Source organism: Ammoniphilus soli (assembly GCF_040813775.1).
In genome coordinates this window covers 57,672-112,246 of record NZ_JBEGDL010000012.1, presented here as the reverse complement: position 1 = coordinate 112,246, position 54,575 = coordinate 57,672, and the positions used below count along the sequence as shown (strand labels likewise).

64 protein-coding genes, 2 pseudogenes and 3 riboswitches (1 of these 69 only partly in view) are annotated in these 54,575 nt (G+C 47.1%); of the genes and pseudogenes, 47 read left to right on the top strand and 19 right to left on the bottom strand.

Annotation, left to right across the window (positions count from 1 at the left end; translation table 11 throughout):
- Positions 1-25 precede the first annotated feature (25 nt).
- The 3 genes from ABLT31_RS21695 to ABLT31_RS21685 are packed head-to-tail and all read right to left on the bottom strand — an operon-like array spanning position 26 to position 2,365.
- Positions 26-985, bottom strand: coding sequence for a PDR/VanB family oxidoreductase (locus ABLT31_RS21695; RefSeq protein ID WP_367755602.1), 960 nt, complete (start codon positions 983-985; stop codon positions 26-28).
- On the bottom strand, positions 975-1,418 hold the full coding sequence (locus ABLT31_RS21690) for a dimethylamine monooxygenase subunit DmmA family protein (RefSeq protein ID WP_367755600.1): 444 nt from the start codon (positions 1,416-1,418) through the stop codon (positions 975-977). Before ABLT31_RS21690 ends, ABLT31_RS21695 begins: the two co-directional genes overlap by 11 nt.
- On the bottom strand, positions 1,415-2,365 hold the full coding sequence (locus ABLT31_RS21685; RefSeq protein ID WP_367755598.1) for a heme-dependent oxidative N-demethylase family protein: 951 nt from the start codon (positions 2,363-2,365) through the stop codon (positions 1,415-1,417). The genes ABLT31_RS21690 and ABLT31_RS21685 overlap by 4 nt, the downstream gene beginning before the upstream one ends.
- Before the next feature lie 136 nt (positions 2,366-2,501).
- On the opposite strand from ABLT31_RS21685, the gene ABLT31_RS21680 reads away from it, so the two are divergent.
- The 10 genes from ABLT31_RS21680 (at position 2,502) to ABLT31_RS21635 (ending at position 11,799) form a co-directional block, all read left to right on the top strand.
- Positions 2,502-3,932 (top strand): sigma-54 interaction domain-containing protein, encoded by a 1,431-nt coding sequence (locus tag ABLT31_RS21680; protein WP_367755596.1) that lies wholly within the window; start codon positions 2,502-2,504, stop codon positions 3,930-3,932.
- Positions 3,933-4,087: 155 nt separating this feature from the next.
- Positions 4,088-5,485 (top strand): lysine 2,3-aminomutase, encoded by a 1,398-nt coding sequence (gene kamA, locus ABLT31_RS21675; protein ID WP_367755594.1) that lies wholly within the window; start codon positions 4,088-4,090, stop codon positions 5,483-5,485.
- A 16-nt stretch (positions 5,486-5,501) separates the two neighbouring features.
- Positions 5,502-5,765: a YokU family protein gene (locus ABLT31_RS21670; RefSeq protein ID WP_367755592.1), complete on the top strand. Its 264-nt coding sequence runs from the start codon at positions 5,502-5,504 to the stop codon at positions 5,763-5,765.
- Between the two features lie 242 nt (positions 5,766-6,007).
- Positions 6,008-6,859, top strand: a complete 852-nt coding sequence (gene ablB, locus ABLT31_RS21665; protein ID WP_367755590.1) for a putative beta-lysine N-acetyltransferase — start codon at positions 6,008-6,010, stop codon at positions 6,857-6,859.
- On the top strand, positions 6,856-7,557 hold the full coding sequence (locus ABLT31_RS21660) for an AzlC family ABC transporter permease (RefSeq protein ID WP_367755588.1): 702 nt from the start codon (positions 6,856-6,858) through the stop codon (positions 7,555-7,557). Before ablB ends, ABLT31_RS21660 begins: the two co-directional genes overlap by 4 nt.
- The gene (locus ABLT31_RS21655; protein ID WP_367755586.1) at positions 7,550-7,864 is read left to right on the top strand and encodes an AzlD domain-containing protein; all 315 of its coding nucleotides are present in this window, start codon (positions 7,550-7,552) and stop codon (positions 7,862-7,864) included. Before ABLT31_RS21660 ends, ABLT31_RS21655 begins: the two co-directional genes overlap by 8 nt.
- Positions 7,865-8,052: 188 nt before the next feature.
- Entirely contained in the window at positions 8,053-9,483 is a 1,431-nt protein-coding gene (nhaC, locus tag ABLT31_RS21650; RefSeq protein WP_367755584.1) for a Na+/H+ antiporter NhaC, read from the top strand.
- A gap of 148 nt (positions 9,484-9,631) precedes the next feature.
- Entirely contained in the window at positions 9,632-10,354 is a 723-nt protein-coding gene (locus ABLT31_RS21645; RefSeq protein ID WP_367755581.1) for an amino acid ABC transporter ATP-binding protein, read from the top strand.
- Between the two features lie 15 nt (positions 10,355-10,369).
- Entirely contained in the window at positions 10,370-11,152 is a 783-nt protein-coding gene (locus tag ABLT31_RS21640; protein ID WP_367755579.1) for an ABC transporter substrate-binding protein, read from the top strand.
- Positions 11,149-11,799 carry an amino acid ABC transporter permease gene (locus tag ABLT31_RS21635; RefSeq protein WP_367755577.1) on the top strand — a complete coding sequence of 217 codons (651 nt, stop codon included), beginning with the start codon at positions 11,149-11,151 and terminating at the stop codon, positions 11,797-11,799. The genes ABLT31_RS21640 and ABLT31_RS21635 overlap by 4 nt, the downstream gene beginning before the upstream one ends.
- A 314-nt stretch (positions 11,800-12,113) precedes the next feature.
- On the opposite strand, the gene ABLT31_RS21630 is transcribed toward ABLT31_RS21635, so the two are convergent.
- Complete coding sequence (locus ABLT31_RS21630) at positions 12,114-12,563, bottom strand: pyridoxamine 5'-phosphate oxidase family protein (protein ID WP_367755575.1); 450 nt, start codon at positions 12,561-12,563, stop codon at positions 12,114-12,116.
- A 125-nt stretch (positions 12,564-12,688) separates the two neighbouring features.
- Here ABLT31_RS21630 and ABLT31_RS21625 point away from each other — a divergent pair, with 125 nt between their 5' ends.
- Both ABLT31_RS21625 and ABLT31_RS21620 read left to right on the top strand, forming a co-directional pair.
- Positions 12,689-12,994 (top strand): hypothetical protein, encoded by a 306-nt coding sequence (locus tag ABLT31_RS21625; protein ID WP_367755573.1) that lies wholly within the window; start codon positions 12,689-12,691, stop codon positions 12,992-12,994.
- A 148-nt stretch (positions 12,995-13,142) separates the two neighbouring features.
- Complete coding sequence (locus ABLT31_RS21620; protein WP_367755571.1) at positions 13,143-13,589, top strand: MarR family winged helix-turn-helix transcriptional regulator; 447 nt, start codon at positions 13,143-13,145, stop codon at positions 13,587-13,589.
- A 57-nt stretch (positions 13,590-13,646) separates the two neighbouring features.
- On the opposite strand, the gene ABLT31_RS21615 is transcribed toward ABLT31_RS21620, so the two are convergent.
- Complete coding sequence (locus ABLT31_RS21615; RefSeq protein WP_367755568.1) at positions 13,647-15,236, bottom strand: ATP-binding protein; 1,590 nt, start codon at positions 15,234-15,236, stop codon at positions 13,647-13,649.
- Between the two features lie 217 nt (positions 15,237-15,453).
- On the opposite strand from ABLT31_RS21615, the gene ABLT31_RS21610 reads away from it, so the two are divergent.
- On the top strand, positions 15,454-15,636 hold the full coding sequence (locus ABLT31_RS21610; protein WP_367755566.1) for a hypothetical protein: 183 nt from the start codon (positions 15,454-15,456) through the stop codon (positions 15,634-15,636).
- A 59-nt stretch (positions 15,637-15,695) separates the two neighbouring features.
- Here ABLT31_RS21610 and ABLT31_RS21605 read toward each other — a convergent pair whose 3' ends face one another.
- A complete protein-coding gene (locus tag ABLT31_RS21605; protein WP_367755564.1) occupies positions 15,696-15,833 on the bottom strand; it encodes a hypothetical protein in 138 nt (45 codons plus the stop codon).
- A gap of 185 nt (positions 15,834-16,018) precedes the next feature.
- Here ABLT31_RS21605 and ABLT31_RS21600 point away from each other — a divergent pair, with 185 nt between their 5' ends.
- The 3 genes from ABLT31_RS21600 to ABLT31_RS21590 all read left to right on the top strand — a co-directional run bounded on the left by ABLT31_RS21600 (position 16,019) and on the right by ABLT31_RS21590 (position 17,251).
- Positions 16,019-16,333 (top strand): hypothetical protein, encoded by a 315-nt coding sequence (locus tag ABLT31_RS21600; RefSeq protein ID WP_367755562.1) that lies wholly within the window; start codon positions 16,019-16,021, stop codon positions 16,331-16,333.
- 24 nt (positions 16,334-16,357) lie between these two features.
- Positions 16,358-16,939, top strand: coding sequence for an SCO family protein (locus ABLT31_RS21595; RefSeq protein ID WP_367755560.1), 582 nt, complete (start codon positions 16,358-16,360; stop codon positions 16,937-16,939).
- A gap of 147 nt (positions 16,940-17,086) precedes the next feature.
- Complete coding sequence (locus ABLT31_RS21590) at positions 17,087-17,251, top strand: DUF3973 domain-containing protein (RefSeq protein WP_367755558.1); 165 nt, start codon at positions 17,087-17,089, stop codon at positions 17,249-17,251.
- Between the two features lie 48 nt (positions 17,252-17,299).
- Here the strand turns inward: ABLT31_RS21590 and ABLT31_RS21585 are convergent, their stop codons facing one another.
- Positions 17,300-17,545: a hypothetical protein gene (locus ABLT31_RS21585; protein WP_367755556.1), complete on the bottom strand. Its 246-nt coding sequence runs from the start codon at positions 17,543-17,545 to the stop codon at positions 17,300-17,302.
- 186 nt (positions 17,546-17,731) lie between these two features.
- On the opposite strand from ABLT31_RS21585, the gene ABLT31_RS21580 reads away from it, so the two are divergent.
- The 6 genes from ABLT31_RS21580 (at position 17,732) to ABLT31_RS21555 (ending at position 21,394) form a co-directional block, all read left to right on the top strand.
- Positions 17,732-17,869 (top strand): hypothetical protein, encoded by a 138-nt coding sequence (locus ABLT31_RS21580; RefSeq protein ID WP_367755554.1) that lies wholly within the window; start codon positions 17,732-17,734, stop codon positions 17,867-17,869.
- Positions 17,870-18,251: 382 nt separating this feature from the next.
- Positions 18,252-19,064, top strand: a complete 813-nt coding sequence (locus ABLT31_RS21575; RefSeq protein WP_367755776.1) for a uroporphyrinogen-III synthase — start codon at positions 18,252-18,254, stop codon at positions 19,062-19,064.
- Positions 19,048-19,827 (top strand): alpha/beta hydrolase family protein, encoded by a 780-nt coding sequence (locus ABLT31_RS21570; RefSeq protein WP_367755552.1) that lies wholly within the window; start codon positions 19,048-19,050, stop codon positions 19,825-19,827. The genes ABLT31_RS21575 and ABLT31_RS21570 overlap by 17 nt, the downstream gene beginning before the upstream one ends.
- A gap of 116 nt (positions 19,828-19,943) precedes the next feature.
- A complete protein-coding gene (gene galE / locus ABLT31_RS21565) occupies positions 19,944-20,933 on the top strand; it encodes a UDP-glucose 4-epimerase GalE (RefSeq protein ID WP_367755550.1) in 990 nt (329 codons plus the stop codon).
- A gap of 43 nt (positions 20,934-20,976) precedes the next feature.
- A complete protein-coding gene (locus ABLT31_RS21560) occupies positions 20,977-21,111 on the top strand; it encodes a hypothetical protein (protein ID WP_367755548.1) in 135 nt (44 codons plus the stop codon).
- Positions 21,098-21,394, top strand: coding sequence for a hypothetical protein (locus ABLT31_RS21555; protein ID WP_367755788.1), 297 nt, complete (start codon positions 21,098-21,100; stop codon positions 21,392-21,394). Before ABLT31_RS21560 ends, ABLT31_RS21555 begins: the two co-directional genes overlap by 14 nt.
- A gap of 155 nt (positions 21,395-21,549) precedes the next feature.
- Here the strand turns inward: ABLT31_RS21555 and ABLT31_RS21550 are convergent.
- Positions 21,550-21,954 (bottom strand): annotated as a pseudogene (locus ABLT31_RS21550) (nuclease-related domain-containing protein); the annotation flags it as partial.
- A gap of 223 nt (positions 21,955-22,177) precedes the next feature.
- On the opposite strand from ABLT31_RS21550, the gene ABLT31_RS21545 reads away from it, so the two are divergent.
- The 3 genes from ABLT31_RS21545 to ABLT31_RS21535 all read left to right on the top strand — a co-directional run bounded on the left by ABLT31_RS21545 (position 22,178) and on the right by ABLT31_RS21535 (position 25,251).
- On the top strand, positions 22,178-22,915 hold the full coding sequence (locus ABLT31_RS21545) for a glucosaminidase domain-containing protein (protein WP_367755546.1): 738 nt from the start codon (positions 22,178-22,180) through the stop codon (positions 22,913-22,915).
- A gap of 84 nt (positions 22,916-22,999) precedes the next feature.
- Entirely contained in the window at positions 23,000-23,950 is a 951-nt protein-coding gene (locus tag ABLT31_RS21540) for a DMT family transporter (RefSeq protein WP_367755544.1), read from the top strand.
- Positions 23,951-23,973: 23 nt separating this feature from the next.
- On the top strand, positions 23,974-25,251 hold the full coding sequence (locus tag ABLT31_RS21535) for an AAA family ATPase (protein ID WP_367755542.1): 1,278 nt from the start codon (positions 23,974-23,976) through the stop codon (positions 25,249-25,251).
- Positions 25,252-25,571: 320 nt separating this feature from the next.
- On the opposite strand, the gene sleB is transcribed toward ABLT31_RS21535, so the two are convergent.
- Positions 25,572-26,216, bottom strand: a complete 645-nt coding sequence (gene sleB / locus ABLT31_RS21530; RefSeq protein ID WP_367755540.1) for a spore cortex-lytic enzyme — start codon at positions 26,214-26,216, stop codon at positions 25,572-25,574.
- Positions 26,217-26,402: 186 nt separating this feature from the next.
- On the opposite strand from sleB, the gene ABLT31_RS21525 reads away from it, so the two are divergent.
- Positions 26,403-26,549, top strand: a complete 147-nt coding sequence (locus ABLT31_RS21525; RefSeq protein WP_367755538.1) for a hypothetical protein — start codon at positions 26,403-26,405, stop codon at positions 26,547-26,549.
- A gap of 249 nt (positions 26,550-26,798) precedes the next feature.
- Here the strand turns inward: ABLT31_RS21525 and ABLT31_RS21520 are convergent, their stop codons facing one another.
- Positions 26,799-27,596: a hypothetical protein gene (locus ABLT31_RS21520; protein WP_367755536.1), complete on the bottom strand. Its 798-nt coding sequence runs from the start codon at positions 27,594-27,596 to the stop codon at positions 26,799-26,801.
- A 163-nt stretch (positions 27,597-27,759) separates the two neighbouring features.
- On the opposite strand from ABLT31_RS21520, the gene ABLT31_RS21515 reads away from it, so the two are divergent.
- The gene (locus ABLT31_RS21515) at positions 27,760-28,569 is read left to right on the top strand and encodes a TIM barrel protein (protein WP_367755534.1); all 810 of its coding nucleotides are present in this window, start codon (positions 27,760-27,762) and stop codon (positions 28,567-28,569) included.
- Here ABLT31_RS21515 and ABLT31_RS21510 read toward each other — a convergent pair.
- Entirely contained in the window at positions 28,566-28,904 is a 339-nt protein-coding gene (locus tag ABLT31_RS21510) for a L,D-transpeptidase (protein ID WP_367755532.1), read from the bottom strand. The genes ABLT31_RS21515 and ABLT31_RS21510 overlap by 4 nt on opposite strands.
- Positions 28,905-28,967: 63 nt before the next feature.
- Here ABLT31_RS21510 and ABLT31_RS21505 point away from each other — a divergent pair, with 63 nt between their 5' ends.
- Genes ABLT31_RS21505 through ABLT31_RS21495 form a run of 3 tightly spaced genes read left to right on the top strand, consistent with a single transcriptional unit; the run spans position 28,968 to position 31,399 of the window.
- A complete protein-coding gene (locus tag ABLT31_RS21505; RefSeq protein ID WP_367755530.1) occupies positions 28,968-29,522 on the top strand; it encodes a hypothetical protein in 555 nt (184 codons plus the stop codon).
- Positions 29,512-30,561, top strand: a complete 1,050-nt coding sequence (locus tag ABLT31_RS21500; RefSeq protein ID WP_367755529.1) for a phosphodiester glycosidase family protein — start codon at positions 29,512-29,514, stop codon at positions 30,559-30,561. Before ABLT31_RS21505 ends, ABLT31_RS21500 begins: the two co-directional genes overlap by 11 nt.
- A gap of 19 nt (positions 30,562-30,580) precedes the next feature.
- A complete protein-coding gene (locus tag ABLT31_RS21495) occupies positions 30,581-31,399 on the top strand; it encodes a VanZ family protein (protein ID WP_367755527.1) in 819 nt (272 codons plus the stop codon).
- Here ABLT31_RS21495 and ABLT31_RS21490 read toward each other — a convergent pair.
- The 3 genes from ABLT31_RS21490 to ABLT31_RS21480 form a co-directional block, all read right to left on the bottom strand.
- Positions 31,383-31,595, bottom strand: coding sequence for a hypothetical protein (locus ABLT31_RS21490; RefSeq protein WP_367755525.1), 213 nt, complete (start codon positions 31,593-31,595; stop codon positions 31,383-31,385). The genes ABLT31_RS21495 and ABLT31_RS21490 overlap by 17 nt on opposite strands.
- Positions 31,596-31,670: 75 nt before the next feature.
- Positions 31,671-32,165, bottom strand: coding sequence for a hypothetical protein (locus ABLT31_RS21485; protein WP_367755523.1), 495 nt, complete (start codon positions 32,163-32,165; stop codon positions 31,671-31,673).
- A 139-nt stretch (positions 32,166-32,304) separates the two neighbouring features.
- Positions 32,305-32,565, bottom strand: coding sequence for a hypothetical protein (locus tag ABLT31_RS21480; protein ID WP_367755521.1), 261 nt, complete (start codon positions 32,563-32,565; stop codon positions 32,305-32,307).
- A gap of 121 nt (positions 32,566-32,686) precedes the next feature.
- Between ABLT31_RS21480 and ABLT31_RS21475 the strand changes: the two genes are divergently transcribed.
- Together ABLT31_RS21475 and ABLT31_RS21470 are read left to right on the top strand one after the other, a co-directional pair.
- The gene (locus tag ABLT31_RS21475; protein WP_367755519.1) at positions 32,687-33,160 is read left to right on the top strand and encodes a DUF2062 domain-containing protein; all 474 of its coding nucleotides are present in this window, start codon (positions 32,687-32,689) and stop codon (positions 33,158-33,160) included.
- Positions 33,161-33,418: 258 nt separating this feature from the next.
- Positions 33,419-33,562 carry a hypothetical protein gene (locus ABLT31_RS21470; RefSeq protein ID WP_367755517.1) on the top strand — a complete coding sequence of 48 codons (144 nt, stop codon included), beginning with the start codon at positions 33,419-33,421 and terminating at the stop codon, positions 33,560-33,562.
- Between the two features lie 826 nt (positions 33,563-34,388).
- On the opposite strand, the gene ABLT31_RS21465 is transcribed toward ABLT31_RS21470, so the two are convergent.
- Positions 34,389-35,528, bottom strand: a complete 1,140-nt coding sequence (locus tag ABLT31_RS21465; RefSeq protein ID WP_367755515.1) for a L,D-transpeptidase — start codon at positions 35,526-35,528, stop codon at positions 34,389-34,391.
- Between the two features lie 113 nt (positions 35,529-35,641).
- Here ABLT31_RS21465 and ABLT31_RS21460 point away from each other — a divergent pair, with 113 nt between their 5' ends.
- Both ABLT31_RS21460 and ABLT31_RS21455 read left to right on the top strand, forming a co-directional pair.
- Positions 35,642-36,055 (top strand): DUF2512 family protein, encoded by a 414-nt coding sequence (locus ABLT31_RS21460; protein ID WP_367755513.1) that lies wholly within the window; start codon positions 35,642-35,644, stop codon positions 36,053-36,055.
- Positions 36,052-36,348, top strand: a complete 297-nt coding sequence (locus ABLT31_RS21455) for a hypothetical protein (RefSeq protein WP_367755511.1) — start codon at positions 36,052-36,054, stop codon at positions 36,346-36,348. The genes ABLT31_RS21460 and ABLT31_RS21455 overlap by 4 nt, the downstream gene beginning before the upstream one ends.
- A gap of 87 nt (positions 36,349-36,435) precedes the next feature.
- On the opposite strand, the gene brnQ is transcribed toward ABLT31_RS21455, so the two are convergent.
- On the bottom strand, positions 36,436-37,773 hold the full coding sequence (gene brnQ, locus ABLT31_RS21450) for a branched-chain amino acid transport system II carrier protein (protein WP_367755509.1): 1,338 nt from the start codon (positions 37,771-37,773) through the stop codon (positions 36,436-36,438).
- Between the two features lie 335 nt (positions 37,774-38,108).
- Here brnQ and ABLT31_RS21445 point away from each other — a divergent pair, with 335 nt between their 5' ends.
- The 10 genes from ABLT31_RS21445 to ABLT31_RS21400 all read left to right on the top strand — a co-directional run bounded on the left by ABLT31_RS21445 (position 38,109) and on the right by ABLT31_RS21400 (position 51,953).
- Positions 38,109-39,830 carry a sensor domain-containing protein gene (locus ABLT31_RS21445; RefSeq protein WP_367755507.1) on the top strand — a complete coding sequence of 574 codons (1,722 nt, stop codon included), beginning with the start codon at positions 38,109-38,111 and terminating at the stop codon, positions 39,828-39,830.
- A 28-nt stretch (positions 39,831-39,858) separates the two neighbouring features.
- On the top strand, positions 39,859-40,035 hold the full coding sequence (locus ABLT31_RS21440) for an aspartyl-phosphate phosphatase Spo0E family protein (RefSeq protein ID WP_367755505.1): 177 nt from the start codon (positions 39,859-39,861) through the stop codon (positions 40,033-40,035).
- A gap of 46 nt (positions 40,036-40,081) precedes the next feature.
- Positions 40,082-42,115 (top strand): flagellar assembly protein A, encoded by a 2,034-nt coding sequence (locus ABLT31_RS21435; protein ID WP_367755503.1) that lies wholly within the window; start codon positions 40,082-40,084, stop codon positions 42,113-42,115.
- A gap of 18 nt (positions 42,116-42,133) precedes the next feature.
- Positions 42,134-42,307, top strand: coding sequence for a hypothetical protein (locus ABLT31_RS21430; RefSeq protein ID WP_367755501.1), 174 nt, complete (start codon positions 42,134-42,136; stop codon positions 42,305-42,307).
- 69 nt (positions 42,308-42,376) lie between these two features.
- A riboswitch (cyclic di-GMP riboswitch) is annotated at positions 42,377-42,465 on the top strand.
- Between the two features lie 116 nt (positions 42,466-42,581).
- A complete protein-coding gene (locus tag ABLT31_RS21425; RefSeq protein WP_367755499.1) occupies positions 42,582-45,095 on the top strand; it encodes an EAL domain-containing protein in 2,514 nt (837 codons plus the stop codon).
- 20 nt (positions 45,096-45,115) lie between these two features.
- Positions 45,116-48,355 carry a response regulator gene (locus tag ABLT31_RS21420; RefSeq protein WP_367755497.1) on the top strand — a complete coding sequence of 1,080 codons (3,240 nt, stop codon included), beginning with the start codon at positions 45,116-45,118 and terminating at the stop codon, positions 48,353-48,355.
- A gap of 27 nt (positions 48,356-48,382) precedes the next feature.
- Positions 48,383-49,225, top strand: a complete 843-nt coding sequence (locus ABLT31_RS21415) for a CheR family methyltransferase (RefSeq protein WP_367755495.1) — start codon at positions 48,383-48,385, stop codon at positions 49,223-49,225.
- 93 nt (positions 49,226-49,318) lie between these two features.
- Positions 49,319-49,486, top strand: coding sequence for a hypothetical protein (locus ABLT31_RS21410; protein WP_367755493.1), 168 nt, complete (start codon positions 49,319-49,321; stop codon positions 49,484-49,486).
- A 181-nt stretch (positions 49,487-49,667) separates the two neighbouring features.
- Entirely contained in the window at positions 49,668-51,260 is a 1,593-nt protein-coding gene (locus ABLT31_RS21405; RefSeq protein WP_367755491.1) for a PAS domain-containing sensor histidine kinase, read from the top strand.
- A 170-nt stretch (positions 51,261-51,430) separates the two neighbouring features.
- Positions 51,431-51,517, top strand: a riboswitch (cyclic di-GMP riboswitch).
- A gap of 13 nt (positions 51,518-51,530) precedes the next feature.
- Positions 51,531-51,953 (top strand): hypothetical protein, encoded by a 423-nt coding sequence (locus ABLT31_RS21400; RefSeq protein ID WP_367755489.1) that lies wholly within the window; start codon positions 51,531-51,533, stop codon positions 51,951-51,953.
- Between the two features lie 353 nt (positions 51,954-52,306).
- Here the strand turns inward: ABLT31_RS21400 and ABLT31_RS21395 are convergent, their stop codons facing one another.
- The gene (locus tag ABLT31_RS21395; protein ID WP_367755487.1) at positions 52,307-52,450 is read right to left on the bottom strand and encodes a hypothetical protein; all 144 of its coding nucleotides are present in this window, start codon (positions 52,448-52,450) and stop codon (positions 52,307-52,309) included.
- Between the two features lie 174 nt (positions 52,451-52,624).
- A complete protein-coding gene (locus tag ABLT31_RS21390; protein ID WP_367755485.1) occupies positions 52,625-52,810 on the bottom strand; it encodes a hypothetical protein in 186 nt (61 codons plus the stop codon).
- A gap of 13 nt (positions 52,811-52,823) precedes the next feature.
- A riboswitch (cyclic di-GMP riboswitch) is annotated at positions 52,824-52,911 on the bottom strand.
- Between the two features lie 258 nt (positions 52,912-53,169).
- Between ABLT31_RS21390 and ABLT31_RS21385 the strand changes: the two are divergent.
- From ABLT31_RS21385 to ABLT31_RS21375, 3 genes and pseudogenes are all read left to right on the top strand, one after another.
- Positions 53,170-53,726, top strand: a pseudogene (locus ABLT31_RS21385) (GGDEF domain-containing protein).
- 3 nt (positions 53,727-53,729) lie between these two features.
- A complete protein-coding gene (locus ABLT31_RS21380) occupies positions 53,730-53,972 on the top strand; it encodes a hypothetical protein (RefSeq protein ID WP_367755483.1) in 243 nt (80 codons plus the stop codon).
- A gap of 37 nt (positions 53,973-54,009) precedes the next feature.
- Positions 54,010-54,354, top strand: a complete 345-nt coding sequence (locus ABLT31_RS21375; RefSeq protein ID WP_367755481.1) for an S-layer homology domain-containing protein — start codon at positions 54,010-54,012, stop codon at positions 54,352-54,354.
- Here ABLT31_RS21375 and ABLT31_RS21370 read toward each other — a convergent pair.
- Positions 54,285-54,575: the 3' portion of a primase-like DNA-binding domain-containing protein gene (locus ABLT31_RS21370; RefSeq protein ID WP_367755774.1), read on the bottom strand. Its footprint extends 39 nt past the window's final position; the window shows 291 of its 330 coding nt (coding positions 40-330); its start codon lies off the right edge, out of view; the stop codon is at positions 54,285-54,287. The two genes, ABLT31_RS21375 and ABLT31_RS21370, sit on opposite strands and share 70 nt — an antisense overlap.

Below are 54,575 nucleotides of genomic sequence, written 5' to 3'. Positions count from 1 at the left end.
AAATGAACCGGAGTTTTTTTCTTTTTTATAGGTCCAGCACGATTTTTTCTCCTTTTGCCCGGGAGACGCAGGGAAGCATGACCGAATTTCCTCTTTTTAACTCCTCACTGAGAAAGGAATCCTGGTGGTCGGCCTCACCCTCCACGATCTTGGTCTCGCAGGTGCCACAGCCGCCGACCTTGCAGGAGTAAGGCAATCGAACCCCAGCATGTAAGAGAACGTCCAAGATCGGACGGTCTGCGGGGACGTCCAGAACCTTCCCGCTTCTGGCAAGCTCGACTTGAAAAGCATGGCTCGTCTTGGGACGAGGAGGAGCGAAGCGTTCCCAATGGATGCTTGATGGAGGATAGCCGAAGTCTTTAGCGGCATCCGTAAATTCGCGGATCATCCCGTCCGGGCCACAGAAATACACATGCGTCCCGATTCGATGGTCAAGCAAGGAGGTCACGCTTAGTTTCTTGCCATCGGGTTCCCTAGAGAAATAAAAGGTGGTTTGGGCTTCATACAGGGAACGAATCGAATCATAAAAGGGGCACTCCGCTTTTGATCTTGATCCGTAATGCAACTCAAACGATTGCCCCCGAGCCTTCAGCTCGGCCATCATGGCGAGAAAAGGGGTAATGCCAATGCCCGCTGCGTAAAACACATGATGTTTGGCGCGGAAGCTCAGAGGGAAGTGATTTTTGGGCCAGCTGATTTCCAGCGAGGTGCCTTCCTCGACTTGTTTGTGCAAGTAGGCTGAACCTCCATGAGAGGAATCGCTGAGCCGCACCGCAATTTGATACACCTCATCCTGCAGAGGGGAGGAAATGAGGGAGTACTGTCGCTCCAGGATCCCTTTATCGGTCGGGAGATAGACGGTAATATGGGAGCCTCCACTAAAACCAGGCAGCCTGTGCCCATCCGCTGCAGCTAGAGTAAACCGTTTGACCCCTGGGCAAACCAGCTCTGCTTTTTTCGCGATAACAGAAAGTCTATATCCCATGAGGACCTCCTAAATACGCTTCCCACCGCCGAGAGTAATGTTCGGTAATATCCAAGACTAGCCCGCAGTGGGGGCAGCAGGTGGTCGTGCTTTCTTCCGTGAAATGCAAGCTGTGGCAGCGGCAGCAAAAAATTTGCCGAGGCGAATGCCCCACGGTTGCCCATTGCGTTTCTTCTTCCGAAAACCCGGCTTCTTCCGCCAGCTTTTTCACCCGAACCACCATGTCGCAACGCCCTGCGATATACAGATAGCATCCCATTTTCTGCTGGCTCAGCCAAGCAGGGATCGCTTCGAAGTCCGGCTGACAAAGCCAATCAAAAGGAAGCTGCTCCTCTTTTACCTGTTGGACAATCGGTTCAACGAGGCTCATTCCCCTTTGATCACAGCAAAATAAATATTTTCGCTTTCCTCTCACATAATCCAATCGACTCACCTGCCTTCATCCAGCAACTCCCTTAAATACTCCACCACCGTGTGCCGATAGAGGCTGATCCCCTTGTAATCCGCAATCGAATCGGGGAGCTCGCACAGTACGGAATAAAACCGCTGCAGCCAGTCGGGCTTGTGACGGAGTAAACCGATCGGCAGCAAATGGGAATGAATGGTGAATAAAATTCCATGACTTCGCGGCAAACGAAATAGCTTTTGCACCTCTACACGAAGGTGAACGAACTCTCCGACGTTCTCTGCGGTCACTTCCCGCCTGGCTTTTCCCCACTCATCAAAGGTCTCCAATGACGTATCTAGCTTTTTGCCAGCCATCAGGGACCAATTTCGCCGCCCCCATGGCTGTCCAGCCTCCAATTGCATCAAAAAGTTGAGAATCCGTTCATCCAAATGGTTGTCCCTAAACCCAGGAATCGGCCGATGGATCTCTTTAAAATTCATGCCCAAATCAAAGGCCAAGGACCAGTTGGCGGGAAAGCACAACTGTCCTGCGTCCAAATACAAATCGCCATCTCGCTGCATCATCAGAATCAAATCCTCTTGCACATGGCGTCCGATGAAATCCAGCGGTTCTGCGGGCAAGCTGGAAGTCTCCCCAAAAACGAAAGAAACCTGTTCCCCGGTGATCCCATTGGCGAATGTCCATCGATCCCCATCCTTCTCCAGATGAAATTGATCCGGATAATAAGCCGCTAAATGATGAGCCACCAAATCGACAATCTCCCATTGTGCGTTTAAGGTATGGGACAGGGACCCAAAGCAGCGTACTGGATGGGAATCAAGAAGAGAACGTTTCAGCTGAACCACTTCCTGATAGGCTGGAGTCACTTCAATCGAGCAAGGCGGTTCTAAGAGCATGGAATTGTTGAAAAAACGGTAGATGTCTTCTTTTAAAGGAAAAGGAAATAAATCGAGTGTTGTAAGATCTGCCAAAGTAGCCCTCCTATCAGAAAATTCCATATAGTCATTATATAAGAGGAAAAATCTTCTTTCACCCGCAAAATATTTGGCGCTTATTGCAAGCCTCCGTTCCGGTATAATAGAAATATTATAGGATCAAGGTGATGGAATGGAGAAAATATGCAAACAGTGGACGTCCCAGTTTGAATGGATCTTAAATATTATCAATGTCGGAGTCCACATGGTGGACAAGCAAGGCGAAACCGTTTTTTATAATGAAACCATGGCCGGCATCGATGGGCTGAAGCGGGAAGAGGTTTTGGGGAAAAATATTTTTCAGCTTTACCCTTCTTTAACGGATGAAACCAGTACCCTTTATTTGGCCTTGGATAAAGGCACGCAAACAGCAGAGACAATCCAAACCTATGTCAACCTGCAGGGAAAGACCGTCACTTCCATCAACAGCACGTATCCTTTGTACGAAGGGGACGAAATCATCGGGGCAGTGGAGCTGGCCAAGGATATCACGAACGTCATGAATATGTACGATCAAATCCTGGATCTGCGCCAGCAATTGGTCGAATCGCGAAAGAACAACAAGCCCGCTGCAGGAACGGCCGATTACCATTTCAGTGATCTGATCGGGGAAAGCCCGGCTTTTCAACAAGCCGTCTCGATTGCCAAAAAAGCGGCCCGAACCCATTCCCCCGTCATGATCTGCGGAGCCACGGGAACGGGAAAAGAATTGGTCGCCCAAAGCATCCATAATGCCAGCATCCGCAGAGATGAAGCTTTTATCGCCCAGAATTGCGCGGCCGTTCCCAAAGAGCTGATGGAAGGCCTTCTGTTCGGAACAACCAAGGGAGCTTTTACGGGAGCCATTGATCGCCCGGGGATTTTTGAGCAAGCGAACGGGGGGACGCTGTTTCTCGATGAATTGAATAGCCTGGAGCTCTCCCTGCAAGCGAAGCTGCTTCGCGTCCTGCAGGAAGGAAAGGTTCGCCGCATCGGGGGAGCTGCCGAGCTGGAAGTGGATGTGCGCATTATTGCTGCCATGAACGCCTCCGTTACCGAAGTGCTGGAGCAGGGGATTCTTCGCTCGGATCTCTTTTACCGGTTGAATGTGGTGCACGTGGACCTGCCGTCCCTTCAGGAGCGAAAAGGCGACATTCCGTTGCTTGTAGAGCATTTTATCCAAAAATTCAACCGGTTGTTTGGCTCGCACGTCCGTACCGTCAGCGAAAAAGCCCTCGAACGATTGCTTCAATACAGCTGGCCGGGCAATATTCGGGAATTGGGACATGCCGTCGAATCAGCCTTTAATATTATGGATATTGGGTATGACATGATTGAGGAGCATCATTTGCCCCATCATCTCGTGGATTCTCCCCTTCGACAGGTGCCTGTCACCAACCGTTTGGAGCGGCCGAAAGGGAATATCGATCTGCCCAACATGCTGGAGGAAATCGAAAAGGATACCATCATGGGCGTGTTCGAAGAGCACAAAGGAAACATCAGCAAGACGGCGGAAGCCCTTGGGCTGAAGAGGCAGGCCCTGCAATACAAGCTGAACAAGTATGGCATATCGAAAGGCGGCTAGTGCCAGAAATATGGCTGCAAAAGATTCCTCAACATGCCGTATTTCTTGCGCTAAATAACAAAAAAAGAAGGGGAAACCCTTCTTTTTGTCTTTTTTTTGTTGGCACGATCCTTGCGATAGTAATAGGCATCAAGAAAATAAAGGGGGATTTATTCATGAGCCTATTAGAAAAGGATTTGCAAGCCAAGCAAGCACCTGGGGTGCGCCGCGATTTCCGCGAGGTGGAACTTTGGAAGGATGTCACGGATGAGCAGTGGAACGACTGGCTATGGCAGCTAACCAATACGATCCGTACATTGGACGATTTGAAAAAAGTCGTGAACCTGACACCGGAGGAAGAAGAGGGGGTACGCATCTCCACCCAGACGATTCCGCTTAACATTACGCCTTACTATGCATCTCTGATGAATCCCGATGATCCGCGCTGCCCGATCCGCTTGCAGTCCGTCCCTTTGTCTGCAGAGATCAACAAAACCAAATATGACTTAGAAGACCCGCTGCACGAGGATGAAGATTCCCCGGTTCCAGGCCTTACGCACCGCTATCCGGACCGCGTCCTGTTTCTTGTCACCAATCAGTGCTCGATGTATTGCCGTTACTGTACGCGCCGCCGTTTCTCCGGACAGGTGGGCATGGGCGTGCCGAAGAAGCAGCTGGATGCCGCCATCGAATATATCCGAAACACACCGGAAATCCGGGACGTATTGATTTCGGGAGGGGACGGGTTACTCATTAACGATACGATTTTAGAATATATATTAAAGAACCTGCGTGCGATTCCCCATGTGGAAATTATCCGCATTGGAACCCGGGCTCCCGTCGTATTCCCGCAGCGCATTACGGAAGATCTGTGCAATATCTTAAAAAAGTATCATCCGATTTGGCTGAATACTCACTTTAATCACTCTTTGGAGCTGACGGAAGAGGCGAAAAAAGCTTGTGACATGCTCTCTTTTGCTGGCGTTCCGATCGGAAACCAGGCGGTTATTTTGGCAGGGATTAATGACAGTGTTCCAATCATGAAAAAATTGATGCACGACCTCGTAAAAGCCCGTGTAAGACCTTATTACATTTACCAGTGCGATCTTTCGGAAGGGATTGGCCACTTCCGCGCTCCCGTAGCTAAAGGCTTAGAAATCATCGAAGGATTGCGCGGCCATACGTCCGGTTATGCGGTCCCTACGTTTGTCGTGGATGCTCCTGGCGGCGGCGGGAAGATTGCCCTTTCCCCGAACTACCTGATTGCCCAAAGCCCGGATAAAGTCGTCTTGCGCAACTTCGAAGGAGTGATCACGTCCTATCCGGAGCCAAAGAACTATGTTCCTGGCCGTGCGGATGATTACTTCAATGAAGCGTTTGGCATCGAGCAAAAGCCGGAGTCCGTCGGAATTTCCGCGTTGCTGAACGATGAGAAATTCAACCTGGTGCCTGAAGGGCTGCGCCGAATGAATAAGCGAGAGACCTATAAGGAAGCCGAAGACCATGCCTCACTGAAAGACCGCCGGGAAAAGCGGGACGAAATGAAGGCGAAATTGATCAAGGCGAAATCCTAAGATGGAGGGGACAGCAATGGAATGCCTATGGTGCAGCGAGCGAACAGCGGAAGAAAGCGTCAAGGATTGCTACTGGGTCATGCCTGATGGCAGGAGATCGGTTCATATTCTGCAGGTGCCGGCTCTTTCCTGCCCCTCCTGCGGATCTTACTTGGCGGATGCCATCAATCAAAAGGTCGAGGACGCTTTATATATAAGCGACCTTGCGGATTATCCAGACCAGTTCACGTATGAGGATTTATTAAAAGCTCCTGTGAAAAATATTTTTCCCATAAAGTAAGGAAATCGAAAAATAAACAGGAGTTTCTTCCTTTCTATCTAATAAAATAGAATAGGACCCTTATGGCGATAGTTGGAAAAAGGCCGCTTATCATCGATAAAACGATCCAAAACGGAGTCATTATCGTGATAAGTTGGCCAATTTCCAACTATTTTATATGAAATCTTATAAAGTTTTATTGTAAGTGGAAAATTTTTTTCTAAGCCTGTGCTTCAATAAAGCTTTTTTAGGAGGTTACAGCTATGCAAGAGTTACCGTATATCAGCCGCGAAGAAGCAGGACAGGATTATATCATGCAAATCTATCTCGATTTTGCCAATGAGAGGCTGCGGGTCGATGATTTTCGCGGAAACGCCGTTTCGGTTATGGTGAGAGTTCGTGAACTGGCAAAGGAGCATAACTTTTCCAAAATTTTCATTAAGACGAGATGGGAAGACGTGGGGACTTTAATGTCTCGCGGCTACATGCTGGAAGGTATATTCAAAGGTTATTTTCATGGAAGCGATGCGTATAGTATGGCTTTATACTTTACAGAAGAGCGTCGAACAAGTGAGCATTGGATGGAAGAAGATGATATCCTGCACCAAGTGATGCAGATGGAAGAGTCATCGGTTCCTTCGCTTCCGGAAGGCTATTCGATGAGGTTAGCCGTGACAGGAGATGCCGGCAAGTTGGCGGAATTGTATGGCGCTGTTTTTGCCGTCTACCCCACACCCATGGACAACGAAGACTATGTCCGAAAAGTCATGGAGGAGGGAACCGTCTTTCAAGTGATCGAATGGAAGGGACAAATTGTGGCTGCCGCTTCGGGAGAAATCAATGAAGACTATCATAATGCCGAAATGACCGACTGCGCCACCTTGCCGGAGCATCGCAAGCACGGCCTCATGAAGATTTTGATTCATGCTTTGGAGGCGGAGCTGGTGAGGCGCCATATCTATTGCCATTATTCCTTAGCGCGAGCCTTGTCTTTTGGCATGAATGCCGTTTTTCGTCAATTGGGCTATGAATATACGGGAAGATTAACAAAAAACTGCAACATCTTTGACAAGCTGGAGGACATGAATCTGTGGGTTAAACCGATTGGCCGATGAAAATGGAAGCGACAACACTGACGGAGAAAAAAGAGCGTTCCTTTGTACTGGGGATGTGGGAGACCTTTCCGATTGTCGCAAGCGGCTTTTTTGACGGGATCGTTTATGCTGTCATTGCCAGGCAAATGGGATTGTCCTGGGGAGAGACCGTCGCCTTATCCATGATGGTGAATGGGGCGTCCTCCCAATTTGCCGCTCTTGGCCTCATGAAGCAGGGGATCTTTGGGTGGCCGGTGATTCTCTCCACGTTGCTTATTAATGCGAGACATGTCATTTATGGCCTGTCCTTAGGCCCTTATCTCAAAGGCGGAGGAAAGGGAAAGCTGCTCCTGGGCTCGATGAGCCTATCTGATGAAACCTATGGGGTGAATATCCATCGTTTTAAGCGGTACGGGGGAGATGCCCATTATTTTTTGGGCTCCGCAGCGATGGACTATGGGCTATGGCAAATCAGCGTGATGACGGGTGCGTCGATTGGGCATTTTGCCTTCGACACCCAAGCTATTGGGCTGGACTTTGCTTTTCTCGCCACCTTTATCGGATTGCTCATGCTTCAGCTGGGCAACCGAACTGCGTGGGGATGCCTGGTCTTGGTCGGAGTCGTCAGTACGCTGGCTCAGCTTTATGCGGGATCGATCGCTGCTATTTTTTTGGGAACGTTTACAGCTATTGGTTTTGGAGGATGGTTGGATGAGTAGGGAAGTTTTGTGGACGATCATCGGGATGGGCTTGGCTACGTACTTGACCCGATTTCCGGCCTTGCTGTTTGGGGCGCGATGGAGTCTTCCGCCAAGAGTGTACCGAGCCCTGTCTTATGCCCCGCTTGGGGTGTTTGCCTCGTTATCCATTCCCCCGCTGTTTTTGCCTGAGCCGGGGCAGTCCTGGAGCCCCGCTTATCTTGCGGGGGCCATAGCGGCGGCGGCCGTTGGCTGGAAAACGCGCCAGCCCTTTTGGGCCATGGTTGGTGGAGTGGCTGTCGTAGCATACTGGAGGGTGAGTCTTTAGAGACGAGCCCTTTTTTTATTTTGGCAAATTATTTTGCGCGTAAAAAATTGGCAGTGCCAAATATCTTGCACAAAATAGGGGTAAAATGCTATGATTATTTTCGTCTGTTTTTAATTTTGGCTATGGCATGAAACTTGCATATCTATATTTCGAAAATACTGAAAGTTATTTTATGAGGGGGTATTTGTTTGGAGAACACAAAAAAAGAGATTTCTTTCGGCTTGGCCATTTTGCCGCTCATAGCCATGATTATCGGTATGGCCATCACCATCATCGTATTTGAGGGGAGTCCCCATATCCCGTTGGTCTTTGGCAGCCTTATTGCCGCTTTGATCGCTTGGCGGGTAGGGTACCAGTGGAAAGATATTGAGGAAGGGATGTATAGGGGAATACGATTAGTGTTGCCGGCTGTCCTCATTCTTATTACCGTTGGGATGATTATTGGGGCCTGGATTGGCGGCGGAATTATCGCTTCCATGACGTATTATGGCTTACAGCTCTTATCGCCTGCATACTTTTTGGTAGCGATTGCATTGATTTGTGCTGTCGTATCCCTAGCTATCGGAAGCTCTTGGTCTACGATGGCGACCATCGGGGTAGCAGGGATGGGAATCGGCTTGAGCATGGGCATTCCTGCTCCCATGATTGCGGGAGCGGTTATCTCAGGATCTTACTTCGGAGACAAGATGTCCCCGCTTTCCGATACGACGCTGCTAGCCTCAGGGCTATCTGGCTCAACCCTATTTGATCATATCCGTCACATGCTTTATACCACCATTCCGGGTCTTGTGATTGCCCTAGGGGTATATTGGTATTTAGGAAGACAATTTTCCGCTGATACTGTACCGGCAGGGGAAATGGAAAGCGTATTGAAAGCTTTACAGGAAAACTTTACGATTTCCCCATGGCTGCTTCTTGTTCCTGTCCTTGTCATCCTCATGGTGGCGCGGAAAATCCCAGCCTTGCCGGCATTGATTGCAGGCGTCGTAATGGGCGTTTTAACCCATATTTTTGTACAGGGCGGTGCGCCGGCAGATGCGATCAACACCCTTCAGGGAGGCTTTAGCCTGGAGTCCGGAAACGCAATGGTAGACGAGCTCCTCAATCGCGGGGGGATCGACGGGATGATGTATACCGTCTCTTTGATTCTCGTAGCCGCGATTTTCGGGGGCGTGCTGGAGCATACCGGCATGCTAGAGGCGATTGTTCGCAAAATCTTGACCTTGGTCAAGTCGGACGGGGGTCTTTTATCTTCCACTGTAGGAACTTCGTTCTTGACCAATGTCATGGCAGCCGATCAGTATCTATCCATCGTCGTGCCATCCCGAATGTATGCCCAAGCGTATAAAGACCGCAACCTTCACCCGAAGAACTTATCCCGGGCCTTAGAAGATGGAGGAACGATTACCTCCGTGTTTGTGCCTTGGAATACGTGCGCCCTCTTTATCGCGGGAACTCTATCGGTTACCACGCTGGAGTATGCCCCTTATGCGATTTTAAACTTTGCTGTTCCTATCATTTCTATTGTCTTCTCTTTGCTAGGCCTTACCATTGCTAGAATTCAGCCTAACGTGGCAATTAAGGGCAAGGAGAATGTACAGATGGAAGATGCGGTTTAATAGATTTTAAATAGTTTATAGCTCTTACTTGGCGATAGAATTCGCCATGGTAAGAGCTTTTTTTGTTTCTGGAGGTTTTCCTGCCGTTTGTAGAATAGTAGGGGGATTCCTCGCATAGGATGTACGAATCCAAACCATGGAGGCTTACATGATTAAGGTGAAGCGCTTGGTGAAGTCTTTTGGCGACTTGAGAGTTCTTCAAGGGGTCAATCTCGAAGTAAAGGAAAAGGAGGTGGTCGTACTCGTAGGGGCCAGCGGCTCAGGAAAAAGCACACTGCTAAGATGCCTTAACTTTTTGGAGATCCCGAATGAGGGAGAAATTTGGCTGAGGGGGGAAGTGATCGATCCGGCAAAGACCGACTTGAACAAAGTGCGGGAAGAGGTTGGTATGGTGTTTCAACATTTCAATCTGTTTCCGCACCGCACGGTACTGGAGAACGTGACGGAGGCGCCGATTTATGTGAAGAAGCTAAAGAAGGAACAGGCGGCAGAGATGGCCTACCCGCTTTTGGAAAAAGTGGGGCTGAAGGACAAAGCCCATGTGTATCCAGATAGGCTATCCGGTGGGCAGAAGCAGCGTGTCGCGATCGCTCGAGCGTTGGCCATGTCGCCGAAAATGATGCTCTTTGACGAACCGACTTCGGCCTTGGATCCGGAACTGGTAGGAGAGGTCTTGCAGGTCATGAAACAGCTGGCCCGGGAAGGAATGACGATGATCGTGGTCACGCATGAAATGGGCTTTGCCCGGGAGGTGGCGGATCGGGTCATTTTTATGGGGGATGGCCAGATTTTAGAGGAATCCACGCCAGAAGCGTTTTTCAGCCAGCCCAAAAACGAACGGGCGAAACAGTTTTTAAGCAGTATTTTGTAAGGGGGAAAAAGAGAAATGAAAAACAAATGGTTTGCCGGAATGTTATCGACCCTGCTCATGGGATCCCTGTTGTTAACCGCATGCGGCGGCTCCACCGAAAACACAGGGACGCCAGAGCCCGCTCAAGAAGAGTTCCATTACGCGATGAGCGGATTATACAAGCCGTTTAACTTCAAAGAGGGCGGAGAACTGACTGGCTTTGACGTAGAGATTGGGCAGGCTTTAGCGGAGAAGATGGGAATGAAGCCCGTTCCCGTGACAAATCCGTGGGAAACGCTGATCCAAGGACTCGTGTCGAACAAGTACCATGCCATTATCGGCAGCATGACGGTGACGGAAGAACGCCTGAAAACAGTGAACTTCACCAATCCCTATTACCGATCAGGAGCGCAGGTGTTTGTGAGCGAGGCGAATCAGGACATCCAAACGGCGGAGGACCTTAAGGGAAAAACCATCGGCGTGGTCAAAGCCAGCACCTACAAGGATTTGGCGACCCAGTATACGGACAAGATCGTAGAGTATGACAGCGACCTGACGGCTCTCATGGACCTTCCGACCGGCCGCTTGGATGCTGTGATCACGGACCAGATGGTGGGTTTCCGGGTGATTAAGGAAGAGGCTGTGAAGATCAAGGACGTGGGCCAACCGCTGACGCATGACAATCAAGCCATCGCTGTGCGCAAAGAAGACGAGGAGCTGCTGAACAAACTGAATCAAGCGCTAGATGAAATCATAAAAGATGGCACGTATGACCAAATCAGCAAGAAATGGTTTGGGCGTAATATTCTGGGCGAATGATTGAAATCTTAGTCGATACCTATCCGGTCTTTGCCAAAGCCGCTTGGCTCACCTTGCAGCTCACGCTGACCTCGCTCGTGATCGGAAGCTTGATTGGTTTGGCCGTTGCCTTTTTTCGAATATCCGACAATCGATTGCTCAACGGCATCGCCCATGCGTACATTGGGATCATCCGCGGGACGCCGCTGATCGTCCAGATCGCAATTCTTTATTTTGGCATCGCCTCCGTCATCACCCTTTCGCAATTCTGGGCGGGAGCGTTAGCTTTAGCAATTCACAGTGGGGCCTATATTGCGGAAATCTTCCGCGGAGCTATTCAGTCCATTGACCGGGGCCAGATGGAAGCGGCCCGATCGCTCGGGATGCCCTACTCGCTCGCCATGCGGCGAGTGGTGCTGCCGCAAGCCTTTCGGCGCTCCATTCCGCCTCTAGGGAACCAATTTATTATTGGCCTGAAGGACTCTTCTTTAGTGGCTTATGTAGGCATGCCCGAATTGTGGGGAAGCGCATTGAGTGAAGCAGCGTCCAACTTTCAGCAGTTGAATACGTACCTTGTCGTGGGACTGTATTACCTGGTTCTGGTCCTGATCTTCACGTACCTTGTGAATCGGCTGGAGAGCAGGTTACAGGTGAAGCAGAGGGAATAACGGGAGAAACTCCGGTATGAAATAGCGAGGTTGTCCCAAAAGCTGGTCCATACCGATACGGACGACTTAATGGGAAAAACTCCACTTATTTTAAAAATGAAGAAAAAAAATAAGGGGATAGTTGGAAAAAGTCCACTTATCATCGATAAAACGATCCAAAATGGAGTCATTATCGTGATTAGTAGGAGAATTTCCAACTATTTCATATGAAATCTCATAAAATTTTATTGTAAGTGGAGATTTTCCAACTATTCTATTGGCTCCACCTAAGCTTAACTACTTTTGAGACACCCTCTGTTATTGCTCATCAACGACTACTTCATCAACGCGGCGTAAACTTCCTCATCCAGCTTCTTTGCTTTTTCCAAATCATACGTCTTCTCATACACGGGTTCTTGTACGATTTTAGCTCCCCAGAACATACTGTCGAAGATGGTTTCGACTTTCAATTCGATCTTAGCCAGCTTCATGGCCACACCTTCCATGTTCTCTTCAAGAATCCGGCATTCCCCGACAACCGAGTAAACGCTCTCTAATCCGATTAGGCCTAGGGTTACCCGTGGGTTTGCTTTGATGTTTTCCACGATGCGTGAATTGCTGGAAACGGAAATTCGAATGGATTCTTCATTGTACATCTTTACCCAAGAGATGGCGGAAAGGCTAGGCGTTTGGGACTCGGCGTCCACGGTAGAAAGGATAACCAGCTTTTCTCCTTGAAGGTAAGATTGTAAATCGGATAGTGAGATGGATTTTTGCTGTGACATAGAAAGCCCTCCTGTTTTCATTGGTAATAAAAAGAATGGTAATTGCTCCTCCACCTATTATATAATCAATCAATTCAAGATGCGATCTAATCGGCGCATTTACGTGAAATAAGGAGGAGAGAAGGATGAAAAAGGATTTGGAAGAGAAAATCATCGGTCAATACCAGCGAGATGAAGGGATGATGATCCTCGTTTTTGCCCAATGGTGCGTCAATCAGGGCTTGGATCCCCAAGAAATCTACAAGCGGGCTTATCCGGATCAAACAGCGAATCCAACACTGAAGCAAATGGTCGAGCTTACCGTTCCGAAGGAGGAGGCAGGGGATATCCCTGACCAAACGGTTTTAAATGTCCTTTCTTTATTTGGAAACGAAGAATTGGCTTTTGTCGTGAGCCAAGAAATCGAGAGATTAAAGAAAAAGCAAAATTAATTTCTTAGATATCACATCAAGGGGAATGCAGTCAATTTGCTCCGTCAGGTTGGCTGCATGTTGATGCATGTTGACAAATGAGTAAGGGTTTCATACGATTTATGTAGTAAACAATGGTTGTTCGGCTAAGTAAAGGTGGCGATCGGAAGTGGAACGAGAGGAAATACTGGAACTGCGTATCATGATGCAGAAGTTTATTCGCTTATTTGGATTTTTAAACCCCAACGTGACCCCTTGCGGTTACAGCCTTTCCCTGTCGCAACTCATTTCCCTGCAGGAGCTGGAGCATAAGACGCTAACCGTGGGGGATCTGGCGGAGCTTCTGCTATTGGAGAAAAGCACCGCCAGCAGGCTGGTGGATGGACTCGTCAAGGGCGGATTTGTCTCGAGGGAATTGAATGAGGGGAATCGGCGGGAGGTCTTAGTCTCTCTTACCGAAAAAGGGGAGAAAGCCTTGCATGCCGTACGGGAACAGTCCGTCGATTTTTTTTCGTCTTTGTTAGAAACCATGAGCGAGGAAGAGCAAGAGCAGGTTTTTCGAGGTTTTCAACGGATGACCGGGGCTATGTTGGAAAACAAGGCTAGTGGGGTCTAAAAGCCAGCCTGTATAGATGTATGATACATCAATGAGGTAAAAAGGGATAGTGATGCACTACCCCTCGCTAACGGGCAAAACGAGCTCTACCTTTGTGCCTTTTCCCACTTGGCTTTGAATCGAGAACTTGCCGCGATGGTTTTCTATGATTCGTTTAGTGACCATCAAGCCAAGGCCTGTCCCAGTAGATTTTGTCGTATAGAATGGCTCGCCGATTCTTTCCATGATATCGGGGGACATGCCATCTCCCTCATCGACCACTTCAATGAGGACATGGTCGGGATCTTTCCGCAAGGTCCTGATATAAATATTTCCGCCAGAAGGCATGGCTTCTATGCTGTTTTTCAAAATGTTAATCAAGACTTGCTTCAATTGATTTTCATCACATTCAATCCGGATCGGAGCGTCTTCCATCGACAAATGCATGATCGTATTATGCATATTCGCTTGGGTTTGAAATAACTCATAGGTTTGGGTAAGGATCTGTCCGAGGTCCTTTTGTTGGAACAGGGCGCTTTGCGGCTTCGCGATCAGGAGAAACTCGCTCACCATGGTATTGATGCGGTCCAGTTCGGAAAGCATAAGCTCGGCATAAGGCTCTTTAATATCGGATTGGAAAAACTGCACAAACCCCCGAAGGGTGGTTAGCGGGTTGCGAATTTCGTGCACGACGCCTGCCGCCAATTGTCCGACGACGGAGAGCTTTTCCGAATGGCGCAGCATTTCCTCCGCCCGCTTGAATTCGGTAATATCCCGAAAATGGCATATAGCGCTGGTTGGAGCATGGTGCTTATCGTGTACAGGCAATAGATCGACAAGGCAGATTCGTTCTTTCCCATCCTTTGTTTTAAATGTAAGCTCAATGCTCTCGTATTTTTTTTGATTCTTTAAAACGTTCCAGAAATACCGGCCTAAGGGCTCCAGCTCAAAGGCAGAGAGCATGTACGCCGTTTCTTGCTTCATCCCGGTGAGCTGTTCGGCAAATAGGTTAAACTGAACAATCTGTCCTTCAATATCGGCTTGAATGATCCCGCTCCGTGTGGTATCCATCATCATTTGATTGAAGAGATCAAGCTTCCGGTTTTGCTTGAGAAGCTGAAGCTCCCGTTCGATCGAATCCACTACGGTAGTAAGGAGAGTTAACAGCATCGGATGGGCAGATTCAATGGAAGTCATCATCCCCACCGTTCCTAGAACCTTGGGACTGTCGAAGGAGTGGAGGGGCGCACAGTAGCAAGCGGTGCGTTGCAGGAAGTGATGGTAATGGTCTAATCCGACTAGACTTATCGGTATACCATGAACCAAAGCGAGATTAACCGCGTTGGTTCCGCAGTCTTTTTCCTGAAACTGTACACCCACTTGTAGTCCTAGCTGTTGAAGGGCTTGCTGCATGGTCTCGTCACCGATGACCTCCAGCAAATAGCCGTCCTCATCACTTACGGTAATGACAAGAGGCGTTTCTTTCATGGATACCAAAAATTTTCCCACAAAATGACGGACTACCGAGAGAATTTCGGCGTAGGCCGATTGCTGAAGCATCAGCTCTTCTTCTGTTAGCTTGCTTGAAAATTGAGGAATAACCGTGGGGTCAATCCCCAGTTCGCTGCATCTATGTTTGGATTGTTGAATATACCAGGCTTCTGTCATAAGGCCACCCGTATCTTAAGATATTATCCGAATTCCTCAACCGTTGCGGTGAGAGAGGTTTTCGAAAAATCATTTTAATTTCATAATAACACATTTCGCCAGAAATAGTTGTTAAGTTTTAATTAAATGAGGTCTATAGACAATCACAGGATACATAAATAGTAGAGATAACCGTTTCTATGGCAATAGGCAAGCTTGGTTTGGAAGGGGGAAGGAGATGGGCGACCACATCAGAATCAAGCTGAATGGAAAGGAATTGGAGCCGGCGGCAAGAATAGCGAATGAGCGAGTCCCTTATGAATTCGAGTGGGTTTCAGGAAGAAGGGAGGCGGCCGAAAGAACGCCGGAAAAGGATTTTAGCGAAGTATGGAAGCTAGCGGATTGGCTGCTGATTGAGTAGCGGCAAATGCAATAAAAAGGACTGTCGGATGGTGACAGTCCTTTTTCCTTTGTTCATGATCAGACGACGCTGCTAAGACTCCATTTGACGACCTTTTTCCGAATGGTGATACCGAAAAGCTTGTAGTAGGTCACAATGGAACAATAACCGCGTTCAAAATCATAGAGCTTCATCTGTTCAGCTGTAATCAATTTCATCTGTAACACCACCTTCAAAGGAATGGAATATTATTACTATTTTACCATGTTATCTAACAATTCAAACATAGAATATTTCGACAAATAATTCTATACGTTAGAATTGACGGAAACGCCGAGACCTTTTAAAATAGCTTTATCCTATAAAGTTAGTATGAATTAATGCCGAAAAAGGTGGGGGTTCCATGAAAGCCAACCGCATATCGTTTGTTCTGATGATCGTATCCTGGTTAACGGGGATCTTTTTTATAATGAAATACTTTCGCAACTTAACGACTATCATTGTGGAATGGGATAAGTTCTACTGGGTTTCGCCTTTCTGGGCACTGTTGGGGGGCACATTGGCCATCAGCTTTCTTACCTTTGGCTGCTTTTGGCTGGCTCCTAAGCTCAAACCGAAGAACATGCTTTACATCGGGAGCGGGGTTAGCATCATTTGGGTGGGTATCTTACTCGTACAAATCAAGATTATCGCGTATAATCTAGGGATATGTCATTAAATAGAGCAAAAAAAGGAGTTTAACATGTTCCAGCAAAGATTTTTATCCATCCTTGTCGTGGTGTGCCTCATGTTCAGTTTGGCAGCTTGCGGGAGTGACAAGCCCAATGAGCTGAACTGGAAGGTCAGTGATTTTACGTTCACCAATCAAGATAAACAGCCCTTCGGACTGGCTGATCTAAAAGGAAAGGTTTGGCTGGCCAGCTTTATTTTTACCAATTGTACGACGGTTTGCCCGCCGATGACGGCCAATATGTCCCTGATCCAGCGCGATCTAAAGGAAAAGGGGATTGAAGCTCAGCTTGTATCCTTTAGCGTGGATCCGGAAGTCGATCAGCCTGAGGTGCTGAAAGCCTACGGCAGCAAGTTTCAAGCCGATTTTTCGAACTGGCAGTTTTTGACCGGTTATACCCAGCAGGAAATCGAAGCGTTTGCCAAGGACAGCTTTAAAACCCCGGTACAGAAAACGACAGCTTCCGATCAGGTCACGCACGGAACTTCGTTTTATTTGGTCGATCAAGAGGGGACGATTGTCAAAAAATATAGCGGCTCCCATGACACGCCTTACGAGGAGATCATTGGGGACATTGCGGCTTTAACGGAGTAAGGCTGGATCTTTTGAGATTCAGTCTTATTTTTTAGTAATAAATACCTACACGTTGTGACAGATTTTGACGAACGGAATTTGTGGAATTCCCCCAAAAAATGTCATACAATTAGATCGTGGTAAAAAAAGGCAGGGGTGGGATTGCAGGTGTATTACTGTCTTCACTGCAAGCAGATACATAAGTGTACCGGAAAAAAAGAAACGATTTTCCAATCCGGCTATACGCTAGTAGAGGATAAGAAGATTCCTTTAGGCATGTGTCAGAAAGAAAAAGAATTAGTTCAACGAGCGAGTTTTCAATTTTCTTATTAGGAGTTTAGTCCTAATTAAAAAGAGAGTAAGGGATTGGCCCTTACTCTCCTAGATCTTCTCCTTTGCCAGAGTCCACATCCACGTGAGCAGCACGCCCCCAGCAAGTCCTCCAATGACATTATATCCATCCAATACAAGAAACAGATCCCCTAGCAGGTTAGCCCCTAGCCAAGCTCCGACAAGTGACATGATTAATGAGGCCCACCAAGTTCCAAATCCGGTATTGCTGTCAATCCATTGGTCAATGCCCCACCATGCTAATAGGCTTACAGTGATCCATGCGAGCCAAAACATCGCAGCATCTGCCCTTTCATTGAGGATTGGGAGTCTCCTATTCTCCTACTCTCATCATATGAAAAATCGGGTGCCGAGGGTTGGACGCATAACGGGATCCGCTGGATTTAATTTCATTTGCGCGACGATTCACACTTTAGGTATACTAGATACACAACACACATTACTATATAGGGAGGGTTGGCAATGTTCCACACACCTGTTTATGCACAACTGGAAATGACTTTTATCGGTGATCAAGATGATTGGTATTACCCTTACCTCGACCAGGGGATTGAGTCCTTTCTCATGGTAGCAGATCAGCATTTATACACTTTCATATAATCATAGGTACTGCAGCTCCGGATTGGGCTGCTTTATTTGTGTCTAAAGAGAAAAATGCGTGTACAGGAGCAGGACCCAGCCCCATAAGGACAGCCATAAAGGAATACTTAAAGTGACTCCCCCAGAAAACTTGGCTCGCGTTAGCTACAAGTTTTCCTCGTGCTGTCCAAATGACGTAACGAAGTTATCTCTCCGACAGTGCAGAAAAGTCCGATTGCTAAATTCCCGTTTGGCTGCTCCATTGTATTATGAAAGCGCTTTATAAAGGAAGGGGTGGGTTTTGTCTTCTTATGGGAGAATATAGCGAATGGAAGAAGATCTTGAGGTTGCCGGGAGGAAGCTATATCATAGGGAGAAAGTAGGAATTCAAGGAGGTCTGGTTATGGCGAAAGGGTTAGAAGGTAAACGTGTCGTGATCGCAGGATCGCGAAAGACGGATGAGATGAGTACGTTAGTGGAAAAACAAGGCGGGATTCCTGTGGTGAGATCGCTGCAGGGCACCGTTTTTTTAGCGGATAAAGAGGTTGAACCGGATATTCGCCGCTTGGTGGAGAATGGGGCGGATTGGGTCATTTTAACAACCGGGATTGGGACGGAAGCTTTGTTAACTATAGCGGAAAACATGGGTGTGAAGGAGCAAGTGGTTTCCGTGTTTAAGCAGGCGAAAGTAGCCGCTCGCGGGTATAAGACCTACTCCGTTCTGAAAAAGATGGACATCGCTCCGACGGCTAAGGATGATGACGGAACGACGCAAGGGCTGATTCGTGCGCTGGAGCCGTTTGATTTTAGCGGCAAGCAGGTGGCCGTCCAGCTGCACGGCGATCCTGCTCCGCGGCTGATTCAGTTTTTAGAGGAACGCGGGGCAACGGTTTCCGAGCTGTTGCCGTACCAGCACGTAGCTCCCGATGCGGATACGATTGAAACGTTTTGTCAGGAGTTAGTGGCCGGGGAATTGGATGCGGTTTGCTTTACAGCAGCGGTTCAGGTTCGGTTTCTGTTTCAATATGCGCGAGAAAAAGGAATCTTGGAAAGTGTCTTGCGTGCCTTTGAAGGGAAGGCCCTGGCTGTCGCTGTGGGGAAGATTTGCGCGGAAGCCTTGCGTGAAGAGGGAGTCCAGCGGATTCTCGCACCGGAAAACGAGCGAATGGGTGCGATGATCATTGAATTAGCCCAGTACTATGAGGCGCATGATTGATTCGTTTGAAATCCCGGGATTTCATCTGAAGGCCAAGCTGTATTTAGTGAGCTATGTCTCACAGGGCTTGGTGGTGAGAGGATATTTGGCAGTACCTCGAGGTGAGGGGCCTTTTCCGCTTCTGGTGTACTGTCGGGGCGGGATTAAGAATGTAGGAATGACCAAGCTGGCTTGGGTGAGCCAGTTTGTGGAGCAAGGGTATGTGGTGTTTGCGCCTTTTTATCGCGGGAATCGCGGCGGGGAGGGGCGTGAGGACTTCGGAGGAGACGACCGACACGACGTGCTGGAGGCCGTGCCTTGGCTGAAGGAGCTGCCGATGGTGGATCCTTTCCGCATGCATGTGTTTGGATTTTCGCGGGGGTCGTTGCCAGCTCTGTATTCGGCTATGCAGTACCCCTTTTTTCGCAGTGTCACGGTGTGGGGCGGCGTTTCCGACATGGTTCTCACCTACGAGGAGCGCGAGGATCTGCGGCGCATGCTGAAGCGAGTGATTAGCGGCCCGCCGTGGAAGAAACCAGAGGAGTACGAGCGGCGCTCTCCTCTTTACCGGGTGGAGGAGCTGCCGTGTCCCGTCCTCATCATTCATGGAGCAGACGACCGGCTGGTTGGCGTGGAGCATGCCTACCGTTTAGCCGAGGCCTTGCGTGAGGCAGGAAAAAGCCATACGCTGCGAATCTATGAAGGACTGGGGCACCTTTTTCCTCTGGTTGAGCGGGAGAAGGCGGTTCGGGATATGTTTGCTTGGATGGAGAGGCAGGAGTAAGGATGGCGTGGAGAATCCGGGTCATCCACAATGTTGTTTAAAAAATGTTGTACTTGGTTGGTATGCTGACCGACGGAGTATTTTACCATAAACAGAAGATCAGAGGAGAGGGATTCATGGCGATTCTAGTGACGGGTGGGGCGGGCTATATTGGCAGCCACACGGTTTTATATTTAAAGCAATTTGGAGAAGAAGTGATCGTATTTGATAATTTGCAAAAAGGTCACAGGCAAGCCGCGGCTTTAGCGGATTTGTTCTATGAAGGAAATCTTCATGATGAAAAGCTGTTGGATGAGATTTTTACGAAGCATGATATTGAAGCGGTGATCCACTTTGCCGCAAACTCGCTTGTCGGGGAAAGTGTTCAGGATCCGTTGTCCTACTACGATAATAATGTGATCGGTTCGTACCATTTGGTTCGAAAAATGATTCAGCATGAAGTGAAGACCATTGTCTTCTCTTCCACAGCCGCGACGTACGGGGAGCCGGTGAAAGTGCCGATTGAAGAACAGGACCCTACTGTTCCGACCAACCCTTATGGCGAGACCAAGCTGGCGATTGAAAAAATGCTCAAGTGGGCGGACCAGGCGTATGGCTTAAAATCGGTTTGCCTCCGCTACTTCAACGCGGCTGGGGCTGACCCAGAAGGACGAATCGGCGAGGATCATACGCCAGAATCTCACTTGATCCCGATTGTTTTGCAATGTGCCTTGGGACAACGAGCCGAAGTCAGCGTATTCGGGGACGACTATCCAACCCCCGATGGAACCTGCATCCGCGATTACATTCATGTATTAGATTTGGCGCAGGCTCACTATCTCGCTTTGCAAAGATTGCGCGAAAAACAAGAAAGCGGCATCTACAACCTCGGCAACGGAACCGGCTTTTCGGTCAAAGAAGTCATCGACACCTGTCGACAAGTGACAGGCACCACCATCCCAGCGGCTATGGCACCACGGCGTGCGGGCGATCCGGCGGTCTTGATTGCCTCATCGGAGAAGGCGAAGCAAGAGTTGGGCTGGGCTCCGAAGTATCCGGATTTGCAGACGATTGTGGAGCATGCGTGGAACTGGCATAAGAATAACCCGACAGGGTATGGGAAGTAGAATAGGGTTGATGAGCCTCCTATGTTTCGCAGGAGGCATTTTTATGTTAAGGAGCTCGCCGATGATAGACTCGTCCTTTTCCCGTGCCGGATTGGGGGAGATTCATGGAGTCGAGAAGGTAATAGGCTTTCGTCCCTTGAGGAAAGAAGGAGGAAGTCCCGGCATTGCTGGTTGGTGATCGTAGGCCGAATGAGCAGAAAGTAATCGTCAATGGCGTCTTCATGGGCAGTCTTGGATCGAGACCGGCAGGAAGGACAATGCCAGATGGCTGGTTTGCGGATCATCGGAAACTGAAAGCAAAAAGGGCACTGAACTCCTTTAATCAACTCGTATTCGGGGACCTGATAGTGTTTGAGGATATCGATGGGGAGGGGAGAATGCCCTTGGAGAAGAAGCTGAGAGAGCTTTTGCAGGAGATAAGGGGTGAAATGTTTTTCTGTATGCTTTTTTCTAGTTTATGAATTTTTTCAGGGATGTGGATGGCATGCTGGACTTGATCAAAAATGTGCTGATGGCCTGGGGAGGCTTTCAGAATGGATGAGGGGTTGCTGATGGAAATCAGGTATTCGATGGGACAAGGTTTCATTTTATGCTGCTCCATCCATCTTTTGAGTTGGGTTCGCTGTCGTTTCGCCTGGGCGATCGGATCGAGGAAGCCGTTTTCCTTATTGTCGTAGGTGCGAAGAAGCTGGTTGGAGACTTGGTCGAAATAGAGGGTGCCGATAATGTTCTTGGCTTCAATAATGAGCAGGAAGGTTGGGGTAACGATCAACGTATCGAGCTGAAAAGGGGATTTTTGATGGAAGAGGCGGAGGTCGTGGAAGATTCGGTAATCTTTTTCGGGAAGAAAGGCCAAATGGTAGTCTAAATTTAGCTCTCCGTTATAACCGGCCTGGGCGATTTTGAGGTCTTCTTTGATTTCTGGCCGTTTGGGGTGGTTTGGGGGCAGTCTTCGCAGCAATGCTTCTCTCGTTTGGATGGATAAAGGGACTTTTCGCTCTTTGATGATCAAGTTTATCACTCCTTTTTAGGATCGATCGCAGTATGGATTCGACGTCGGGGGCCGCAATCCTTCTGCGTAGGGCGATATGCGGAAAAATCGAGGCTTTATGCGGAGATTTCAGGTGCTTATACGGGAAAATTTAAAATTACGCGTAACCAAGCTCGGGAAACTGTAACCAAGCTCGGGGAACTGTAACCAAGCACTCGACTCCAACATAAACTAACCAAAAGGAGGGACAACAATGGCAACGATCCAGAAAAACCCGATTATGGGTACCAACCAGGCCAGTGTCAACCAAATGATCGCGTTCGTTCGAGCGGTCAACCCGCAATTTCATGCGGACATTGCCAGAGCTTTCCTCCCCATCTCGGCACGATATGGGGTTCGCGGAGATGTTGCTTTTTGCCAATCGATACATGAAACCAATTGGTTCCGATATGGTGGAGACGTGCGTGCAGAACAAAACAATTTTGCCGGTATTGGGGCAACGGGAGGCGGGGCTCGAGGGAACAGCTTTCCTACTATTGAGGCTGGGGTTACGGCGCAGATTCAACACTTATTTGCTTATGCCACGGCGGCTCCGCTGCCCCAAGGAGAGCCCGTCGTCGACCCGCGGTTTCATCTTGTGCTGCGAGGAAGTGCCCCGTATTGGGAAGACCTTGCCGGAAGATGGGCTGTGCCTGGCTATGACCGGAATCGCTTTTCCAGCCTGCAGCAGGCGATGGAGGCGGGAGAGACGTACGGTCAGCAAATCATGAGACTGTATCGACAACTGCTGCAAACCTCGGTTCAAGAGACCCCCGCCCCTTCCCAAGGAAGCTATCCTCCCAATACCCCGTTATGGAAGCAGGAAGCGGTCGATTGGATGTACGAGCAAGGGCTGCTAACGGATCCGGCTTGGAAGCAGCGGATTGAAGAACCTTTGCCGCTGTGGGCGGAAGCTGTAGTGTTAAGGCGAATCATGGAAAAACTTAGTTAGACATTCGTTCATGGCATCCTGAACCCTTTCGAGGTACAATGGTAGGCAGAATCTATTTGCAGAAAAAGAAAGAAGGATGCCAGAATGAACAGCCGAGGAATTTATGCGGCGCTTACCCTCGCCATGCTGTTTTGGGGGCTAAACGTCATTGCGATCAAACTATTGGTCGCCGCCTACCCGACGTTAACGATTACCGCCATTCGAGTGACGATTGCCGGCCTGTGTGTGCTTTTGTACACCTGGTGGGCCGAAGGCTTTCGCCGCATGAACGGAAAGGAATGGCTGTATCTGTCGCTGGCTGCGTTAACGGGGATTTTTGGACATCAGTTTTTATTGGCCTTCGGTCTCAAAGCCACAACAGGATCGAACGGCTCTTTAATTTTATCGCTCAATCCGCTGACGACGGCCGTATTGGCCTTTTTGTTTTTAGGGGAGCGATTGTCAAAGCTTCGCACCATCGGGATCTTCCTTGGTTTTTCGGGGGTTTTGGCGATCATCCTCAAAGGGGCGGAAGGAGGGCTGCCGACCGTGCATCTGGGGGATTTGATCGTCTTTCTCTCCATGCTGCTGCAATCGCTCAGCTTCCTTGCCTTGCGTAATGTGGTCGGCACGGTGTCCGTCAACCAAGTGACGAGCTTTTCCTTCCTGATGGGCGGTGCCGGGCTGTTCCTCACAGCCTACGGAGTGGAGCGGGTTTCCCCCTTCAGCGTCATGGGTATGATAACGCCGCCGATGTGGCTGCTGCTTTTGGGTTCAGCGTTTCTTGCGACCGCACTCGGAGGATGGATCTGGAATCGCGGAATCCGCGAGCTCGGCCCTGGGCAAACCGCCGTGTTTATTAACATGACCCCGTTCTATGGGTTGTTGGGGTCGGCCTTATTTTTAGGCGAAACCATCGGGGTCACGCATGTGATCGGCTTTGTGCTCATTGTGGCTGGGGTCTTGCTCGGCAGCGGGTGGTATGAACGAAGAAAAGCGACCCCAAAACTTGACATTGATCAGAAAAATAGTCAGCTATACAATGAGGCTAAATAGATATTAGAGGGAGAAACCAAAACATGAGCAAAACTCCGTTTGTCATCCGTTTTGATGAGGTTAGCCCCGAGAAGCTGCCCAACTATTATGACTATGCTTATATCGTCCAACGGATCAAGGATGCTTTGCTGGAAAAGTATAACCTGGCCGTGGAGATGTATATTGATCACGAAAACCAGCAAGAGATTTGGAATGTCTTAGCTGAAGATATAGAGGCGGAGAAAGAAGGCGTGGAGTTTGTCTCCTACGTCATGGACGGCATCGAAACCAAAATAATCACTCCGGTTCCCCAAGAGCAAGGAGTGAATTTCAAGCTACAGCCATTCTTGGATAATGCGATTTACTATTATCCCCGATTCCGCGTCGCGCTGGCGAGAGCAACGGTGTTCCACAGCTCCGGTCCGTATCACCACCATTTCATCTTAACCGATCACGATGCGAACCTGCTGGAGTTTATTGGCTACATCAATCGCCGGCAAAGGGAGCACGATCGCACCAATGTGACCGTGTTTACCGACACGGAGGATGGCCTGGAACGCAAAAAAGTCAGCATCACCCATATGGTCAAAAGGGAAGACGTGCTTCTGGCGGAAGACCTCAAGCGGCAGATCTACCGCTCAATTGATGAGTTTTTCCATGACAGCGGCGAGTTTTTCCGCACGTACAATATTCCTTACAAGCGGGGAATTCTGCTTTACGGCAAACCGGGAAATGGGAAAACAACCTTGGTCAAATCCATCGCGAACAGCATTTCCGCTCCCGTCGCGTACTGGCAGATCACGGAGTACACGAACAGTTACTCCATCAAGCAAGTATTTGAAACGGCTCTGAAAATGGCGCCGATGGTCCTTGTCATCGAAGACATCGACTCCATGCCGGAAAGTGTGCGATCGGTCTTTCTGAACACCTTGGATGGGGCTACATCCAAAGAAGGAATATTCCTGATCGGGACGACCAACTATCCGGAAAAAATCGATCCTGCGCTGATTAACCGGGCTGGCCGTTTTGACCGGGCATATGAAATCAAGCTGCCGCATCGGAAGATGCGCTTGCTTTACTTGAACAAGCTTGGGTTCGACCGCTTCCTGAAGGAAGAAGAAATCTTAAGATTGGCGGATGCCCTGGAAGGCTCCTCCATCGCCCAGCTCAACGAGCTGTATATCAGCGCGGCACTGCAATGGCATTATGACAAGGAAGTGAACGTAGAGAAGCTGTTGGAGGAGATGCAATCCGATATTCGGAAGCTGCAAAAACAGCAGTGGGATTCAGAGGATGAGGCGGGGCGACTAGGTTTCTATTAAAACCATTGCCAAACGCGTGGCGGTTCATGCCATTCACACCCGGATCTTGACGTTTTGTGTTATTTTTTAAAAGAAAACGAAAATTTGCTATATAATGATTTCAAACACATCACATTCCAAAAAGCAGTGGAGAGATAAAAGAAAGAGATAAAAAAAGACAGAGAAGAAAGATAGGGAGAGGTACTGCAGGTATTAGGAAGAGGGTGTCCTTGAGGGGATGCCCTCTTTTCGTGTTTCGCTTTTAAAAGAAGGCAGATGTGGGAATAGTATATATACTAAAAGGGCCACTACCGAGGTAGCGACCCTTTTTTTAGCCTCATCTATTCACAAAAGATATGCTTGCCGATTCTCACGATTTGCGGGCGGCTCCAGATCCATCTGGATGTCGCGGTTTCGGGATTAAAATAGAATAAAGCTCCACCCGTCGGGTCCCACCCTCGTACAGCATCAATGGCTGCTCTGTATGCGGAGGAGTTCGGGGTGAGCCAATACTGTCCATCATCGATTGCCGTAAAGGCACGCGGCTCAAACACCACGCCGATGACATTGTTCGGGAATTGCGAGGACATGACGCGGTTCATCACCACGGCCCCTACCGCAACTTGCCCTGTATAGGATTCCCCCCGAGCTTCTCCATTAATAATTTTCGCCAGTACTTCAAATTCCTTTTTATTTACCGAAACACGCTTTAATACTTTCCACGTTTGCTGGCCTGTCACGCCATCCGCCTGAAGTCCGTAGGCAGACTGGAAACGGCGCACCGCTTGGGCAGTGTCCGAACCGTAGACTCCATCAGGCTTCTGCGGGTAATACCCTAATATATTCAAACGAAACTGCAAGTCCCATACATCACCAACCGTACTTCCCACCTGCAGCGTTGGTGCAGCATCGGCCTGCTCCGCCGGCGTCGAGATCAATAAAGCAGCCAAAACGAAGAATGCGAACAACATGCTTTTTCTTAACATGTCCTTCCCCCTTTCCTGTGTCATTATACTAGCGATAGGGAAGAAGCCTCAACCCTCGCATTCTGGCAGATCCACCATGAAGTGGCTGAAACAAATTTATGTTTTGGTCGTAGGGCAGCCGTCTAACCCTTTGCAGCGGTTCCACATATAATACAGTAGTTTTTATTTATAAGGAGACAAACGGAGATGAGCAAATCGTTTGAGAGACTTGAACCCCAGAACATTTTAGAGATCCTCACACGCATTTATCAAAAAGCCCAGGAAGAGCAGTCGGTGGATTCACAACAAATCATCAGGGAAATGGTGATTCAGTTGGAGGCGTTGATGAATTAGGGGAGGCGCGGAGGGGCGATAGTTGGATTTACGCGTAAGTCCAAAAATTCCCGCATAAGCGTGTTAAGATTCCGCATAAGTGTGGAAAAATTACGCGTAAGTCGCTGCGAAGCAAGATACTGCTGTCACCCGAAGGCAGCGTTGTGCCCGCTCGCTGCGTGAAAAATCACCCTGTAGGCAAGCAAAAGCAATACCCCACAAAAAAAGGGCATCTCCTTAGGAAAAAATCCTAAAGAGATGCCTTTTTCTTTATTTAAACGGATAAAACAACTTTCCTATCTGTTCAAATGGTGCTGCAGAAGTTTCTAACCAGCTCTGCATGTCTTTGCGAGCTTGTCTATTTTGTTCGATCCATGTTTTTGTGATGGATTCCAGTTGGTCCTGCGTATGGAGCCACAGGTCCTGTCCACCGAAGTCGTTAGACTTGAGGAATTCTTTGGTTTGTGGGATGTACGTGTTTAGGCCGCGGGAAAGCTGCTCCCACTGTTGTTTGGTTTGGTTCAGGGCTTTTTCGGATAGAGCTCGTTGCTGCTCCAAAACTTGAAGGGTCCAGTTTTCTAATTCTTCTTGTAAGGCGTTGGCCGTGTGGAAGGTTTGCGTCCAGCTAGAGAGTAAAGGTTCGGTGTTGGATTCTGCAGTGGTTTCTTGGGTTTCTGTTTGGGTTGTTTCCTCCGCAGGGGCTACCTCGGTTTCAACTTGGGCTTCAACGATCGTCTCAACGATAGGATCTTCCATCGTTTCCACTTTTTCTTCTACAGTGGTTTCAACGGCAGCTTCAAGGGTGGCTTCAGCAATGGTTTCATCACTAGTCTCAACACTAACCTCAGCACTCGCTTCAACCGCTGGCTCTGCCTTCGTCTCTTGAACGGTTTCTTCTTCAACAACGGTTGTTGTTTCATCCGCGACTGGGCTTTCTTCCTTAGTTAACTGCTGTTCGATCTGTTGAACGGCTGCTTCCGAAAGTTCCGGCTCGATTGTGCTCACGGCTTCTACGCCTTGCTGTTTCTCGTTCAGCTTTTCCATTTTTCTTCTCCTTTTCGTCACCATCGGAGTTCCTCCCTGTGAATATCTTCTTATGTGTAATTTACACCTATGTGGACGACTGTGTCAATGAAATGTTTCAAAATTTTTCCGAAAAAGGAATTTTGCCCTGTAGGAAGGGATAATTTCTCGACAAGAAGAATAGGTCTGTAACAGAGGTGGTGGTAAGATGAAAGCTGTGCGATTAAAGTGTGCGCTGGAGGCCCGGCAGATTTTGGACCGGTTGCGGCATCAGCCGGAGATTCTGGAGCTTCAGTTATTTGAAAAAGATGTATATCAGCCGGAAAGGTTGATTCGCATCATTCGCATGCTAAAGAAAAAGGGGATCCGGGTGTATTTGCATCACCCGATGAAATTTCGCGGGGAGTTCGTCGATATTTTGAGCGAGGATCGGGAGAGGCGTGACTTTTACGATTGGTCGTGCTCCATCCTGACTCAAGTGTGCCGGCAGGAACGGGTAAAATGTGTCGTCCACGCCCATTACGCGGGGACGGAGTGCTCGGAGCTGGATCATTTTCGCTTGGGAAAAAAGCTGCGGAACCGAATCCGGCGGTTTGCGGAGGAAGCGGGGGAGTGGTTTTTATGGGAAAATACCACGCAAGGCATGTTCTCTCAGGAAAATCCCTACTTTATTTCGGAGCTGGTGAAGCCGCTGGGGCTCTCGCTTTGCCTCGATATCAGCCATTCCTTTATTGCCTTCCAAGGGGACAACGAAAAGCTCCAGCAAGGGTTAGCTGAAGCTCTTCCTTTTGTAGAATATTACCATGTGGTCGATAGCCTGGGGGCCGGTCATGATTCGCTTTCGCTGGGACTGGGAAAAGTGGACTGGGGCCGCGTCATCCCCTACCTTACGGGAAAGGACTTTATTTTTGAAATTGGCTTGGAAAATGTCTATGACTGCACGCCAATGATTCGAAGTGCTGAATATTTGGCGCAGCTGCAGCATCAGACCCAGACCCAGGCTCAGGCCGAATCTTAGTTTTGTCGAATCGTCACCCTGGTGCCGATCGGCACGATTTTAGACAGCTCAAGCACGTCATCATTGTACATGCGGACACAGCCTTTGGAGACAAATTTGCCTATGCTCCAAGGGGCATTCGTGCCGTGAATCCCGTAGCCGGGACGATCCAGCCCCATCCACATGACGCCGTAAGGGCCGCCTGGATTTGGGGCTTTATTAATGATCTTAAACTCCCCTTGCGGGGTGGGAGTCAGCATTTTGCCGATTCCGACAGGAAAGCCGCGAACGACAATGTCGTCCTGCAGCAAGTAAAGCTGCCGTTTATTTATGGAGACAATAATCCGATAAGCCATGCGATCACCTCCCTGTATCCTATTCGCGAAGACACAAATTGGTAGATTTTTTCTGAACTTCTTGTGAACGGAAGGGTTAAGAAGTTGAATGGACAGCTTTCCTGGTTAATGGGGAGGCTGTTTTTCGTTTCCTATGCTATACTAGACACTGGAATTTTCATAGGAATAAAGGATGTGAAGGAAACGATGGAAACGATAACCGAACTTTCAACCGTCACGAAACCATCTGCGGCAACGGATCGAAGAAGGGAAAAGAAGCGATTGGCCATCCAAATTCTGCTGGTCACCCTGGTGGTCGCCGTTTGGGGAGGATTGCTTTATGGAGGGTACTACTTGGCCAACCAATATATACAGGAAACGCGCCTTTATGTGGATCAGCAATTAAATGAAATCAAGCAGCAAAACCAACAGCAGGTTACCCTTTTGCAGACGGAGCTGCTCAAAGTTCATGAAGAGCTGGGTTTAATCAAGGAAGAATTGGCTTTTGCCGATGAGACGCTGAATGGGTCGAATCAAACGAAAACGGCCCTGCAGGAGCGGATGGCCTTGCTCGACAGCCAATTGAATCAACTGAAGACGTCCTTGAAGCAATTGGAGGAAGCGGCTCGTGTTCACTAAGGTTCATGCGTTCTTTTTATTTTTGCTGGCCCCCTTGTTAGGATTTTTCCTGGCGTTTCAAGAGCAGAATCCGTTTGTCTTGGAAGATGCCACGGCCCTAGCGCTTCCGGTCGAGCCGCTGGCGAAGCAAATGGAGCCCCTGCAGCAGCAGATCCAGGGATCCCAGGACATTATCTCGAACATTCAAACGGGTGCGGAAGAAGATAAAAAGGTCTTCGAGGCCCAGCACGAGAAATTAGCTCAACTTATCGAAACGAGCCAGTCCCAGACGAAGAAAAGCGAGGATGTCTTAGACCAAATCCTTACCAACATGCTGGGCGAACCGATCGGACAAACCTTCGGCAAACGGGCCACGGTCAAAGTATTTTCATTGGAGGAGTCCGGATATAAGGGGTATATGGCGAAGGTGAAGCTGCACGACCCGAATGCGTTGAAAGTAGTACTCGCCAACGACTCCATCGCAAGCAAAGGCGAAACGACGAGCCAGGCAGCGCGAAGAAAGCAGGCCGTTCTGGCGATCAACGCCGGAGGCTTCATGAACAATGCCAGCGGGAAATCGGTTCCTTTGGGCATCACCGTGGTGGATGGCCAGGTCAAGACCTTTTCCACGACGGCAACGCTAAGCTTTGTCGGCTTTAACCAACAGGGAAGATTGGTTGGCGGGAAGATCAAGTCGAGGGAACAATTGGACAAGATGGGCATCCTGCAGGGGGCAAGCTTTCTTCCTACCCTTCTCGAAGGAGGGAAAAAGATGCCGATTCCGAAAGATTGGGCAAACAAAAAGCAGCCGAGAACGCTGATTGGCCACTTTTCCAACGGGGACTTGCTCCTCATCGTCATTGATGGGCGGAGAAAAGGATGGAGTGAAGGGGTGACCTTGGAAGAGGCCCAGCAAAAGCTGCTGGAGTTTAAAGTAAGGGATGCCTACAACCTCGATGGAGGGGGCTCGAGTGCGTTCTATTATGACGGGAAGCTGCGCAATCGGCCGTCCGACGGGAAAGAGCGCCCGGTCACGACCAATATTGTGATTCTTCCATAAGGATACGGACCGGGCAAGCTTGGCTATACTGGACGTAGAGGTGACATTCTACGCCATGATTGGAATCGATAAAATCTATCATGTTTTGTTCTATGGAATGCTCGCGTTGGTCCTGGGAAGCATCGCCTGCAGGCTGTCCCCGCGCACCCGCGCCCTGCCGAGGCTCTTATGGATTGCGCTTGGCCTGCTGTTGATCAGCGTGTTGGAGGAGTATCGGCAATTTTTTGACCTGAACCGCGATACCGAGTATCTGGACGCTGTGGCCAATCTCGCCGGGATTGCGTTGGGATTGATTTTTCCTGTTGCAGCGCATGTTTCGCAAATTCGTCAAGGTCGAATCCGAATCCAGCGCCGCCTGGTTTTTTCCTTTGTACTGCTTGTCCCGCTTTTTTACGGGCTGACCTTTTTCACATCAAAGGGCCCTCCGACGCCTTTTTTCGCTCAAGGGACCGTTCAAACTGACGGCATCAGTGTTCAGGCGGGAAGCTTAGTGGCACCCCAAGGGTACCACCGACTGCAAGCAAAATATTTGCCCCAGCTGCTGTATATAGAAAATGAATATATCCGAGAATTATCCGAACTCATTGTGTATACGCAAGAACACGGGAACCTGGCCCATCACCTCTGGCTGATGGTGCAATTGGGGAATGCAGTGGACACGCAATTTGACCAGATTGAGCGGTCCATGAAACGAAGCGCTCAGGAGGCCGGGCTGCCCCTGAGCATCACGAAGCAGGTGAAAAAAGAGTTCATGCAGCGAAAAAAAGCGCACCGAGCGCGATTGATCAAACATGCCATCATAGAAAAAAAGCTTCCGCCAGTCACTCGGAAGCTATAATGGAATGGATCGAAGCCATCGGGATTAACGAAGGAGGGACATGGGGCTGAGAATGGACAAGCGTAATCGCGTCATTTTCGGCTCCATACCCCGTAATGATTCCCGTCGTAGAAGCATGCCCCGCTTGCCCAAGCAGATAGTAAACCTTTACTTGCTGCTTCGTTTGAATCATTTTCTGAATCATATTTTGGATCATCTGACACCATCCCCTTTGCTATGATATATCTAAATATTCTGCAAAGTGGTTATTTTCCCCTTCGTTGAAAAAGCACTACTTTTGTCGACTGTAAGGCCACATCAGGAGGTATTTGTCCTCTTGCTGGGCAACAAAAACATCCTGCTGAATGATAAAGTCTCCATAGACGCTTTGATAAGAAAGCGTGACGGGAATTTTAAAGGCTTCCGGCATCAAGGGAGCTTCCGGACTCATTTTCCAATCGGAAACCAAAACCGCGTCACCCAGTTCAAATTCAAACGTTTGGACCCCAAAATCCTGCATAAATACATGAGCGCGCTGCTGAATATAGGTTTGTTTCGCAAAACGCTCCTTCATCAGGGGGTGAAAAAGCTCCCATGAGCTTCCAAAGTCTCCGCTTTGCTCATACGTATAGAATTGCTTCACGACGGCCTCAGGCGAGTCGACCTCCTCTGGCGTAGAAGGGGAGGCAGCCGGAAAAAAATAGGTGATGAGGAGAGCGACAAGCAGGGCAGCGAAGCTCAACAACCCAAACTGACTCAGCTGGCCGCTGCGACGGCGTTTTAACAATCGTGGAATCACCTCCCTAAGCATGTCTCAACCCATTTATATGCCAGGAAAGGGGGAATTATCTGCTAGAATGGGGAAAAAATATAGAAGGTCAAGAGAGGGGGGTGGAGTGGCGCGGGAGGCTAAAGGGGTTGACCCTTTAGCGCGGAGGATTGCTGTTTAGCATAATCGTTTCTCCCCGTTCATCCGTCACAAAGATGGACACATTGTCATCCGTATAATCCCGGACTCCGTCATAGCTGCGGGTACGTAGCATTTCCCCGTTAAAGGAAGTTCGCGTGGTGCCTGAGAGTTGGTTTACAATAAAGGAGTGGTCATTCGGCACCGTTTGAGCGCCGCAGCCTGAGAACAGGAACAGAAAGACCAAGCAGAGAATACCTTTTATCCACAAATGAAACATCAATCAACACTCCTTAAAAAATCAGCATTAACGTTCTTAGGTTTCCCCATTCTTCCATTTTCATAAGCGAAAGAAAGCGTTATAGTAAGAAGAGAACCTTGGAGTGGGAAGGCGATGAGACATGTTCAGAAAATGGGCTAGAAGAATAAAATTGGAGTATCTCAAGCTGGTCCGCAACAAAGGAGCCTCTTCTTTGGTTGCCAGAAGCTTTGCGATCGGGATGTTTATCGAGTTTATTACCTTGCCAACAATGGGACTAGCTTTTCTGTTGCTTTATCCCTTGATCCGGCTGTGCCGAGGCTCCTTCCCGGTATCGCTGATTGGGTTTACCTTAGGGAAGTTCATCGTTCCGTTTTTCCTCGTACTCAATTACAAAGTCGGCGCCATGCTGCTGGACCTGGAAGCCTCGTATACCGCTAGCACACAGCCGTTTTTCTCCATTCAATCCCTCAAGGAAAATGGACTCGTGTTCCTCACCGGCAGCGCCTTGGACGGTCTGGGATTTGCGATCCTTTGCTATGGATTGGTTTATGCGTTCTTGGTCCTTTATCGCAAACGCAAAGAAGTCCGTCGTCTCCAGCGGCAAGTATCATGATAAGTGCCCAATATTCGGCTTAGTGCCGAATGTTGGGCATTCTTTACTGTTTAAGAAAGTTTAAGTTCACTCAAGCAATAAAGGGAACAAACTTTCTTAAACGCATGAAAAGCTTACTCTACAGGCGGTCTGGCTTCCTTGAAAAGGCTTCGAAGAGGATTTTTTATTATGTTTCGCACCGGTTTTATAGGATTTGTAACATTGGCATCCCTCTTGCATATAATAAAGGTCATAACAAGAAAAAGTGGAGGGATAGACATGAAAAGCCAATACTGTATCGAATGCGGACGCGAATTAAAGGAGTACCTCAGCGAAACGTTGCATGTGTGCAATATCTGTGAAACGAGAAAAAGCCATTCGATCATGGTAGAGGTGAACTTTTCTGGCGGGAAGAAGGCATAGGCCAGAGAGGGCTGGTTCAGGGGCATAGCCCGAGGGTAGGGTACTTGTAGGGACTACAATAAAAATCAAACTTTTGGAATATTAAAATATGTGAGTATGGTCGCTGGAGGAGGCTTGAGAGCCCTGTTTGAGATCGTCAATGGACAAAATTAGCCCCGATCCTTGATGGATAGGGGCTAATTGTATGTTTGTAATGGGGGGTGCTGAATAATGGGCGTTTATTTCTTAGTCTCGGAAGATCTGGTTGAGGTCTAGTTTTAGTGTATTCATGTTGGGTTTGTAAGTTTAAGCCTCGATTCGTGACCAATCCGATCCCACTCGTGAGTATTTCTGAGGATTCGTGAGTATGATCCGGTCAAGAGGGGGGATGGGAAGGGTTGAGCTAGCTTAGGAACTGGTCTATCTGTAATGGCTGCTGGATCGTGAGAATAGTGGTCTGTTTGGTGAGTATTTAAGCTGGTTTATTTGTAATTGTTTTAGCTTTGTGAATTAGGGCCCTCGGTTCGTGACAAAACTGATCCCATTTGTGAGTATTTTCAAAAAATCGTGAGTATGATCCGACCAAGAAGGGGGATGAGACGGAATGAACTCACTTTGAACTCGGTTATCTGTAATGGCTACTAGATCGTGAGTAAAGTAGGCTAGCTTGGGAGTATTTGAGCTGATTTATTTATAATCATGTCAGGATTGTAAGTATAATTGCTTTTTTGTAACCAAAACGGTCCAGTTCGTGAGCAACTTTGAAAAAACATCAACCGCCAGGTCCGAGATCAACCTACATCCAATAAAAAAAGAGCGAAGTAACCTCCGCTCTACCCAAATCCCACTATTCAACTACCACTTCCTCTGACTCCTGAGGAGGAACCAATTCCGAAGGCGTGACTTCTAAAGGAGCGACTTCCAGACCAGCTTCTACAGAATGATCCTCAGCAGAACCCGTTTCAGCAGAATCCACCTCAACAGAACCAGCTTCTTCCGACGAATCCACCTTTTCCTCCACAACCTTCGTTACTTCCTCCACCGTCACCGCTCCCGTCTTTCCGTGGAACCAAACGTCTCCGGCCCAGGTGGTGTGGATGCGATACCAGCCATTCCATTCCTCGAAAGCGACTACCACTTGAGGAGATAAAGATCCTTTCTTCGAGCTGGTTGTAAAAGGCTGCTCAAAAATCGGCACGGTTTTCCCAATGGTGATTTTCTTTTCAACAGGGAGGATGTCTCCCACGATGGTTTGATCGGACTTGATCCAAAGCTCGCCTGCCCAGGTTTTTACGCGGTACCAGTCGGATTGCTTTTCCACAGCCTGAATCGATTGCGGAGCGAGAACGTAAGGAGTAGGATCGGCATCAGCTTTATTATAGAGCTTTGCGTTTCTCGTAAGCGTTAAGCGAACGTCCACTTTTTCCAAAGGGAAACTCGAAACGGGTTTCGCGACAGGTTTGGCCGCAGGAGCGGCTTCCACTGTAAAGTTCTTGGATTTCGCAATTTCTGCAAAAGAAGACTTGGAATTCGCGATGATGACGGTCGTGTTCACTTTTACTTGATCAAACAGCCAGCGCACATCTTTATTGTGCATCCGCACGCAACCTAAGGAAACATAGCTGCCGATCGACTTTTCGTTATTATTGCCGTGGAGGCCATAGGTATCACCCCGGGTTCCCCGGGCGTTCAGCCCCAGCCAGCGGTCACCGAGCGGATTTCGGGGATCGCCTCCTGCAATCTTTCCTGTATAATAAGGCCGATTTTTAATCTTATTGACGATTTTAAAGGTTCCTTCGGGGGTGAAGGTTTGTTTTTTGCCGGTTGCGACAGGAAATGTTTTGATCAATTTCCCCTCTTGATAAAAGGCCAGCTTGTTCGTTGCTTTGTTGATAATGATTAACTGATCGCTGGTCTCCGCTGCCCAGACCGAACTTCCTCCGGCCAAAAGGCATAAGACCAGGATAAGAGACAATATTCTCTTCATAAATGGTGCTCCTTCCCATGAGGTAACAAAATTCATTATAAATTACAAAAATTTGGTAGGTAAACAACTTTCGATTGACAATTTTCGCATGAAGGAAAGAGAGTTTGTCGAGAATGAAGAATAAGAGAGGATGGATTGCGAATTTGAACCTACATAACCGTGTAACCGTGAATCTGATCTATAAACTGCTTTTATTCCCAACTATTTTATTTGGAGCGGCAATCATCCTGCCTACTGAAATTCAATATTCTTCGTGGGTCCCCGCGGCCTTTCTCAGTACGTTATATATCCTCATGGGCCTGGTAGCTGACGAAACCATTCTCCCGATGTTCGGCAATACCAAAGCGACCATTCAAGGGAGCTTCTTTATGACGGCCGTCACCTGGCTGCTGCCCTTTGTCTATCCCGGCAACCTGGTGACTCTTCCGGGAGCGGCAGCGGTGGGAATATCCCTGGGAATTGTTGAATATGGCATGCATGGGTGGATTCTGAAGCAACGAGAGCTTCATAGAAGGGGAGTTTCATGAGGACCGCTCTATTGAGAAAAAATAAAAACCCAACTTTGCCTGGCTGTCTAGCCACCAGACGAAGTTGGGTTTTTGTTGTGTATGGACTTGAAGTAAGTGGAGATTCGCCCATTAAACCTCCAGATCACTCTCTTTTCTTGCGTGTAGATGGAAAAACGCCCACTACTGGCGGTAAAACGAGCAAAATGATGGGGTTAAGCTGTATTAGATGGACAATTTCCCGCTATTTCGGCTTTATTTGGTTTGATTTTGAGTTTAAGAGTCGCAACTCCACCTACTCAACACGGGAATAGAAAAATGGACCTACCACCCCTTTTTCCCATCCAAAGCAAAAAGGGTGTCCCAAAAGCCTAGCTTTTTAGGACACCCTCCTATTCTGATTAAGAAACCTTCCGTTCTACTTGTTCCTCTTGTCTCTTTCCTTTTTCCAGTACATATCCAATCGAACCGCCGATTACAGCAGGAAGGATCCAGCCTAACCCCAAGTCATAAAGAGGAAGCCCACTGTAAAGGGCAACTACAGGCTCCATGTTTAAGCCCGCTGTTTTCAAGGCATCGACGATGCTCACGATCGCAGTTCCGATCATGGCGCCGACATACACTTTTCTAGCCCTAGCAAGCCCGCTGATGAAAGACAGGGCAATCAACGTCATGGCAATCGGATAAAGGCCCATCAATACAGGGACCGAGAACGCGAGGATCTGAGTAAGCCCCATGTTCGCTAAGGCCATACTGAATAAGGCTAAACCGATAATAAAAGTCCGGTAGGATACCTTCGGCCAAAGTTTCGCGAAATACTCTCCGCAGGCAGTGACCAGCCCGACCGATGTGGTCAAGCAAGCGAGCGTGATCGCCACACCGAGCAAAACAGAACCCGACGTGCCAAGCAAGTGGCGAACGACAGCCGAAAGGATTTCTCCCCCGTTGCTGGACGGACCCGTAAGGGACAAGCTAATCGCCCCTACGTACCCTAAAGATACATAAACCAGACCTAGTCCAGTCGCGGCGATCACCGCTGCTTTGATTGTCGCGGCGGTCAACGTTCGTCGGTCGGTTACGCCCTGACCTTGTACCGCGGAAATGACCACAATCCCGAAAACGAGGGCAGCCAGCGCATCCAAGGTAAAGTAGCCTTCGATGAATCCTTTGAAGAAAGGAGCTTCAGCATAAGCCTCCGCGGGAGCGCCGATCTCATCTAATGGGGAGAAAATCGCCCGCAAGACCAAGACGGCAATGACCGTTAATAAAACGGGAGTCAGCAGCTTTCCGATCCGTGCCACGAGTTTGGATGGATTTAAAGCCAGCCAGTAGGTGATCCCAAAGTAAACCAACGTATAGACAAACAACGGCCAGCCTTGAGCATTCAGCCCCGCTGGGAGGAAAGGCACAGCACCCATCTCAAAAGCAACTGTACCGGTTCTTGGTATAGCCAACAAAGGTCCGATAGCCAGGTAAATGGCCAGCGTAAAGACCACAGAAAACTTCGGGTGAACGCGGCTCGCTAAATCCTGCAAGTCCCCGCCGGTTCTTGCAATCGCCGTAACGGCCAGAAGGGGTAAGCCCACCCCGGTAGCCAGGAAGCCAAGGATCGCGATCCATAGGCTGGTTCCCGCTGCTTGTCCTAAAGAAGGTGGAAAAATCATGTTCCCCGCGCCAAAAAATAAAGCAAATAGCATAAGACCAATGGTGAATGTGTCTTTGGTAGATATTCGATTCATTTCTATGAGATCCCTCCGGAAAATGTCCTAAGAATAGTTTGTGAATAAACCTTACTAAGGATAACACATCGGAGGCATTTGGTTAAGAGTTTTCATACAATGTAGAGAATTTACCAAATGTGAGGGTGAGGAGCATGATTTGGGAGTGCGGCGTCAGAAACTCCCGAAAATCGCATTATGTAACGGGAGTTTCTCTTTGTGTCTTCATGCAATAGGAACGGATTCCTAATTCATTTCTTAATATTAGGACCAAAAATAGGAGGTGATTATGATATATTTTTCCAATTGCTTACATCAAAATAGAAGTAATGATTCTAGTTAATTAGGCCTATGAAGTGAGAGAATGGAGTGGAATAAGCATGGTCGTGGAGTCCTGTACTAGTAAGACAGAAGATCCAGCACCTTCCGAGCTGAAACAGATAATGGATTATATACATCATTTTATTTTTAAGATTAAAAAGAGAAGAGATGGGGTTTCTATTTTTACTTTTGCGGAAGGCCAGCTTGCGAAGGAGCTGGGCTTCATGACAAGTTCAGTTATGGGCAAATCGATAAATGAAGTACTCCCGCAAGAGGCTTCCAAATCATTCAACGAGTATGTTAATAAGGCCTACACGGGAGAAATCATGAAATCGGAGATTAAATTATTCGATAGAACGCTTGAATGTATCTTCCAGCCTGTATTAGTGGGCAGCAAAGTTCTTGAAGTGATCGGTTCAGCCGCGGATATTACGGAGCATAAGCAAGCAGAGGAAAAAATAAAGTTTAGGTCTCTCTACGATCCCTTAACCAACCTGCCCAATCGGACTCTGTTTCAGGAACTTTTGGAAAGTGCAGTCGCAGTGGCTGATCGGGAAAAGCATATCCTTGGAGTGATGTTTCTTGATCTGGCGGGCTTTAAGCTCATCAATAATATGTACGGATATCACTTTGGGGATGCATTATTAAAAAGCTTTGTTGATCGGATGAATGGTTGTATAGCAAAAGACGCTACCATGGCTCGCATGGGAAGCGACGAATTTTCCATCCTGCTTCCCTATATTGAGGGGCTACAAGAGTGTGCAAGCCTGGCGGAAAAGATGGTTCATGCCCTGGAAAAACCTTTTGTTCTGGAAAATCGCGAAATTTTGATCGATATTCATATGGGAATATGCATCTATCCCGTTGGCTCCCAAGACGTAGAAACCTTGATGAGAAACGCGGAGAATGCCATGTATCGCGCCAAGGAAAACAGAGGGGAGAACATTCAATTTTTTACTCCTATCCTTCATGAACAAGCCTATGAACCATTTTCGCTGCAAAGAGATCTTCAAAAAGCTTTGACATGCGATGAGCTTTCTCTTCATTATCAACCACGCGTGAATATAGACTCAAAACAAGCAGTGAGTGCTGAAGCCTTGCTGCGATGGAAGCATGCCGAGAAGGGGTGGATCGCTCCGGCAGAAATGATTCCAGCAGCCGAGGAGTCGGGATTGATCCTGGAGGTAGGAAAATGGGTAGTGCAAACGGTATGCAAACAGAACAAGCGATGGCAAGATGCAGGCTATTCCCCTCTTCGCATAGCTGTAAATATATCCGTAAAGCAATTACAAAACTCAGGTTTCGTAGACATGATCTGCGACATACTGGTTGAAACAGGCCTGGATGCCCAGTGGCTGGAGCTGGAAGTCACGGAAAGCTGCATGATTGAGAATGTTCAGGAAACCATGTGCAAAATAGAGCAGTTAAAATCGATGGGCCTTAAAATATCGATTGACGACTTTGGTACAGGCTATTCCTCATTAAGCTATCTTAAGTGTTTTCCCATTGACTTTTTAAAAATCGACCGATCCTTCATCACACACATCACATCGGATACGGCGGATCAAGCCATCACGGCCACCATCATTGATTTGGCGAGAAATCTTCAAGTTAACGTGGTGGCTGAGGGAGTGGAGACAGAAGATCAACTGAAGATCCTAGGCGAACTAGGATGTGATGAGATCCAAGGATATCTCTATAGTCCTCCTGTCCCAGCGGAGGAATTTAAACGTCATTGGCTAAAGCAGGTTCCTTAAACTTTTCCATGAATAGGAGAGACAGACGATGAAGGATCCATTGCTCCAGTTGTTCAAAGAAATCGAGAAGGAAAAAAGTGAACTGCTGGAAATCTTTAAGGAGGTCCAATCCCTGCATGACGAGAGGGTCATCAAGCTCAGCCAGGATTTGGACAGGCTCATTGTTCAATATCAGAAGATCCAATTAACGCAGAGGCGCGATTAGATGAATATGTAATTCACCTATATTCAATCGTGAGAGGGAGGGTAGAATGAGCCATTCAGTCATTGTCTCTAAAGGGAAGGATGTCCACGAAGCCATCACGATCGGTTTGGAGGTTCTTGAAGCCCGCAGGCAGGAAGTGGAGATTGAGATTATAGAAAATGCGACGAAAGGGTTTCTGGGGATATTCGGCTCTAAACCAGCCATTGTACGGCTAGTAAAAAAATCGCTTGAAGATAAAACCGCAATGGATCAACTCCGAAGTCAGGATCAGGAGGTGAGTCCGTCTAAACCTCAGGACACCTTGCCGGAGATGACCGAAATCGGGAAGGCCTGGATCACGGATGGGAGAATTTTTTGCAAGGAAACGCCTACCCACTATCCTACGATCACGCCAAAGAAAGGGATTACCCTATATAAAAATGGGGAGATCGTGAAACAACCAACGGTGATCTCGGAAAAAGACCAGTTTAAGGTTGATCTAAACGATGAACTAAAGGAAACAACCTGGTCCATCGAATTGGACGATAGGAAGATGATCGCCACCCTTCATATCCAGCCGGGGTACAAGCGGACCCGTACCCTAGTGGATCAAGAGCCTAGTCCGCATATCAAGCTGGAATTCGCCGAAGAGGAGGAGATCATCAATCACCTCCAAATCGCTTCGGTCGTCCAGAGAATGCAGGAGTTGGGGATCCAAACTGGGATACGAGAGATAGAAGTCTTTAAAGCTTGTGAAGCCCGGGTGTCTGGTGTATTCGAGATTGCCAGAGGGATTGAGCCTGAGCAGGGTCAAGACGGTTGGCTGGAATTGAAGGTAAACACCGAACTATTGAAAAACGAACCAAAGGAATTGGAAAATGGGAGGGTGGATTTTCGGGAGATCCAAACGATTCCCAGTGTGGATGCAGGCCAGGTGATTGTGATCGTTCACCCCCCTGCCGCAGGAAAGCCAGGGATGACGGTTACGGGGGAGATGATTCCGCCACCCCTGCCGAAGGAACTGAATGTTCAGGCAAGAAAAGGAGCGGACTTGATCGAAGACGGGACGAAAATTGTGGCCGTGGATTCGGGAAGGCCGCACATTGAGTACCAGGGGAATGTAGCCAGGGTTTCCGTCGTGCCCCGATTATATCACGCTGCCCATGTCGATTTGGCTTCGGGAAATCTGCATTTTTCGGGAGATATCGAGGTTCAAGGAAATGCGGAAGAGGGAATGACCGTCGAAGCCCTGGGGGATGTCCTCATACATGGTTTGAGCAATCGAGCGATCATTACAGCCGGAAATCGCATCGTGATCCGGGGAAGTGTGATTAATAGCTCTCTTGCCGCGGGAAAAAGCAACCTTCTGCTGGAGGATATGGGCCAATTGCTCGGAAAGATAGCGGACCAATTAGAGGGGCTTGCTTTGGCCATTCAGGAGCTTTATTTAAGTGCCGCTTTTAAAACGTCGGACTTTGCCCGGATGGGACTAAGCTCGTTGATTCGTATTTTACTAGAGCGAAAATTCAGTGAGGTTCCGAAGCTGGTTAAAGAATTGTCTGACTTGACGGCGAAAGCAGATAAAGAACAAAGGCTGGACCAGGGATTTAAGGAAGTCGTGATCAAGCTATCCAATGGATTCCTGAAGTTTCTGCCCACACAATTTCGTGTCCAAAAAGATCTTTCCGCTTTAATCCAACAGGTAAAAGCACTCGATGAATGGAGCCGCACCCCTTCAGAATCCGATGCCAGCATCATTATTCCTTATGCGCTAAACAGTGAAATCTATTGCAGCGGCGATGTATACGTTATCGATCAAGGGTGCATCCATTCGAAAATCCATTCGGGAGGCAGACTGCAAGTAAGCGGCATGGTACGCGGGGGACAGGTTTATGCTGCGTTGGGGGCCGATATTGGGGAAGCGGGAACCCCCGGCGGAAGACCAACAAGGATTCATGTGCCTTTTGGACAGACGATACGCATAAAGTACGTGATGGAAGGAACCTATCTCCAAATCGGAAATCAAACGCATCAATTTCTGACAGCAGACAACGATGTCTTTGCACGGATCGATCGAGAAGGGAATTGGCTTTTTCATTAGGATGGGGGAGAAAATGGTATGTTTGAGTGGCAAATAATGCTCAAGGAAGACAAGGCCATTGTTTTATTTAAAGGGGACATTGATATTGAAATGACAGGAGTGCTGGAGGAAGAAATGATGCCGGCTTTTTATCGTTTTGATCGTGCCTGTCACCGCCCGAATATTGTCGAAAAAACACAGGGTATTATTTAGCAGCTTTAAAACTGTTTCCCTTCATTGAACCGAGGGTCCATCCACTATATACTTAAATAAAAAATAGGTTGTTGATAAAGGCAAACGTACCAAAAGGTGGGGACGCAAAGCTATGGGTCTAAGGTCATTTCATGAACTACGACTGCCAGGCCGCCGAATAGTGAAGACGGAGGGCTATTCATATTTGAATAGCCCTTTAGTAGGATAGCGTCCGTTTTTTGCCCGCCTATTTTAGATATAGTAGATGAGATTCAAAGGAGTGGAGAAGGTTAACATGGACAGCGGGGAAAAAATCAATATTTTATTAGTGGACGATCGACCGGAAAATCTTTTAGCTCTGGAAGCAATTATTGAGAGAGAAGATTACAACTTAATCAAGGCTTTATCAGGCGAAGAAGCACTCAAATCTCTGCTGAAATATGATTTCGCTGCCATCTTACTAGACGTACAAATGCCTGGAATAGATGGCTTTGGAACCGCCAAGATCATTAAGGCTCGCGAAAAAACAAGAAATACTCCGATTCTTTTTATCACCGCGAATAACATGGATTCGGAGCATATATTTACCGGTTATTCGATTGGGGCTATAGACTATATCCTGAAGCCTTTTGATCCCATTATTTTAAAGGCGAAAGTCGAAGGGTTTGTAGAAATTTATAAAATGAATCAAAAGCTGTCCAAGCAAGCCGATATTCTGGCTGAAAAGACAACAGAACTGAAGAAAGCCTATTCGGAGTTGGCTGCCGTTACGGACAAGCTACGCGTATCTGAGGCTTTAGCCAATGTCATTAGCGAAACATCCATTGACTCGATGATGATACTGGATGAAGAGGGTTTGATTCTTAAAGTAAACCCTGCTGTGGAAAAAATGTTTGGTTATGAGGAGTCAGCGATTCTTGGCCAATACATAACTTCATTATTGCGGAGTGAAGCATCACAGAAATATATCCGAGATGCATTTCAAGCGATAAATAATTTAGAAAATATATTGGGTTATGATAATTCCAGAGAAATTGAAGCTACTCGAGCAGATGGCACTTCATTTCTGGCTGAAATCCAATTCGGAAAACGATACGTCCAGGGGAAATGCATCGTGGCTTGTACCGTACGGGACGTGACGAAAAAGAAGCAATATGAGGAAATGATTACCCATATGGCCTATCATGACGGCTTGACCGATCTGCCGAATCGAAGGCTTTTTAACGATGAGCTGAGTCAAAGGCTGCACCAAGCCAAGCAAAAGAACCAGCCCTTAGCGATGATGTATTTGGATATGGACCGTTTCAAATATATCAATGACTCCCTTGGACATATCACTGGGGATAAAATGCTTCAGGAAATTGCTGTCAGGCTGGCATCCTGTATGCGTGAAGGGGATTTGGTTGCAAGGGTAGGCGGAGATGAGTTCAATGTAATTTTGCCGGATACCGATCGGGAGAACGCGCTCGAAATCGCAGAGCATGTATTGGACGCTTTTAAAAGGCCATTTTACATCGATGCTTATGAATTATATGTAACAACAAGTATTGGAATCAGTGTGTTCCCATACGATGGCGAGGATGCCCCTGTGCTAACGAAGAACGCGGATGCGGCCTTATATCGTGCAAAAGAACAAGGGAAAAATCAATATAACGTGTACCATTCCGGGATGAATATCCAATCTTATAGAACTTTTATTATGCAGAATGAATTGCGGAAAGCGATCGAACGGGAGGAGTTTGTGCTCGTTTATCAACCGCGGGTCGAGATGGATTCAGGCCAGATCCGAAGTGCTGAGGCGCTATTGCGCTGGAACCATCCGAGCTGGGGAATGGTATTGCCGTCAGAATTCATTCCTTTAGCTGAGGAAACCGGACAGATTGTGGAAATTGGCGAGTGGGTGCTCAAGGAGGTTTGCCAACAAATCAGGGAGTGGCAAAAAGCCGGGCTGTCTCCCGTTCGCATAGCCGTGAATGTTTCGGCGCAGCAGTTTTTACAGAAAGGCTTGAGTGACAGCATTCATGGGATTCTCCTTGAAACTGGATTGAGCCCCGAGTTGCTGGAGGTAGAAATTACGGAATCCGTCATTATGGGAAATGAAGAGACCATTACTCGAACCCTCAATCAATTAAAAGCGATGGGGATCTGCATAAGCATAGATGATTTTGGGACGGGCTACTCTTCCCTGAATTATCTAAGACGTTTTCCTGTCCATGCGTTAAAGATCGATCAGTCCTTCGTTCGGGACATCTCCAATATACAGGGAGATAGCACCGCGCTGGTATCTACTATGATTTCACTAGCACACAGCTTAAAGATGTCCGTGATCGCGGAAGGAGTGGAAACAGAGGAACAGCTGAATATGTTGAGAAAGTATAATTGCCAGGAATTTCAAGGTTACCTTTTTAGCCCTCCCGTTTCGTCCAAGGAGTTCGAAGACTTCTTATCAAAAAGTCAGGAAGTTTCTTTTGAAAATATAGCTGAAAAACGAGAAGGGACAATGGATGGGGGTTACGCCCATGTTCCTAAAGATCAAGCCAATATGGATAAAGAAATCCTGGATCTTGCCTTGAAGCACACCAAAGAATTATATTCGATTTCTTCGAGGGAAATGGATGTATTTGAGTTAATCGTAAAAGGGTTAAGCAATAAAGAGATTTCGGATCAATTGTTTATCAGTGAACATACGGTGAAGAATCATATTACGCGTATCTTTCAAAAACTGACAGTGAATGATCGCCTGCAGGCGATGGCCAAGGTCTATCAAACCTGTATTGAAGAAGGAAAAGCTTCCTTCAGTAAAAAATAGCAGAGCAAGGAGCTCCCGTTATGAAAATTAAAACCAAATTATTGTTAGGGCTGAGTGCCTTGCCTATTCTTATTTTCCTTTTCATAGGAATGGGCTGGTTCCAGCTTTCCAGTCTCCATAAAATGAGTGACTCATTGATTGCCGACAACGAAGCTTCCTTTTTAGCGAATCAAATTCACATCAAGGTGAAAAATCAGGCCATTCATTTAAGAAATATCGTCGTTCTCAATAATCCACCCTCCATCCAAAGGGAATTATCTGCTTTGCAAAAGGAAAGTGATGCTGCTGAACAAGACATTGCTTTACTTGAATCGCAAGTAAAATCAACCGAACAAAAAAAGAGAGTAGAAGATCTAAAGCAAACCAACGAACAATTCAATGCCTATAAAGAGAATGTGATTAGCCTCGTTTCTGAGGGGAAAAGGGAAGAAGCCCTCCAGTTGATTAATAGCAATGCCTCTGCCATTCATGATGAGTTTTTACAAGTGATTTCCAACATGACGGATGCTTTTGAAACGAATATGAGAGCTTCCCTGAGCAATATATCCACTGACTTCCAACGGCAAATTCTCATCAGCAGCTTTATTTCTTTGATCGGAATCATCATTGCCTTAGGCTTTGTGTTTCGCAGCGTCTGGACGATCGCCACTCGGCTGAATCGCGTTTCGGGTGTGATGACGAATGTCGCCCATGGAAAGGCGGACCTTAAAACAAGAGTGGAGGTCCAATCCCATGATGAGATCGATGACGTTGCCCACTCGTTTAATCTGATGGCGGAGTCATTAGAGGAGCAGGCAAGAAAGGAACAGAATCAGAATTGGATCCATTCCAATATGGCCGATATGACAACGAGCCTAAGCGGTACGCATGATTTGGAAACTTTGTCCCGGACCTTCCTGTCCAAAGCAGCCCCCTTGCTGGAGTCATGTCAGGCCGTATTTTATGTGAAAGACGAGGTGTGCGGGGAAAAGCCCGTCTTTAAGCTGCTTGCCTCCTATGCCTTCAAGGAAAGGAAGCACGCTTCGAATACGTTTGGCTTGGGGGAAGGCCTTGTCGGCCAAGCTGCGCTTGAAAAAACCCCCATTATCCTTACGGAGGTTCCAGCGGATTTTATTCGCATCAAATCGGGGCTTGGGGAAGGTCAGCCTCTGAATATTTATGTATTGCCCATCCTTTATAAGGACGATGTCAAGGGAGTGCTAGAGATCGCTTCATTTAAACCGTTCACTTTGACTCAGCAAACCTTTTTGGAGAAATTGGTCAGTAACCTAGGGATTATAGTGGACAGTGTCATGGGAAGAATTCAATTAGCTAAATTATTGGAAGAATCCCAGGCCTTAACCGAGGAAGTCCAGGCTCAGTCGGAAGAACTGCAATCGCAGCAAGAGGAGCTTCGCGCCACGAATGAAGAGTTGGAGGCGCAGACCCAAGCGCTTCGCCAGTCCGAAGAGAAGCTTCAGGCCCAGCAAGAAGAGCTGGAGCAAACCAATGCGGAGTTGGAGGAAAAAGCCAAAAGCTTGGAGGAGCGGAATAAGAAAATTGAATTGACCAATAGGGAAATGGAAAAAGCTCGCGCTGAGCTGGAAGAAAAAGCAAGACAGCTGGCTTTGAGCTCCAAATACAAATCGGAGTTCTTAGCCAATATGTCCCACGAGCTTCGAACCCCATTAAATAGCTTGCTTATTCTATCGAAATTGCTATCGGATAACCACGGCGGAAATCTTACGGAAAAACAAATGGAATACTCAAGAACAATCTATTCTTCCGGCAGTGAATTGTTGACGTTAATCAACGACATTTTGGATTTGGCTAAAATTGAGTCCGGAAAAATGGACGTTCATCCGAAAAACGTTCGAGTGAAAGATCTGACAGAGTTTGTGGAAATGAGATTTAGGCCGATCGCCAACGAGAAGAATTTAGATTTCCGTATTGTATTAAAGGACGGTCTTCCGGAATTTTTCTGCAGTGATGAACAAAAGCTGCAGCAGGTCTTGAACAATCTCTTATCGAATGCCTTTAAGTTTACCGATCAAGGCGGAGTCAGCTTAACCATCGACAGGATATCGAAGCCTGATCAGCCATCAACCTTTTCTTTCTCCATTGCAGATACGGGAATTGGCATTCCTGTGGAGAAGCAGGAGCTAATTTTCCACGCCTTTCAACAAGCGGATGGGACAACGAGCCGCAAGTATGGGGGAACGGGCTTAGGCTTATCCATCAGTCGGGAAATGGCGGCTCTCCTGGGGGGAAATATTGCGGTAGAAAGTGAAGAGGGCAAGGGCAGTACCTTTACTTTTTATGTCGGTGAATACCAGGGAACGGAAAAAGAACAGGACGAGTTTGAACGTACCATGGAAGAAGTCGCTGTAGCGACAGAAGCTCAAGTGGACCAACCGAAGGCTGTTGTACCCGTTGAGTTGAAGCCTGTGCAGCCTAGCAGCCGCATCAAGAGACTTCTGATTGTCGATGATGACGTAAGGCAACGCAATAGTTTAATGGAACTCATGGGAGACAAGGACGTGATCATTAAAGCCGTGTCTTCAGGCACGGAGGCCATCGAGGAATTGAAGGTTGACCCATTTGATTACGTCATTCTTGATTTAGGATTATCCGATACAACAGGCTTCGATTTGCTGGAAAAAATCAAGAAAAATGTAGACTACCAGGATTTAAAAGTCTTTATTTACACGGGGCGCGACTTAACCTCGAAAGAAGAAATGTATCTCAAAAAGTATGCCTATACCATTATCATCAAGGATGAACATTCCCCGCAACGGTTAATGGATGAACTGGAATTCTATTTACATTCAAATGTTGAACAAACGCAAGCGAATGAACAAGCAGATGACAGTGCCATCCAAAGCTTCCCTGGACTCGAAGGGAAGAAAATCCTTCTTGTCGATGATGATGTTCGGAATGTGTATGCTTTATCCAGTATATTGGAATTACAGGGGATGAACATCACATTTGCCGAGAATGGGCTGGAGGCTCTGGAGCTATTGGAGAAACATCCGGACTTCGATCTTATCTTAATGGATATCATGATGCCGGAGATGGACGGTTACGAAGCGACGCGGAAAATAAGAGAAAATCCGAAGTTCTCCCACCTTCCTGTCATCGCGCTGACAGCTAAAGCCATGAAGGAAGATCGGGAAAAATGTATGGAGGCGGGGGCATCCGATTATATCGTCAAACCGGTCGATCCCGATCGGCTCATTTCCCTAATCAGGGTGTGGCTCTATCCGCAAGAGGAAAAATAGGAAACCAACTTGTCTATGGGGGACAGTATGAGGGAATATCAGGATCGCTCCCGTGAGGATCGGGAGAAAATTGAGATTGAACTGCTTTTGCAGGGATTATACGCTTGGTGTGGCTATGACTACAGGAATTATGCCTATCCATCGATAAAAAGAAGAATATGGCATCGGGTAGAAGCCGAAAAATGTTCCAGTATTACCGGGCTTTTAGAGAAGATCTTACATGATTCGGCTTGCTTAAAAAGGCTGATCGCCGACTTTTCCATTCATGTTACGGAAATGTTTCGCGACCCTCTGTTTTTTTTGCATTTCAGAGAGAAGGTTGTCCCCCTTTTACGCACCTATCCTTCGATCCGGATTTGGCATGCAGGCTGCTCAACGGGAGAAGAAGTCTACTCCATGGCGATGCTGCTGCATGAGGAGGGCATCTATGAAAAGACAAAGATCTATGCAACGGATATTAATGCGGATGTCCTGAAAATGGCCAAATTAGGAGTATATCCCTTAGAGAATATGAGGAAGTACACGAATAATTATATCAAAGCCGGAGGGAAAAAGGCCTTTTCGGACTATTACCAAGTGACTCGAAACGGCGTGAAGTTTACCCCTGAATTAACTAAAAATGTGGTTTTTTCTCAACATAACCTGGTTACCGATCGATCATTTAATGAATTTAACGTGATATTATGCCGCAATGTATTGATTTATTTTAATAAAGCCTTGCAAAATGCGGTACACGATCTTTTTTACGAAAGCTTGGCCATGCTTGGCATTCTTGGCCTCGGTGACAAGGAAACCATCCGCTTTACGGATAAGGCCGATTGTTATGAAGAAATTGGCGTTAATCAGAAATTATATAGAAAGATCAAATGAATGGGCTCGACAAAATTCGGGCGGTGACAGGCACTCGTATAAACTCCAATAGCTGGAAACATACTAATTCCAGTAAAGGAGTTGAGACCTATTATGCCAAAAGATCTAAAAAACAAAACCGATCAAACGAAGAATCAGCCCACGATTGCGCCTGGCATGGATATAGATGAGCTAGAAGAAGATGCGACGGAAGAGGAAGTCGCCCAAGGAGATTACACTCCCGTTACTAAGCTATTTCTGGATCGGACCCCAGATGAATAAGTCGACAAATTTCGGGTGGTGACAGGCACTCATATTTCCCCTCCTTCGCGAAGGCAGGGGTTTCTTTCATTTTTAATAGCATTCATTAATCGCGAAAGGAGGAAATGGTCTGAAAAAGCTTTTTATCCGTTGGCGTTCGAGGGAGGCTCAGTCCTCTTTTAGAATCCCGATCATCTATCTTGTGCTTTCCATTTTTCGGATCGTAATTGTGGACCAGACGCTTCTTTATTACAGCCAGGACAAAAAGACGTTCTCTATCGTTCATATGACTTCTGAACTCATCTTTGTATTAGCTACTGTGGTTCTTCTTTTTGTCATGATCTATCGCCAAATTGCTGCGGAAAGAAGGTCCAGGCAGGTCTGGCAGGAAAGGGAAGAACATCTGCGATTTCTCATTAATACCATGCCTGATTTTGTTTGCTACAAAGACGCGAAAGGCCGCTGGGTGGAGGCCAATGCGTTTGCCTTAGAGCTTTTTCAGCTGCAGGAAGTCGCCTATAAAGGGAAAACGGACAAGGATCTGGCCGAGGAAGCCGGCTTTTACCGGGATGCCCTGTTTTATTGCTATGAGTCCGACCAAGAGGCGCTGCAATGCGAAGATCCTGTTCGATTAGAAGAAGTCATCCCTCTGCCCAACGGCAAGCGGTTGACGTTTGATGTGATCAAAGTTCCCACCACCCATCCTGATGGACTACGAAAAGGGCTGGTCGTGATCGGCCGCAACATCACCGAACGAAAAGAAGCGGAAGAACGATACAAATCGTTATTTGAACAAAATCCGGATCCGATTGCCTCCTTTGATGTTTACGGAAATCTCATGACGGCCAATGCCGCCTGTGAAAAAGTAACAGGTTATACGCTGGAAGAGCTACAAACCATGGATTTTAGCCAACTGGTTTTCGAGGAAGATATCGAGAAGGTGAGAAAGAACTTTAGAGCCGCCTTAGCGGGCGACCATCCCAGCTTTGAAATTCCCTTTCGCCATAAAGACGGGCATCGCATTGACATGAGCGTCAAGAATGTACCAATTGTCGTACACGGGGAGATTGTGGGGGTGTATGGGATTGCGCGGGACATTAGGGATTGGAAACGAGCGGAAGAAATGCTTCGCAAATCCGACCGCTTGTCGATCGTCGGCCAACTGGCGGCTGGCGTCGCCCATGAGATCCGCAATCCCTTGGCTACCCTCAGTGGATTTGTCCAATTATTAAATGAGCAAAGCAGCGAAAACAAGCATTACTATGACATCATGCTTTCCGAGCTGGACCGAATCAACTTCATCGTCAGTGAATTTATGATGCTCGCCAAGCCGCAGGTGCTGGAATTTGAGCAAAAGGACCTGAAAAAGATCCTTCATCATGTCATTACTCTCGCCAATACGCAAGCGATCATGAACAAGATCGACATTACAGCCACCTGGCCCAAGAACTTGCCGCTCATTACCTGTGGAGAAAATCAATTGAAGCAGGTGTTTATTAATATCCTGAAAAACGCCATGGAAGCCATGCCTTGGGGAGGAGAGCTGGCGATTCAAGTTCACCGTCCTAACCCGGACTATGTGGTGATCCAATTTAAAGATCAAGGAATTGGCATCCCGGAAGACCGCATCGAAAGGCTGGGAGAGCCATTTTATTCGACGAAGGAAAAAGGGACAGGCCTTGGGCTGATGGTCAGCTATAAGATCATCGAGGCACATGGCGGAAGGCTGCTGATCGAAAGTGAGGTAGGGAAGGGGACGACGGTGGATGTGGTGTTGCCGGTAGGGGGAGGATGAGAAATAAGCCATTTTGCTTCTTAGTAAAAAATGTCCAAAAGCATCTAATAGCTATTTAGGTGCTTTTCTTTTTTATCTAATAACACGTTAATGAAAACTTAATAAACTTTTTATACTCACTTCAAATAATATTGGTAAGATTTTCTTCGGATTCGACAAAACAATCAATCCTACGACAAAGGCAAAGCCATTGAAAAATGGTGACGCAAAACTAAAGGGGCTAAACCAGAATATGGAGATGCCAGCCAGTTACCGAGAGGGGAAAACAAAATGAAAATTGTCAAAGTAGCGCTTGTACCGTTAGTTGCAGTAACTATTATTAGTGGGTTTTCAGGGGCAGTGTATGCTAAAAACGAGGGAAATGTTAGCCATCAACAAAAAGTTGTAACTGAAAATGATGTCAAAAACAAATATTACCCCATGTTTAAACAATTAGAAGGTGAAGCAAAATCAAGTATAAACAAATTAGTATCGGATGCATTATCAGGAAAAGGTAATCCATCAGAAATAATCGCAAAAGGAATACAGCTTCGGGATGAAATAACTTTAAAATTTAATCAGTTATTAGAACAAATGAAGAAGGAACTTGAAGATTCTGGTTTGAAAACGGATTTAGTGTCTGAAGCTAAAGCAGAGTTTAGTAATCAAAGTCTTATACAAAAAGATAAAGTGCGCAATAAAATTAACAAGTAATTATTTTTCAAAAAACTAACCATAACTAACAGCTTTCACAATTAATTTGAATACAAACCATATTGAAATAACCTCGGTATAGTCTATTTATTTTACCAGAACAAACATTGTTGTAGGAGAAAAGAGCTAAACGATCTTCATATTATCCTTGGTACAAACAGTACGATCTTCACAATAAGGACACCTTACTGAATTACCGCCTAGAGCTGAGTCAAACGCATCTATGTCCATTTGGAGGGGGGAAGGAAAGTCCTTATTACAATGAAGACAAATGATAAAAAGTCTAGCCATATCTTTTCTCCTTTTCTAAAAATAATGAATAACAGGATGGTTTTACGTACTACTGGAATACCTTAAGCATGTCTATTTCCGCTAATTTGTTTACGAGGGCGGTTCCCCACCTTCACAAACAAAGCACCGGATTCTAATTCTTTAAAGAACCGGATCCCGAAGAAGACTAAGGGTGTCCATATTTCTTTAAAGCTATAATAAGGCAATCTAAACACCTCCTATGCAAAAGTTCTATTAAAAACGGTACTATAGTATTAATCTATCATGTAATATTTGTAAAAGTATCGTGAAAATTGTCGAGGGATGGTTGGTAATTATTTTTAAAAACCAAATGTACAAAACTTTACCAAATCGAACTTTTATGCAAACAAAAGACCTCCTTATACAGAAGGTCTTTTTTGTAATGTTTGTTTTAATGAGTTGATCCTTGTGTTAATCCAATGGATAGCCTGGTTTAATTCATCTCTTTCAGGCCAATTCAACATAGGGTCCAAGACATCATTCGCTAATTTTTCTTTAACATCGGTTAGTTGTTGGATTGTTGAAACAAGTTCCAAACGACTCATTTATTATTCTCCTTTCGGCAACCCGGCTACCCTGGTTTGTAGAAAACTTTAGGCCCGTAGCTTTGCGTCTTCATCTTTCGATGAATTTGCTATTATCGAGGTTAAAGGTAAAAATACCCACCAATAGAATATTACATCAAAAGTACCGAAATGTGAAGGTATAGTCATAAAGTAATAAAATCACAGTAGTAATATAGTATCAATGTATTGTAAAATTTAGACAAATTACCTTATCTGGAAATGAGGAAAAGTTGTTGGGATTCACTGGAAGAATTGGGCTTTTGATCTTTACAGTAGTTAGTTTTGTTGTGTGGCATTTTGCCCATGGTCTTCGATTTGATATTTTTAATGTTTTCCTGATGATCTTCTTTGGTATCCTTAGCTGGGTGTTAGGTATTCAGTATGATAAAGCTAAATATTTTTCTGAAAAAGACACACTAACCAGAGTGTATAACCGGAGATTTGTTGAGGCTATATTCCCAAAAATATTAGCTCAAGTGGAGCGTAATAATGAACAGCTAAGCCTGTCCATTATTGACTGCAATGATTTTAAACCAATAAACGATACTTACGGTCATAAAATTGGTGATGAAGTATTGATAACTCTCTCTTCATTGCTCTCAGGTGAAATTAGGAAAAGTGATATTGTTGCACGTTGGGGCGGAGATTTCTAATTATTTATCCTAACGCTAACGAGGAAGGTGTTCAAGCCATTATCAACCGTATCCAGAAGGAGCTTACAATGTTTTCAGAACGTATAAAAATAGACATTTCAATTTCCATCGGGACTGCAGTATATCCAACAGACGGATCGACTTTAGATGAGTTAATAAAAAAGGCTGATAAACGGATGTATAAAGTAAAAGCTGTTAATAAAAAAGAACTTAAAAATGACTCTTTCGAAGAAAATAGTTAGATTTTGAGTATGGCTTTATACGGTTTTAAAGATGGATTAACCAATTTTAATCAAGCACAAATGAATGCCCTTCTTTCGGCCCAACCATCGAGTTTAATTTTCGATGGTTCTTTAATTAATAAGGAAATGAGAAGCGGAACAACTGAATTTAACCTTTCAACGAATAGCTATGGGGTAACGTTAAGGGATATGTATGGTAAATCCTCTCTAGGAAGAGTGGAGTTTGAAGTCGTAAAATACGGATAGTTGTCCGCTTCAAATTCCGCTTTCGTGATTGGTTCCCATGAATCTTTGGCTTCGGTTCACAGGATTTCACGATGTAGGGGCAGGCTATTGGGTGGCACCCTTTGTCCGTGCAGCGATCCAGCAAGGCATCGTTATCCCGACGGACTACGGCAGTCGATTTGAACCGAGAAAAAGCGATTACCCAATGACCATCATGCTCGCCAGAGCCCTCCGATTGAGCCCGACGCCAGATGCCTTGGCTTTCAACGATGCAAAGGAGATTCGAAATAAAGGAATGGTGGGGGCTGCGGTCCAAGCGGATCTGATCGGCGGCTATCCCGATCGGACCTTTCGACCTAGAGGAGTCCTGACCCGGGCAGAAAGCAGCTTCGGTGATCGATAAGCTGAATCAATAGATTGCCCTGAACAGGAAACCAAACAAGACCTCCCATTCATGGGGAGGTCTTGTTTGGTTTGGCTTGATGAGTTAGAAGGAAGGGCCGAGTGGTCTTCCTTTTCTAACCATGTCGAATATTGGTGAAAATAAAATGTTGATGGGACTTTAGTTGCGGAATATAATATGAGTTGTAGATTAAGGTAGTAATTGAAGAATAGGTAAAGGAA

What these genes read in the sequence shown, in the direction of transcription:
- ABLT31_RS21695 (WP_367755602.1), bottom strand. Translation starts at nt 985, where the DNA reads ATGGGATATAGACTTTCTGTTATCGCGAAAAAAGCAGAGCTGGTTTGC.
- ABLT31_RS21680 (WP_367755596.1), top strand. Translation starts at nt 2,502, where the DNA reads ATGGAGAAAATATGCAAACAGTGGACGTCCCAGTTTGAATGGATCTTA.
- kamA (WP_367755594.1), top strand. Translation starts at nt 4,088, where the DNA reads ATGAGCCTATTAGAAAAGGATTTGCAAGCCAAGCAAGCACCTGGGGTG.
- ABLT31_RS21670 (WP_367755592.1), top strand. Translation starts at nt 5,502, where the DNA reads ATGGAATGCCTATGGTGCAGCGAGCGAACAGCGGAAGAAAGCGTCAAG.
- ablB (WP_367755590.1), top strand. Translation starts at nt 6,008, where the DNA reads ATGCAAGAGTTACCGTATATCAGCCGCGAAGAAGCAGGACAGGATTAT.
- ABLT31_RS21660 (WP_367755588.1), top strand. Translation starts at nt 6,856, where the DNA reads ATGAAAATGGAAGCGACAACACTGACGGAGAAAAAAGAGCGTTCCTTT.
- ABLT31_RS21655 (WP_367755586.1), top strand. Translation starts at nt 7,550, where the DNA reads ATGAGTAGGGAAGTTTTGTGGACGATCATCGGGATGGGCTTGGCTACG.
- ABLT31_RS21645 (WP_367755581.1), top strand. Translation starts at nt 9,632, where the DNA reads ATGATTAAGGTGAAGCGCTTGGTGAAGTCTTTTGGCGACTTGAGAGTT.
- ABLT31_RS21640 (WP_367755579.1), top strand. Translation starts at nt 10,370, where the DNA reads ATGAAAAACAAATGGTTTGCCGGAATGTTATCGACCCTGCTCATGGGA.
- ABLT31_RS21635 (WP_367755577.1), top strand. Translation starts at nt 11,149, where the DNA reads ATGATTGAAATCTTAGTCGATACCTATCCGGTCTTTGCCAAAGCCGCT.
- ABLT31_RS21630 (WP_367755575.1), bottom strand. Translation starts at nt 12,563, where the DNA reads ATGTCACAGCAAAAATCCATCTCACTATCCGATTTACAATCTTACCTT.
- ABLT31_RS21625 (WP_367755573.1), top strand. Translation starts at nt 12,689, where the DNA reads ATGAAAAAGGATTTGGAAGAGAAAATCATCGGTCAATACCAGCGAGAT.
- ABLT31_RS21615 (WP_367755568.1), bottom strand. Translation starts at nt 15,236, where the DNA reads ATGACAGAAGCCTGGTATATTCAACAATCCAAACATAGATGCAGCGAA.
- ABLT31_RS21610 (WP_367755566.1), top strand. Translation starts at nt 15,454, where the DNA reads ATGGGCGACCACATCAGAATCAAGCTGAATGGAAAGGAATTGGAGCCG.
- ABLT31_RS21605 (WP_367755564.1), bottom strand. Translation starts at nt 15,833, where the DNA reads ATGAAATTGATTACAGCTGAACAGATGAAGCTCTATGATTTTGAACGC.
- ABLT31_RS21600 (WP_367755562.1), top strand. Translation starts at nt 16,019, where the DNA reads ATGAAAGCCAACCGCATATCGTTTGTTCTGATGATCGTATCCTGGTTA.
- ABLT31_RS21595 (WP_367755560.1), top strand. Translation starts at nt 16,358, where the DNA reads ATGTTCCAGCAAAGATTTTTATCCATCCTTGTCGTGGTGTGCCTCATG.
- ABLT31_RS21585 (WP_367755556.1), bottom strand. Translation starts at nt 17,545, where the DNA reads ATGTTTTGGCTCGCATGGATCACTGTAAGCCTATTAGCATGGTGGGGC.
- ABLT31_RS21580 (WP_367755554.1), top strand. Translation starts at nt 17,732, where the DNA reads ATGTTCCACACACCTGTTTATGCACAACTGGAAATGACTTTTATCGGT.
- ABLT31_RS21575 (WP_367755776.1), top strand. Translation starts at nt 18,252, where the DNA reads ATGGCGAAAGGGTTAGAAGGTAAACGTGTCGTGATCGCAGGATCGCGA.
- ABLT31_RS21570 (WP_367755552.1), top strand. Translation starts at nt 19,048, where the DNA reads ATGAGGCGCATGATTGATTCGTTTGAAATCCCGGGATTTCATCTGAAG.
- galE (WP_367755550.1), top strand. Translation starts at nt 19,944, where the DNA reads ATGGCGATTCTAGTGACGGGTGGGGCGGGCTATATTGGCAGCCACACG.
- ABLT31_RS21560 (WP_367755548.1), top strand. Translation starts at nt 20,977, where the DNA reads ATGTTAAGGAGCTCGCCGATGATAGACTCGTCCTTTTCCCGTGCCGGA.
- ABLT31_RS21545 (WP_367755546.1), top strand. Translation starts at nt 22,178, where the DNA reads ATGGCAACGATCCAGAAAAACCCGATTATGGGTACCAACCAGGCCAGT.
- ABLT31_RS21540 (WP_367755544.1), top strand. Translation starts at nt 23,000, where the DNA reads ATGAACAGCCGAGGAATTTATGCGGCGCTTACCCTCGCCATGCTGTTT.
- ABLT31_RS21535 (WP_367755542.1), top strand. Translation starts at nt 23,974, where the DNA reads ATGAGCAAAACTCCGTTTGTCATCCGTTTTGATGAGGTTAGCCCCGAG.
- sleB (WP_367755540.1), bottom strand. Translation starts at nt 26,216, where the DNA reads ATGTTAAGAAAAAGCATGTTGTTCGCATTCTTCGTTTTGGCTGCTTTA.
- ABLT31_RS21525 (WP_367755538.1), top strand. Translation starts at nt 26,403, where the DNA reads ATGAGCAAATCGTTTGAGAGACTTGAACCCCAGAACATTTTAGAGATC.
- ABLT31_RS21520 (WP_367755536.1), bottom strand. Translation starts at nt 27,596, where the DNA reads ATGGTGACGAAAAGGAGAAGAAAAATGGAAAAGCTGAACGAGAAACAG.
- ABLT31_RS21515 (WP_367755534.1), top strand. Translation starts at nt 27,760, where the DNA reads ATGAAAGCTGTGCGATTAAAGTGTGCGCTGGAGGCCCGGCAGATTTTG.
- ABLT31_RS21510 (WP_367755532.1), bottom strand. Translation starts at nt 28,904, where the DNA reads ATGGCTTATCGGATTATTGTCTCCATAAATAAACGGCAGCTTTACTTG.
- ABLT31_RS21490 (WP_367755525.1), bottom strand. Translation starts at nt 31,595, where the DNA reads ATGATCCAAAATATGATTCAGAAAATGATTCAAACGAAGCAGCAAGTA.
- ABLT31_RS21480 (WP_367755521.1), bottom strand. Translation starts at nt 32,565, where the DNA reads ATGTTTCATTTGTGGATAAAAGGTATTCTCTGCTTGGTCTTTCTGTTC.
- ABLT31_RS21475 (WP_367755519.1), top strand. Translation starts at nt 32,687, where the DNA reads ATGTTCAGAAAATGGGCTAGAAGAATAAAATTGGAGTATCTCAAGCTG.
- ABLT31_RS21470 (WP_367755517.1), top strand. Translation starts at nt 33,419, where the DNA reads ATGAAAAGCCAATACTGTATCGAATGCGGACGCGAATTAAAGGAGTAC.
- ABLT31_RS21465 (WP_367755515.1), bottom strand. Translation starts at nt 35,528, where the DNA reads ATGAAGAGAATATTGTCTCTTATCCTGGTCTTATGCCTTTTGGCCGGA.
- ABLT31_RS21460 (WP_367755513.1), top strand. Translation starts at nt 35,642, where the DNA reads ATGAAGAATAAGAGAGGATGGATTGCGAATTTGAACCTACATAACCGT.
- ABLT31_RS21455 (WP_367755511.1), top strand. Translation starts at nt 36,052, where the DNA reads ATGAGGACCGCTCTATTGAGAAAAAATAAAAACCCAACTTTGCCTGGC.
- brnQ (WP_367755509.1), bottom strand. Translation starts at nt 37,773, where the DNA reads ATGAATCGAATATCTACCAAAGACACATTCACCATTGGTCTTATGCTA.
- ABLT31_RS21440 (WP_367755505.1), top strand. Translation starts at nt 39,859, where the DNA reads ATGAAGGATCCATTGCTCCAGTTGTTCAAAGAAATCGAGAAGGAAAAA.
- ABLT31_RS21435 (WP_367755503.1), top strand. Translation starts at nt 40,082, where the DNA reads ATGAGCCATTCAGTCATTGTCTCTAAAGGGAAGGATGTCCACGAAGCC.
- ABLT31_RS21430 (WP_367755501.1), top strand. Translation starts at nt 42,134, where the DNA reads ATGTTTGAGTGGCAAATAATGCTCAAGGAAGACAAGGCCATTGTTTTA.
- ABLT31_RS21425 (WP_367755499.1), top strand. Translation starts at nt 42,582, where the DNA reads ATGGACAGCGGGGAAAAAATCAATATTTTATTAGTGGACGATCGACCG.
- ABLT31_RS21420 (WP_367755497.1), top strand. Translation starts at nt 45,116, where the DNA reads ATGAAAATTAAAACCAAATTATTGTTAGGGCTGAGTGCCTTGCCTATT.
- ABLT31_RS21415 (WP_367755495.1), top strand. Translation starts at nt 48,383, where the DNA reads ATGAGGGAATATCAGGATCGCTCCCGTGAGGATCGGGAGAAAATTGAG.
- ABLT31_RS21410 (WP_367755493.1), top strand. Translation starts at nt 49,319, where the DNA reads ATGCCAAAAGATCTAAAAAACAAAACCGATCAAACGAAGAATCAGCCC.
- ABLT31_RS21400 (WP_367755489.1), top strand. Translation starts at nt 51,531, where the DNA reads ATGAAAATTGTCAAAGTAGCGCTTGTACCGTTAGTTGCAGTAACTATT.
- ABLT31_RS21390 (WP_367755485.1), bottom strand. Translation starts at nt 52,810, where the DNA reads ATGAGTCGTTTGGAACTTGTTTCAACAATCCAACAACTAACCGATGTT.
- ABLT31_RS21375 (WP_367755481.1), top strand. Translation starts at nt 54,010, where the DNA reads ATGAATCTTTGGCTTCGGTTCACAGGATTTCACGATGTAGGGGCAGGC.